49 protein-coding genes and 1 pseudogene (1 of these 50 only partly in view) are annotated in these 57671 nt (G+C 62.8%); 29 read left to right on the forward strand and 21 right to left on the reverse strand.

Annotated elements, in window-relative coordinates:
* The 4 genes in view from K5R89_RS11995 to K5R89_RS12010 are tightly spaced (at most 11 nt apart) and all read left to right on the forward strand, a layout consistent with a single transcriptional unit that may run on beyond the window.
* Window positions 1-179 carry the final stretch of a sugar ABC transporter ATP-binding protein gene (locus K5R89_RS11995; RefSeq protein WP_074186689.1) on the forward strand. Its footprint begins 1324 nt before the window's first position, so 179 of the gene's 1503 nt are visible here — the last part of the coding sequence; the start codon falls outside the window, past its left edge; the stop codon is at window positions 177-179.
* Window positions 176-1165 (forward strand): ABC transporter permease, encoded by a 990-nt coding sequence (locus K5R89_RS12000; RefSeq protein WP_032455106.1) that lies wholly within the window; start codon window positions 176-178, stop codon window positions 1163-1165. The genes K5R89_RS11995 and K5R89_RS12000 overlap by 4 nt, the downstream gene beginning before the upstream one ends.
* Window positions 1162-2166, forward strand: a complete 1005-nt coding sequence (locus K5R89_RS12005) for an ABC transporter permease (RefSeq protein WP_171878983.1) — start codon at window positions 1162-1164, stop codon at window positions 2164-2166. The genes K5R89_RS12000 and K5R89_RS12005 overlap by 4 nt, the downstream gene beginning before the upstream one ends.
* A gap of 11 nt (window positions 2167-2177) precedes the next feature.
* Window positions 2178-3119 carry a carbohydrate kinase family protein gene (locus K5R89_RS12010; protein WP_221853864.1) on the forward strand — a complete coding sequence of 314 codons (942 nt, stop codon included), beginning with the start codon at window positions 2178-2180 and terminating at the stop codon, window positions 3117-3119.
* A gap of 41 nt (window positions 3120-3160) precedes the next feature.
* Here K5R89_RS12010 and K5R89_RS12015 read toward each other — a convergent pair whose 3' ends face one another.
* The 3 genes from K5R89_RS12015 to K5R89_RS12025 are packed head-to-tail and all read right to left on the reverse strand — an operon-like array spanning window position 3161 to window position 6303.
* Window positions 3161-4189, reverse strand: a complete 1029-nt coding sequence (locus K5R89_RS12015; RefSeq protein WP_101866122.1) for a 2-hydroxyacid dehydrogenase — start codon at window positions 4187-4189, stop codon at window positions 3161-3163.
* Window positions 4186-5682 (reverse strand): FGGY-family carbohydrate kinase, encoded by a 1497-nt coding sequence (locus tag K5R89_RS12020; protein WP_044521590.1) that lies wholly within the window; start codon window positions 5680-5682, stop codon window positions 4186-4188. Before K5R89_RS12020 ends, K5R89_RS12015 begins: the two co-directional genes overlap by 4 nt.
* Window positions 5683-5694: 12 nt before the next feature.
* Window positions 5695-6303, reverse strand: coding sequence for a methylthioribulose 1-phosphate dehydratase (locus K5R89_RS12025; RefSeq protein ID WP_008805607.1), 609 nt, complete (start codon window positions 6301-6303; stop codon window positions 5695-5697).
* Between the two features lie 452 nt (window positions 6304-6755).
* On the opposite strand from K5R89_RS12025, the gene codB reads away from it, so the two are divergent.
* The 7 genes from codB to K5R89_RS12060 all read left to right on the forward strand — a co-directional run bounded on the left by codB (window position 6756) and on the right by K5R89_RS12060 (window position 15282).
* Window positions 6756-8018 (forward strand): cytosine permease, encoded by a 1263-nt coding sequence (gene codB / locus K5R89_RS12030; RefSeq protein WP_032455098.1) that lies wholly within the window; start codon window positions 6756-6758, stop codon window positions 8016-8018.
* Window positions 8015-9250 (forward strand): PucR family transcriptional regulator ligand-binding domain-containing protein, encoded by a 1236-nt coding sequence (locus tag K5R89_RS12035; RefSeq protein WP_217259381.1) that lies wholly within the window; start codon window positions 8015-8017, stop codon window positions 9248-9250. Before codB ends, K5R89_RS12035 begins: the two co-directional genes overlap by 4 nt.
* Window positions 9247-10485 carry a cytosine deaminase gene (gene codA / locus K5R89_RS12040; protein WP_048297026.1) on the forward strand — a complete coding sequence of 413 codons (1239 nt, stop codon included), beginning with the start codon at window positions 9247-9249 and terminating at the stop codon, window positions 10483-10485. Before K5R89_RS12035 ends, codA begins: the two co-directional genes overlap by 4 nt.
* A 145-nt stretch (window positions 10486-10630) precedes the next feature.
* Window positions 10631-11587: a LacI family DNA-binding transcriptional regulator gene (locus tag K5R89_RS12045; RefSeq protein ID WP_072096504.1), complete on the forward strand. Its 957-nt coding sequence runs from the start codon at window positions 10631-10633 to the stop codon at window positions 11585-11587.
* Between the two features lie 121 nt (window positions 11588-11708).
* A complete protein-coding gene (locus K5R89_RS12050) occupies window positions 11709-12518 on the forward strand; it encodes an inositol monophosphatase (protein WP_044521584.1) in 810 nt (269 codons plus the stop codon).
* A gap of 110 nt (window positions 12519-12628) precedes the next feature.
* Window positions 12629-13987 carry an MFS transporter gene (locus K5R89_RS12055; protein WP_044521583.1) on the forward strand — a complete coding sequence of 453 codons (1359 nt, stop codon included), beginning with the start codon at window positions 12629-12631 and terminating at the stop codon, window positions 13985-13987.
* Window positions 13988-14013: 26 nt separating this feature from the next.
* Complete coding sequence (locus K5R89_RS12060) at window positions 14014-15282, forward strand: histidine phosphatase family protein (RefSeq protein WP_044521580.1); 1269 nt, start codon at window positions 14014-14016, stop codon at window positions 15280-15282.
* Window positions 15283-15341: 59 nt separating this feature from the next.
* On the opposite strand, the gene mtnA is transcribed toward K5R89_RS12060, so the two are convergent.
* On the reverse strand, window positions 15342-16370 hold the full coding sequence (gene mtnA / locus K5R89_RS12065; RefSeq protein WP_217259380.1) for an S-methyl-5-thioribose-1-phosphate isomerase: 1029 nt from the start codon (window positions 16368-16370) through the stop codon (window positions 15342-15344).
* Between the two features lie 101 nt (window positions 16371-16471).
* Between mtnA and mtnK the strand changes: the two genes are divergently transcribed.
* Complete coding sequence (gene mtnK, locus K5R89_RS12070; RefSeq protein WP_023288798.1) at window positions 16472-17671, forward strand: S-methyl-5-thioribose kinase; 1200 nt, start codon at window positions 16472-16474, stop codon at window positions 17669-17671.
* Between the two features lie 263 nt (window positions 17672-17934).
* Here the strand turns inward: mtnK and K5R89_RS12075 are convergent, their stop codons facing one another.
* The 4 genes from K5R89_RS12075 to K5R89_RS12090 form a co-directional block, all read right to left on the reverse strand.
* Window positions 17935-19176 carry an LVIVD repeat-containing protein gene (locus K5R89_RS12075; RefSeq protein WP_044521566.1) on the reverse strand — a complete coding sequence of 414 codons (1242 nt, stop codon included), beginning with the start codon at window positions 19174-19176 and terminating at the stop codon, window positions 17935-17937.
* Window positions 19177-19293: 117 nt separating this feature from the next.
* A complete protein-coding gene (locus tag K5R89_RS12080; RefSeq protein ID WP_101976518.1) occupies window positions 19294-20358 on the reverse strand; it encodes a sugar ABC transporter substrate-binding protein in 1065 nt (354 codons plus the stop codon).
* 20 nt (window positions 20359-20378) lie between these two features.
* Window positions 20379-21377 (reverse strand): ABC transporter permease, encoded by a 999-nt coding sequence (locus K5R89_RS12085; RefSeq protein ID WP_044521561.1) that lies wholly within the window; start codon window positions 21375-21377, stop codon window positions 20379-20381.
* Window positions 21374-22876, reverse strand: a complete 1503-nt coding sequence (locus K5R89_RS12090) for a sugar ABC transporter ATP-binding protein (protein WP_044521558.1) — start codon at window positions 22874-22876, stop codon at window positions 21374-21376. The genes K5R89_RS12085 and K5R89_RS12090 overlap by 4 nt, the downstream gene beginning before the upstream one ends.
* Before the next feature lie 163 nt (window positions 22877-23039).
* Between K5R89_RS12090 and K5R89_RS12095 the strand changes: the two genes are divergently transcribed.
* From K5R89_RS12095 to K5R89_RS12105, 4 genes and pseudogenes are all read left to right on the forward strand, one after another.
* Window positions 23040-24128 (forward strand): oxidoreductase, encoded by a 1089-nt coding sequence (locus K5R89_RS12095; RefSeq protein ID WP_217259379.1) that lies wholly within the window; start codon window positions 23040-23042, stop codon window positions 24126-24128.
* Window positions 24129-24185: 57 nt separating this feature from the next.
* On the forward strand, window positions 24186-24929 hold the full coding sequence (locus tag K5R89_RS12100) for an SDR family NAD(P)-dependent oxidoreductase (protein WP_023288792.1): 744 nt from the start codon (window positions 24186-24188) through the stop codon (window positions 24927-24929).
* Window positions 24930-25112: 183 nt separating this feature from the next.
* Window positions 25113-25245 (forward strand): annotated as a pseudogene (locus K5R89_RS27425) (hypothetical protein).
* Window positions 25220-25624, forward strand: a complete 405-nt coding sequence (locus tag K5R89_RS12105) for a helix-turn-helix transcriptional regulator (protein ID WP_072421327.1) — start codon at window positions 25220-25222, stop codon at window positions 25622-25624. Before K5R89_RS27425 ends, K5R89_RS12105 begins: the two are co-directional and overlap by 26 nt.
* On the opposite strand, the gene K5R89_RS12110 is transcribed toward K5R89_RS12105, so the two are convergent.
* The 7 genes from K5R89_RS12110 to entC form a co-directional block, all read right to left on the reverse strand.
* The gene (locus K5R89_RS12110; RefSeq protein ID WP_023288790.1) at window positions 25621-25818 is read right to left on the reverse strand and encodes a YbdD/YjiX family protein; all 198 of its coding nucleotides are present in this window, start codon (window positions 25816-25818) and stop codon (window positions 25621-25623) included. The two genes, K5R89_RS12105 and K5R89_RS12110, sit on opposite strands and share 4 nt — an antisense overlap.
* A 60-nt stretch (window positions 25819-25878) precedes the next feature.
* Entirely contained in the window at window positions 25879-27984 is a 2106-nt protein-coding gene (gene cstA, locus K5R89_RS12115; RefSeq protein WP_217259378.1) for a pyruvate/proton symporter CstA, read from the reverse strand.
* Between the two features lie 412 nt (window positions 27985-28396).
* Window positions 28397-28810, reverse strand: coding sequence for a proofreading thioesterase EntH (entH, locus tag K5R89_RS12120; protein ID WP_023288788.1), 414 nt, complete (start codon window positions 28808-28810; stop codon window positions 28397-28399).
* Window positions 28811-29557: a 2,3-dihydro-2,3-dihydroxybenzoate dehydrogenase gene (entA, locus tag K5R89_RS12125; RefSeq protein ID WP_217259393.1), complete on the reverse strand. Its 747-nt coding sequence runs from the start codon at window positions 29555-29557 to the stop codon at window positions 28811-28813. It abuts the gene before it with no gap.
* Window positions 29558-29565: 8 nt separating this feature from the next.
* On the reverse strand, window positions 29566-30417 hold the full coding sequence (gene entB / locus K5R89_RS12130) for an enterobactin biosynthesis bifunctional isochorismatase/aryl carrier protein EntB (protein ID WP_048334361.1): 852 nt from the start codon (window positions 30415-30417) through the stop codon (window positions 29566-29568).
* A 13-nt stretch (window positions 30418-30430) separates the two neighbouring features.
* On the reverse strand, window positions 30431-32038 hold the full coding sequence (gene entE / locus K5R89_RS12135; RefSeq protein WP_064155093.1) for a (2,3-dihydroxybenzoyl)adenylate synthase EntE: 1608 nt from the start codon (window positions 32036-32038) through the stop codon (window positions 30431-30433).
* Window positions 32039-32047: 9 nt separating this feature from the next.
* Window positions 32048-33223: an isochorismate synthase EntC gene (gene entC / locus K5R89_RS12140; RefSeq protein WP_032455077.1), complete on the reverse strand. Its 1176-nt coding sequence runs from the start codon at window positions 33221-33223 to the stop codon at window positions 32048-32050.
* Between the two features lie 188 nt (window positions 33224-33411).
* Between entC and fepB the strand changes: the two genes are divergently transcribed.
* Window positions 33412-34371, forward strand: coding sequence for a Fe2+-enterobactin ABC transporter substrate-binding protein (gene fepB, locus K5R89_RS12145; RefSeq protein WP_065812441.1), 960 nt, complete (start codon window positions 33412-33414; stop codon window positions 34369-34371).
* Window positions 34372-34655: 284 nt separating this feature from the next.
* On the opposite strand, the gene entS is transcribed toward fepB, so the two are convergent.
* Window positions 34656-35897, reverse strand: a complete 1242-nt coding sequence (gene entS / locus K5R89_RS12150; protein WP_217259377.1) for an enterobactin transporter EntS — start codon at window positions 35895-35897, stop codon at window positions 34656-34658.
* Between the two features lie 112 nt (window positions 35898-36009).
* On the opposite strand from entS, the gene fepD reads away from it, so the two are divergent.
* The 3 genes from fepD to fepC are packed head-to-tail and all read left to right on the forward strand — an operon-like array spanning window position 36010 to window position 38797.
* Window positions 36010-37017: a Fe(3+)-siderophore ABC transporter permease gene (gene fepD / locus K5R89_RS12155; protein WP_023297205.1), complete on the forward strand. Its 1008-nt coding sequence runs from the start codon at window positions 36010-36012 to the stop codon at window positions 37015-37017.
* Window positions 37014-38006 carry an iron-enterobactin ABC transporter permease gene (gene fepG / locus K5R89_RS12160; RefSeq protein WP_044521544.1) on the forward strand — a complete coding sequence of 331 codons (993 nt, stop codon included), beginning with the start codon at window positions 37014-37016 and terminating at the stop codon, window positions 38004-38006. Before fepD ends, fepG begins: the two co-directional genes overlap by 4 nt.
* A complete protein-coding gene (gene fepC, locus K5R89_RS12165; protein WP_012542491.1) occupies window positions 38003-38797 on the forward strand; it encodes an iron-enterobactin ABC transporter ATP-binding protein in 795 nt (264 codons plus the stop codon). The genes fepG and fepC overlap by 4 nt, the downstream gene beginning before the upstream one ends.
* Before the next feature lie 64 nt (window positions 38798-38861).
* On the opposite strand, the gene entF is transcribed toward fepC, so the two are convergent.
* The 3 genes from entF to fes are packed head-to-tail and all read right to left on the reverse strand — an operon-like array spanning window position 38862 to window position 44193.
* Window positions 38862-42743, reverse strand: coding sequence for an enterobactin non-ribosomal peptide synthetase EntF (gene entF / locus K5R89_RS12170; RefSeq protein WP_217259376.1), 3882 nt, complete (start codon window positions 42741-42743; stop codon window positions 38862-38864).
* Window positions 42744-42753: 10 nt separating this feature from the next.
* Window positions 42754-42957 carry an MbtH family NRPS accessory protein gene (locus K5R89_RS12175; protein WP_032455062.1) on the reverse strand — a complete coding sequence of 68 codons (204 nt, stop codon included), beginning with the start codon at window positions 42955-42957 and terminating at the stop codon, window positions 42754-42756.
* Between the two features lie 27 nt (window positions 42958-42984).
* On the reverse strand, window positions 42985-44193 hold the full coding sequence (fes, locus tag K5R89_RS12180) for an enterochelin esterase (RefSeq protein ID WP_217259375.1): 1209 nt from the start codon (window positions 44191-44193) through the stop codon (window positions 42985-42987).
* A gap of 259 nt (window positions 44194-44452) precedes the next feature.
* On the opposite strand from fes, the gene fepA reads away from it, so the two are divergent.
* Window positions 44453-46681 (forward strand): siderophore enterobactin receptor FepA, encoded by a 2229-nt coding sequence (fepA, locus tag K5R89_RS12185; protein ID WP_048296999.1) that lies wholly within the window; start codon window positions 44453-44455, stop codon window positions 46679-46681.
* A gap of 66 nt (window positions 46682-46747) precedes the next feature.
* Window positions 46748-47377 (forward strand): enterobactin synthase subunit EntD, encoded by a 630-nt coding sequence (gene entD, locus K5R89_RS12190; protein WP_110243921.1) that lies wholly within the window; start codon window positions 46748-46750, stop codon window positions 47375-47377.
* A gap of 34 nt (window positions 47378-47411) precedes the next feature.
* On the opposite strand, the gene K5R89_RS12195 is transcribed toward entD, so the two are convergent.
* Together K5R89_RS12195 and K5R89_RS12200 are read right to left on the reverse strand one after the other, a co-directional pair.
* On the reverse strand, window positions 47412-48347 hold the full coding sequence (locus K5R89_RS12195; RefSeq protein ID WP_032455057.1) for a transketolase family protein: 936 nt from the start codon (window positions 48345-48347) through the stop codon (window positions 47412-47414).
* Window positions 48340-49170 (reverse strand): transketolase, encoded by an 831-nt coding sequence (locus K5R89_RS12200; protein WP_032455056.1) that lies wholly within the window; start codon window positions 49168-49170, stop codon window positions 48340-48342. Before K5R89_RS12200 ends, K5R89_RS12195 begins: the two co-directional genes overlap by 8 nt.
* Window positions 49171-49552: 382 nt before the next feature.
* Between K5R89_RS12200 and K5R89_RS12205 the strand changes: the two genes are divergently transcribed.
* From K5R89_RS12205 to K5R89_RS12235, 7 genes are all read left to right on the forward strand, one after another.
* On the forward strand, window positions 49553-50503 hold the full coding sequence (locus tag K5R89_RS12205) for a sugar-binding transcriptional regulator (protein ID WP_002893602.1): 951 nt from the start codon (window positions 49553-49555) through the stop codon (window positions 50501-50503).
* A 347-nt stretch (window positions 50504-50850) separates the two neighbouring features.
* Window positions 50851-52371 (forward strand): FGGY family carbohydrate kinase, encoded by a 1521-nt coding sequence (locus K5R89_RS12210; RefSeq protein WP_110243922.1) that lies wholly within the window; start codon window positions 50851-50853, stop codon window positions 52369-52371.
* 160 nt (window positions 52372-52531) lie between these two features.
* Complete coding sequence (locus tag K5R89_RS12215; protein ID WP_023288769.1) at window positions 52532-53467, forward strand: D-ribose ABC transporter substrate-binding protein; 936 nt, start codon at window positions 52532-52534, stop codon at window positions 53465-53467.
* A 43-nt stretch (window positions 53468-53510) separates the two neighbouring features.
* Window positions 53511-54131 carry a DUF2291 family protein gene (locus K5R89_RS12220; protein ID WP_032455053.1) on the forward strand — a complete coding sequence of 207 codons (621 nt, stop codon included), beginning with the start codon at window positions 53511-53513 and terminating at the stop codon, window positions 54129-54131.
* Window position 54132: 1 nt separating this feature from the next.
* Window positions 54133-55677 (forward strand): sugar ABC transporter ATP-binding protein, encoded by a 1545-nt coding sequence (locus K5R89_RS12225; RefSeq protein WP_023288767.1) that lies wholly within the window; start codon window positions 54133-54135, stop codon window positions 55675-55677.
* A 17-nt stretch (window positions 55678-55694) separates the two neighbouring features.
* Window positions 55695-56762: an ABC transporter permease gene (locus K5R89_RS12230; protein ID WP_023288766.1), complete on the forward strand. Its 1068-nt coding sequence runs from the start codon at window positions 55695-55697 to the stop codon at window positions 56760-56762.
* Window positions 56763-56822: 60 nt separating this feature from the next.
* Entirely contained in the window at window positions 56823-57620 is a 798-nt protein-coding gene (locus K5R89_RS12235) for an SDR family oxidoreductase (RefSeq protein WP_002893589.1), read from the forward strand.
* Window positions 57621-57671: the final 51 nt, after the last annotated feature.

The following is a 57671-nucleotide window of genomic DNA, read 5'->3' on the forward strand; positions in this document are numbered from 1 at the left end:
TGGCCGATCAAGGACGGGCGGTGCTGGTCTCCTCCAGCGACGCCACCGAATTACTCGGACTATGCGACCGGATCCTCGTCCTCTGGCGCGGCGCGCTGGCGGCCAATCTGCCCACCCGCGGGCTGACCCTCGACGCCCTGCTGGTGGCGATCAACGGCGGACAGGAGCCTTCACCATGAGTACCGCTATCCAGCGTCGCAGCCGTCCGGGCCTGGCGACGCTTATTGAAAAATTCCCCCTGATCCTGTTTCTGGCGCTGCTGGTGTGGCTGAGCGTGCAGTCGCCCTACTTCCTCAGCTGGCAAAATATCAGCCTGATGCTGGTCCAGAGCGTTCCGCTGGCGATCCTCTGTTTCGGCCTGGTCTGCGTCATCGCCGTTGGCGGAGATGACGTGGTCTCCGGCGGCATCGACCTCTCCCTGCCGGCGACCGCGGTGCTCGGCGTCGCGCTGCTCAGCCTTGGGCTGGCCGAATGGCACACGCCGTATCTCCTGCTGCTGGCGCTGCTGACGGCGGTTTGCCTGCTCTGCGGGGCGATCAACGGCTTCCTGGTGCTGGCGGCCGGCCTGCCGCCGCTGCTGGCCACCCTCTCGACCTCGGTGGCGTTTACCGGCCTGACGGACCTGTTGACCGGCCAGCGGCGCATCGCGGTCAGCGATCCGCTGATGGTCGCCTTTCGCGATAACAGCGTGCTGGGCCTGCCCTGGCCGCTGGTCTATCTGCTGGGGGTGTTTATCCTGTTCCAGTTCCTGCTCCATCACTCCCGCTTCGGCCAGCATGTGCAGGCGGTGGGCGGCAATCGCGATATGGCGCAGATGAGCGGCCTGAACGTGCGCCGCTTAACCCTACTGGTCTGGCTGTTAGCGGGCATCGCCGCCGGGCTGGCTATTCTGCCGCTGCTCAGCCAGGGCTCCGGCAGCTCCAGCGGAACGGCCACGCCGTTGCTGCTGGAAACCGTGCTGGCGACCTTTATCGGCGCCGCCTTCTCGCGTCGTCGGGTGGTCACCATCTGGGGCGCGCTGCTGGGGGCGATTCTGGTTAACGCCCTCTCTAACGGGCTCGGCCTGCTGGGGGTCAATATCTTCTGGATGGGCGCCATTAAAGGCGGCCTGATCCTGGTGGTGCTGGCGGCATCGGCGGTCAGACACAAAGGAGGCGAGGCATGAGCCAAATCACCCTGAAAACCCCAGCGCCTGCGGAACAGACGGTCAGCAGCCCGCTGGCCTGGCTGTCGCGGGCCGGATTCGGCGTCATCACCCTGCTGTCCATTGCCCTGTTCGGCTGGGCGAATCCGGTATTTTTAACCGTGGATAACTGGGCCAACCTGCTGCAGGGCAGCGCGATCCTGCTGATTGTGGCGATGGCGATGACCTTGATCGTCAGCGCGGGCGCGATTGACCTGTCGGTAGGCGTCGCGCTCGATTTTGGCGCCGCCTTCGCCCTCGTCGCCCTGAAAACCTGGCATCTGCCGTGGCAGGCGGCGGTGGGCTGCGCCCTGCTCGGCGGGGTGCTGATTGGCCTGCTCAATGCTTTTCTGATCCTCATCTGCCGGATCCGCCCCTTCCTCGCCACCCTCGGCACCTGGTTTATCGCCAGCAGCGCCGAACGCATCTATACCGATGGCGGCGGCGCGATAGCCTATCGGCGGATGGCCCCCGAGTATCACGACCTGGCGGTGGGTAACCTTGGCGGCATCCCCACGCCGGTCGCGATCGTGCTGGCGCTGTGGCTGGCGGCCTGGCTGGTCACCGAGCGTACCCTGTGGGGCAAATATATCCGCGCCATCGGTCAGAACAGCGAAGCGGCGCGCATCGCCGGGATCCGCGATCGCCTGACCATGCTCGGCGTGCTGGTGGCCGCCTCGGCCCTCTGCGCCATCGGCGGGGTGATCCTCTCCGCCAACCTGCGGCAATTTACCCCGCTGGCCGGGCAGTCTTATCTGATGGACGCCATTGCGGCGGTGTTTATCGGCACCGCCTTTAACCGTCTGGGACGGGTCAGCATCGCCGGCACGCTGGGCGGCGTGCTGTTCCTCGCCATTATTGATAATGGTCTGAATCTGATGGGGCTCAATTATCTGGTGAAGGACGCGCTGGTCGGGGTGATTCTGGTGGTGGCCCTCGCCCTATCCTTCTGGCAGGCGCGCCTGCGCCAAACGCATCGCTAAACGGGAGACCGATGGCAACCTTTGACGCCGTGTTTGTCGGCCTGACTATTCTGGATACCGCCGGGCGCCCGGTGGTGGCGATCCCGCCGCGCGGCGGCGTCGCCTTTATTGAGCAAATTCGCCTCAACCCCGCCGGCACCGCCGCGGGGGCCAATATTAACGCCGCGAAGCTCGGGATCCGCACCGCAGCGGTGGCCTGCCTGGGCGAAGATGAAAAAGCCGACTTTATCCTCGCCAGCTATGCCCGGCTGGGCATCGACTGCTCGCTTATCCAGCGCACCGCGCTGAAGGAGACCTCGGCGACGATCCTGCCGATTCGCCCCAACGGCGAACGTCCGGCCCTGCACTGCCGGGGTGCGTCTGACGCCCTGTTCGTCAGTGAGGCGGAATTTGACGCCGTCCTTGACTGTCGCTTCCTGCATCACGGCGGGACCGGACTGCTGGCGGCAATGGACCAGGGACAGAGCGCGCGGCTGTTGCAGGCGGCCAAAGCGCGCGGGGTCACCACCAGCTTTGATCTTATCGCCCCGAATGAACACACCCTGGAACTGCTGCGGCCCCTGCTGCCGTCGGTGGATTATTTCATGCCTTCCCTGGAGGAAGCCGCCTTTCTCTCCGGGGAGACGCAGCCGGAGGCCATCGCCCGCTTTTTCTTTGCGCTGGGCGTGGGCACCTGCATTCTGAAAGACGGCGAGAACGGCTCCTGGCTTATCGGCCGCGATGGCGTGCTGGAGCATATTGCGCCGTGGCCGGTCGAGGCGGTGGATACCACCGGCTGCGGCGACAGCTACTGCGGCGGGTTTATAGCCGCGCTGGCGCGCGGACTCAGCGTGAAAGCAGCGTGCGACGTCGCCTCGGCGGTGGCCGCGCTGGTGGCGACCGGGATGGGATCGGATGCCGGGGTGGTGGACTGGGAACAGACCCAGGCTTTTATGGCGGCCCATCGCCCCTGACGCTGGACCCGCGCCGCCGCAGGCGCGGCGGCGCTAGCGGCTTAACGCCACTGGTACAGCAGCGGCTCTCCGGCGACATAGCGCTGAAGATCGGCGGCAATCATCGCCGTGTGTTTGGCGATACTCTCCCGGGTAGCCCCGGCGATATGCGGCGTAATAATCACGTTATCAAACTCGGTGACAAATGGGTGATCGCGCCACAGCGGTTCTCGGTGATACACGTCCAGCGCCGCGCCGCCCAGCGGGCCGTGACGCAGGGCATCAATCAGCGCCGCTTCGTCGACCACCGCCGCGCGGGAGGTATTGATCAGCAGCGCGCCGGGCTTCATGCTGTTTAACAGCGCCGCATTCACCAGCCCGTCGCTGTGCGGTCCGCTGCTCAGATGCAGGCTGACGATATCCGCGTCGCGGAACAGCGCCTCCAGGGTCGTTTTCTGTAGCCCTGGCTCATTGATATCCTCTGCGGCGACGAACGGATCCACCACCCGCACCGCCATGCCGAACGCCCGGGCGATACGCGCCACCCGGCGGCCAATGTTGCCATAGCCCACCAGCCCCAACGTTTTATTGCGCAGTTCACTGCCCTTAAACACTTCATAGGGGCTTTCCGGGCTTACGTCCCAGACCACATCCCGCCGCAGGCCCTGCTGGGTGGCGGCGGCGGCATTATCAGCCTGCGTGAACTCCCCCCGCTTCAGCGCCGCATGGGATTGCGGAATGTGGCGCGCCAGGCTGAGCATCAGGCCAAGCGTCAGCTCCGCGGCGGCATCGGCATTGCGCCCCGGGGTGTAGAGCACCCGGATGCCGCGCGCCTGCGCGGCCTGGGTATCAATATTCACCGGATTGGCGCGGGTACAGGCGATCACCTGCAGGCGCGGACAGGCGGCCATCACCGCGTCCGTCACTTCATCATAGCTGGTCACCAGCACCTCGGCGTCGTGGGCCAGCTCAATCAGCTGGCCGGCGCTGAGTTTCGGTTTGCCCAGCGCCCATCCCTCTACCAGCAGCTCGCCCAGCAGGTGGAAGGCGCTAAGGTCGCCAGCATGCTCGGCGGTAAAAACGATTTTCATGGTTGTACTTCCTGAGAAAGATGTTGAAGAGCGGCCTGCCTGGCCTGCCATACCGGCAGCATCTGCTCGCGCAGCAGGCGATAAACGGGATACAGCGCCGCATAGCGGGCATGCGCCTGAGGGCGCGGCTGATAGCGGGTCTGCGCCAGCGGAGGCGTCTCGGCCAGCGCAGCGACGCTGCGGGCCGCCAGAATCGCCGCCCCGCGCGCGCTCAGTTCGTTAAAGGCGCTGGAGACCACCGTGCGCCCGGTACAGTCGGCGATAATCTGCAGCCAGGTGGCCGAGGCGGCGCCGCCGCCGGTCAGATACAGCTCGCCGCCCTGCGGATAACCCTGCAGCGCATCGACAATGGCGAAGGCCAGGCCTTCAAACACCGCGCGCTGCAGTTCGGCGCGGGTGGTGTGCGGGCTAATGCCGATAAAGCCGGCCCGCGCGTCGGGACTGTAAAACGGCGCGCGTTCGCCATTGAGGTACGGCTGCCAGAAGACGCCGCCGCTGCCCGGCTCCACGTCCGCGATCGCCTGCTCCAGCCGACCCAGATCGGCGTCCAGCGAAATATGCTGCTGCAGCCAGTCAATGTTTGGCGTACCGGCCTGCATCGGAAACAGCGAGATCACCTGTCCGGCTTCGGTATGGGTGACAAAGCGCGTCGCCTCGTTCACCGTCTGCGGGCCGCGGCAGACGATCCCGGTGCAGCAGGTGGTGCCGAGGATCGTGTAGATGTCCCCTTCGTTGACCGCGCCGCAGCCCAGCGCGGCGCTGCAGACATCCAGCGCCCCGGCGGCCACCGGCGTCGCGGCGGGCAGCCCGGTCAGCGCCGCCACCGCGTCGCTCAGCGTGCCGGCCGGAGCATCCGGGGCCAGCAGCGGGGGAAACAGCGGCAGCAGTTCGTCCAGCCCCATCTCGTTCATCACCACCGAGGACCAGCTGCCGCTCTGCTGATTGAGTAACGAGCTGCTGGCGTCCGTCAGCTCCAGCGCCGCCACGCCGGTCAGGCGAAAGCGGATCCAGTCCTTGGCGAAAAACAGATAGCGCGCGGCCGCCAGCCGCTCCGGCTGATACTGTTTCAGCCAGTACAGCTGCAGGCTGGTATTGCAGGGCTGCAGGTGGGTGCCGGTATCGGCGAAATAGCGGCGGTCAAAGCCGGGCCGGCGCAGCAGGTCGCTCATCAGCGCGTGGCTGCGGGTATCGCTCCACAGGATCCCCGGGCCCACCGGTTCGCCCTGCTCATCGCTGAGCCAGACTCCCTCCCCTTGCCCGGCGAGGCCGATGGCCCGCAGCCGCCCCGCCTGCAGCGCCGGGTGGCGGGCAATCTGGCGCAGAATAGCCAGCACCGAATGCCACAGCTGGGTCATATCCTGTTCCGCGTAGCCATTGGCCGACAGGCGGGGGGAGGTGTTTTCCGCGGCGCTGGCGCGCGCGGTGAAATGCTGATCAAACAGCACCGCTTTCACCCGGGAGGTGCCGATATCGATACCAAGATAAAAATCCATACCTGCTCCGGCTCAAGGCTCGTAGCGGCGGCGCATCAGCTCGCACTCGAACAGGAACTCCAGCCCTTCCAGTTGTCGGCGGGCCTCCTGAATATCTTTCCCCCAGCAGGTCAGGCCATGTCCGCGCAGCAGAAAGCCGTAGCGCAGCGGGCGGGTTTGCGCATAATCGGCAATCCGCGCCGCCAGGGCGTCAATATCCTGATCGTTATCGAAGATGGCGACCGGAACGGTGTCGAGATGGCTGTGCTGCCCGCTGAGGGTTTTCTGCATTTCATACCCCTGCAGCGCCAGCGTGTCGCTTTTTTCGATGCGCGACAGCACGGTGGCGTTGACGGTATGCACATGCAGCACCACGTTGGCCTCCGGGAACAGGCGATAGACCAGCGTGTGCAGGCCGGTCTCGGCCGACGGTTTCCGTCCGGAAGGGGCCTGGTTGGTGGCGATCTCCACCTGCAGGAAATCCTCGGTCGTCAGGCTGCCTTTGTCGCGGCCCGACTCGCTTAGCCAGCACCAGGTGTCATCCTGACGCACCGACATATTGCCGCCGGTCGCCGGCGCCCAGCCTTTCGCGCCGATCCAATGACAGGTGGTAACCAGTTGCGCGAGTCTTTCTTGCCACATAGCAGTTCCTTAGGTTAGCGATGATTTATTTAGCCGTCTAAATGGCTATTTACCCGATACTAACACCGCTAACCGGAGGGAACAATATTTCAGGAAACACACATAAGACAAATGGTTATATCATAAATGCATATTAAATAACCTTTATTCACAGCAATTTAACCAACCGCGGTGAGTCCGCTACGATTCCCTCCTGTCTGGCGCCAAAACGCTGGCGGATTCTGCTGGTTGAAATTCTCCGCCTGCGCCGGGAATACCGTCGCCGCTCTCCTCTGCCCCCGACTGGTGCAAAACATGGCAGGATGCACACTAAAATGGCATTACTCCCCCTACATCCCGCAATAACTGTGCATATTGCACACCGCGCGCTATTCCCCGTGCCCGGTTTTTCCTGGCACATCTCTTGCTACTTCCGGCTATCACCGCCCATCTAACCAGCCAGAGGTTCCAGGATGTCAAACAGCAATGATTTTCCCCTCGTCGAAGCGCCCGCCGCCGGACGTAAAGGCGTATTTTCCATCGCCATGGTGTTATTCAGCTTTACCTTTTTCACCGGCACGATGTTCGCCGGCGGTAAACTCGGCGTCTCCTTTTCCATCGTCAATCTGCTGTGGATAGCCGTCATCGGCAACGCCTTGCTGGCCCTGTATGCCGCATCGCTGGGTTGGATCGCCGCGCGCAGCGGCCTGAATACGGTGCTGATGGGCCGCTTCTGCTTCGGCGAAATCGGCAGCAAGCTGGCCGATTTTATCCTTGGCTTTGCCGAGCTGGGCTGGTACGCGTGGGGGACGGCCACGGTCGCTATCTCGCTGGTGAAGATCCTCGCCCTGCCCGAGGCGCTGACCCTGCCGCTGATGGTGCTGTTTGGCATTCTGTTCTGCGTCACCGCGCTGGTGGGCTACAAGGGGCTGGACGCGCTGTCGCGCCTGTCGGTGCCGCTGATGTTCGTGCTGCTGGTGGTCTCCATGTATCTGGCGCTGCGCCACGCCGGCGGCTGGCAGGCGATGACCCGCATTGCGCCAGGCGACGCCATGACCTGGTCGGCGGCCATCACCATGGTCTTTGGCACCTTCGCCAGCGGCGCCACCCAGGCGACAAACTGGACCCGGCTGGCCAACTCCAGCCGTACCGCCATTCTCGCCAGCATGGGCAGCTTCCTCGTCGGCAACGGGCTGATGATCGTTGCCGGCGCCTGGTGCGCTATCGTCTATCAACAGGCCGATATCGTCGAAGTGCTGATCCTGCAGGGGCTGTCGGTGGCCGCGGTGATCATGCTGTGTCTCAATCTGCTGACCATCCAGGGCCCCACCATCTATAACGTCTCCGCCGCCGCCTGCCATCTGCTGCGCAGCGAACGTCGCCGCACGCTGACCCTCGCCGCCGCCGGGGTGGGCATTGTGCTGGCCATTGGCGGTATGTACGAAATGCTGATCCCGTTCCTCGTGCTGCTGGGCAGCATTATCCCGCCCATCGGCGGGGTGATCCTCGCCGACTACTGGTTCGCCCGCGGCGGGCGCTATCCCCTGCTGCAGAACGCCCGCTTGCCGCGTTTTAACTGGCTGGGACTCGGCGCCTACGCCGCCGGCGCGGTGGTGGCTTATCTGTCGCCGTGGATCGCGCCGCTGGTGGGGATCACCGTCTCCGCGCTGGTCTATATCGCCCTGACCCTGCTAAGCAAGCGTCAGCCTGCCGCCGTCGCGGAGCAGGAGCCATGAGCCTGACGGTCAGCGAACTGCTGGCCCTTGAGGGACTCTCCGCCCTGCGTCTGCGGGCGGGAAAGCAAGGGCTGCAGCGGGCGGTACGCTGGTACTACGTGGCGGAAAATGAGCATATCGCCGAGTGGATCATGGGCGGCGAGCTGGTCTTTATCACTGGCATCAACCATCCCCGGGATGAAGCCAACCTGATCCAGCTGCTGATGGAGGGCAAACAGCACGGCATCGCCGGGATGGTGATCCTCACCGGCGAGGCCTATATCCACGCCATTCCCGCCACGCTGATCGCGCTTGCCGACGAGCTGGGCATTCCACTGATCGAGCAGCCCTACCTGCTGAAGATGGTGATTGTCACCGAGCGGGTCGGCACCGCGCTGGTTCGCAGCGAAAGCGCCCTGCAGTCGCAGCGCGACATCCTGATGCAGCTGGTCACCGGCGACTATCCGGACCTGCAGATGCTCCACCAGCGCGCCCTCCACCAGCAGCTCGATTTTACCCGCCCGCTGCGGCTGGCGGCGCTGCGCCTGGAGGGACTGTCCCGCCTGTTTCGCCAGTTTCCGCCCGAACAGGCCGAAGCCTGGCTGCAGCAGGCCCACCGCAGCGTGCGCCAGCAGCTGCAGCTGCAGCTCAACCAGCAGGGCAACCCCTTCCCGCTGCTGGAGCGCAGCAATATGTTCCTTTTCCTGCTGCCGGATGAGGAGGGGGAAGGCTTTCAGCAGAAAAAGTGGCTGCAGCAGTGGCTGCAGACGCTGGCGGAGGGAGAAGAGAGTTTGTCGCTGCTCTGCGGCCTTTCCGCGCCGGTCAGGCAGCTGCAGGGCTACCCGCGGGCGCTGTCGCAGGCGCGACAGGCACTGGATCTTTGCGATACCCTGCGGCCGACCCAGCGGATCAGCGACTATCAGCAGCTGGGGTTTATCAAACTGCTGTCCGCGGTCAGCGACCCGGCGCTGCTCAACGATTTTATGCACGACACCCTGGGCTGCCTGATCGAGCCGGGCCGTAAAGCGCCGTGGCTGCTGCTGGAGACCCTCGAGACGCTGCAGCAGGAGAACGGCAACGTGGTGCGGGCCGCCGACCGGCTGGGTCTCCATCGCAACACCCTGCATCAGCGCATCCAGCGTATTGAAAAACTGACCGGCTACCCGGTCAGCCACCCTCAGTTTCATCTCAACGCCTCGGTCGCGCTGGTGATCTGGCGTTTATCGCAAAACCATTTACAGGACCAACCATGAAAATTGTTAACGCCCGCCTGCGCCGCCAGGAGGCGCTGTTTACCCTTGAGCTGCAGGACGGCCTGATTCAGCGCATGACCGCCCAAACCGCGATGCAGACCGCCGACGCCGGCGATATCGACGCCCAGGGCCGGCTGGCGATCCCCCCCTTCGTCGAGCCGCATATTCATCTTGACGCCACCCTCACCGCGGGCGAGCCGGAGTGGAACCGCAGCGGCACCCTGTTTGAAGGCATCACCCGCTGGAGCCAGCGCAAAGCGAGCATCACCCCGGAGGACACCCGCCAGCGGGCGCTGAAAACCATCGGCATGCTGCGCGATTTCGGCGTCCAGCACGTCCGGACCCATGTGGATGTCACCGACCCGTCGCTGTCGGCCCTGCAGGCGCTGCTGGCGGTGAAAAAAGAGGCCGCCGATCTCATCGATCTGCAGATTGTCGCCTTTCCGCAGGAGGGGATTGAATCCTACCCCGACGGTCGGGGGCTGATGACGCGCGCCATCGAGATGGGCGCCGACGTGGTGGGCGGTATTCCGCACTATGAAAACACCCGCGACAAAGGGGTCAGTTCGGTGATGTTTTTGATGGACCTCGCCCAGCGCTATGGCCGCCTGGTGGATGTCCACTGCGATGAAATCGACGATCCGCAGTCGCGTTTCCTCGAAGTGCTGGCGGAAGAGGCCCGGGTGCGCGGTATGGGGGCGCAGGTCACCGCCAGCCACACCTGCGCGATGGGCTCTTATGACAACGCCTACTGTTCGAAGCTGTTTCGCCTGCTGAAAGCCTCGGGGATCAACTTTATCTCCTGCCCGACCGAAAGCATTCATCTGCAGGGCCGGTTTGACAGCTGGCCGAAACGGCGCGGCGTCACCCGGGTGGCGGAGCTGGATCGCGCCGGCATCAACGTCTGCTTTGCTCAGGACTCGATTCAGGATCCGTGGTATCCGCTGGGGAACGGCAATATCCTGCGCATTCTGGATGCCGGACTGCACATCTGTCATATGCTCGGCTATGACGATCTGCAGCGCTGCCTTGACTTCGTCACCGACAACAGCGCCCGGGCGCTCTGTCTGGGCGATAACTACGGCCTCGCCGAAGGCCGCCCGGCTAACCTGCTGATCCTCGATGCGGAAAACGACTACGAGGCCGTCCGCCGCCAGGCGCGGGTGCTAACCTCCATTCGCCACGGTAAGGTGATTTTGCAGCGTGAGGTGGAGCACATCCGCTACCCGGCATAAGGCGCAAGGCGCTGCGCGTCGGCGCCTTTCTGTGATACCTTTTCAGGCAGTGTGCGTGACCGACGCCCGCCCGGGCGTCGGCTTCCTGGAAAACAGACGGCGCGAAACGACGATGAGCGATAAAAAATGGATTAAGGCCGAGGATGTGGCCAGACTGGCCGGCGTCTCGCGCTCGGCGGTCTCCCGTACCTTCACCCCCGGCGCCTCGGTGTCGGAGAAGACCCGGCAGAAGGTGCTGAGCGCCGCGGAAGCTCTGGGCTATCAGGTGAATATCATCGCCCGGACGATGATCACCGGCAGCAGTAATTTTATCGGCATCGTCACCGCCGGTTTCGACAACCCGTTTCGCAGCAAACTGCTGGCGCCGCTGGTCCATCAGCTGGCGCTCAACGGCTTTATGCCGCTGCTGATGAACGCTGACGATCCGCAGCAGCTCGCCCCTTCGCTTAAACAGCTGCTGAGCTACCACGTCGCCGGCGTGATCATCACCTCCGGCGCGCCGCCGCTGTCGCTGGCGGAAGAGTACCTGGCGCGCAAGATCCCCGTCACCCTGATCAACCGTCATGCGGACCTCGCCGGCTGCGACCGGGTGTGCAGCGATAACGCCCAGGGGGCGAAGCTGGTGGCGGGCTTGTTCAGTCGTCGAGGCTGGCGGCAGGTTGGCTTTATTGGCGAAAATCGCGAGAACTTCAGCACCCGCCAGCGTTATGACGCTTTTATCGCTCAGACGTCGGGCATGACGGTGACCAGCCGCTTTTGCGACGGCGGCGGTTATCAGGCCGGCCACCAGGCCGCCAGAGAATTAGTTGCTGAAAACCCCGGGGTGCAGGCCCTGTTCTGCGCCACCGATATGCTGGCGCTGGGCGCCCTGGACGGCCTGCGGGACGCCCCCGCCGCCGCCCCGCTACCGGCCATCGTCGGCTTTGACGATATCCCGCAGGCGGACTGGCGCCCCTATCAGCTCACCACCGTTCAACAGAATACCGCCCTGCTGGCCCACCACGCGGTGGATCTGTTGATGACGCGGATCGCCCGCTTCAGCCTGCCCTCGCGCCATCGCGAAGTGCCGGTGAAACTAATTATTCGTCAAAGTGCGAAATGAAAAAATCATTTTATGCTGGATCGATCACAGAATCTTCTGTGAAACCCGGCCACACTCATTCGGCCCTTCGGGGCTGTTTTTTTCACGCAAAATGCACACGTGTGCAAAATAGGGAGTCACTATGCAATCTCAGGAATCAGAAGCGCTACAGACCCGCTACCGCCTGGCCTGCGAGCTGGCGAAAGCGGGGGCTGAGCTGGCGTTTGAATACTATCAACAACGCGAAGCGCTGACCGTCGACCATAAGGGCGACGATCTGCAGGATGTGGTCAGCGTGGCCGATAAGCGGGTGGAGGCCTTTGTGAAACAGCGCATTCAGAGCGCGTTTCCGGAGGATGGTTTTCTCGGCGAAGAGAGCGGCGCCCGCCTGTCCGACGCGCGGGTGCTGTGGGTGGTCGACCCCATCGATGGCACCAGCTGTTTCCTCAACGGCTTGCACACCTGGTGCCTGTCGCTGGCGATCGTCGCCGACGGCGAACCGGTCATCGGCGTGGTCTATGACCCCAACCATCGCGAGCTGTTTCACGCCCTGCGGGGCCATGGCGCCTGGCTCAACGACGCCCCGATCCGTCCGCACCCCGCGACGACGGTCAGGGAGGGGGTGATGGGCGTCGGCACCTCGCATCGCGTCACCCCGGCGGACTTTCTGCCGTTTCTGCAGGCGCTGCTCAGCGACGGCGGCATGTTTATCCGCAACGGCTCCGGCGCGCTGATGAGCGCCTGGGCGGCGGCAGGCCGCTTGATTGGCTACTACGAGCCGCACATGAACCCATGGGACGCCCTGCCGGGGCTGGTGCTGATGCGCGAAGCGGGCGGCGCCAGCAACGATTTTCTGGCGCAGGAGGGGATCCAGCGCGGCAACCCGCTGCTGCTGGCCAGCCAGACGCTCTACCCGCAGCTGAAAAAGATGATCCTACAACCATTACATTAACCCTTACGGGTCAGGCTATTTCTGATTATGTACTCTACACAGTAACGATAACTTCATTCACGGACGAACCACATCAATCAGTCAGGCCTCCGACCTGCGGAGAACCACCTATGTCTGGAATTATCGCTTTTTTCCGGGCGTCGCCGCCGAAAGCGGGCGCCGCGTTTGATGAACACCGTTTTCGCCGGGTGCGCTGGCAAACCTTTATCGCCATGACCCTGGCCTACGTCACCTTTTACGTCTGCCGGTTATCGTTCACCGTCGCCAAAAGCGCGCTGGTGGAGTTGGGGATCACCCCGACGGAGCTCGGCATGATCGGCTCCACCCTGTTCTTCAGCTACGCCATCGGCAAACTGGTCAACGGCTTTATCGCCGACCACGCCAACGTGGTGCGCTATATGAGCCTCGGTTTATTGCTCAGCGCCGGGATGAACCTGATGATGGGGATGACCACCAACGCCCTGCTGCTGGCCATCTTCTGGGGGATCAACGGCTGGGCGCAGTCGATGGGCGTCGGCCCCTGCGCGGTCTCGCTGGCGCGCTGGTACGGCGTTAAGGAGCGCGGCACCTTCTATGGCATCTGGTCGACGGCGCATAATATCGGCGAGGCCGTCACCTATATGGTGATCGCCGCGGTGATCGCCGGGTTTGGCTGGCAGATGGGCTACCTGTCCACCGCCGCGCTCGGCGCCGCCGGCGTGGTGCTGCTGGTGCTGTTCATGCACGATTCGCCGCAGAGCAGCGGCTTCCCGTCCATCAACGTCATCCGCGATGAACCGCAGGAGGAGGCCGAAGCCCGCGGCTCGGTGTTTAAAAACCAGCTGCTGGCGCTGCGCAACCCGGCGCTGTGGACCCTCGCCCTCGCCTCCGCCTTTATGTACATCGACCGCTACGCCGTCAACTCCTGGGGGATCTTCTTTCTGGAGCAGGATAAAGCCTACTCCACGCTGGAGGCCTCTGGGATTATCGGCGTCAACGCCATCGCCGGCATCGCCGGGACCATCATCGCCGGCATGCTCTCCGACCGCTTTTTCCCGCGCAACCGCAGCGTGATGGCCGGGTTTATCAGCCTGCTGAACACCGCCGGCTTCGCCCTGATGCTCTGGTCGCCGCACAGTTATTACACTGATATTCTGGCGATGATTATCTTCGGAGCAACCATTGGCGCTCTGACCTGCTTCCTCGGCGGGCTGATCGCCGTCGATATCTCCTCGCGCAAAGCGGCGGGGGCCGCGCTCGGCACCATCGGCATCGCCAGCTACGCCGGCGCCGGCCTGGGCGAGTTTCTCACCGGGATCATTATTGATAAAACGGCTATCCTTGAGAACGGCAAAACGCTGTATGATTTCAGCACGTTGGCGCTGTTCTGGGTGGGTACCGGTCTGGGTTCCGCGCTACTCTGTTTTACCACTGCCGCCATCGTCGCCCGGCGCCATGCCGTCGAACGGCAGACCTCGTTCTCCTCATAACCGATTAACGAATTAAGGAAGAAGATATGATGCCTGCAAGACATCAGGGGCTGTTACGCCTGTTTATCGCCTGCGCGCTGCCGCTGCTGGCGCTGCAATCTGCCGCCGCCGCGGACTGGCAGCTGGAGAAAGTGGTGGAGCTTAGCCGCCACGGGATTCGTCCGCCGACGGCCGGCAACCGGGAAGCCATCGAGGCCGCCACCGGACGACCGTGGACCGAGTGGACCACCCATGACGGCGAGCTCACCGGTCATGGCTATGCCGCCGTGGTCAATAAAGGGCGTGAGGAAGGCCAGCACTATCGCCAGCTTGGCCTGCTGCAGGCGGGATGCCCGACGGCGGAGTCGATTTACGTGCGCGCCAGCCCGCTGCAGCGGACGCGGGCGACCGCCCAGGCGCTGGTGGATGGCGCCTTCCCCGGCTGCGGCGTCGCTATCCATTACGTCAGCGGGGACGCCGATCCGCTGTTTCAGACCGACAAATTCGCCGCCACGCAAACCGACCCCGCCCGCCAGCTGGCGGCGGTAAAAGAGAAGGCCGGGGATCTGGCGCAGCGTCGGCAGGCGCTGGAGCCGGCCATCCAGCTTTTGAAACAGGCGGTTTGTCAGGCCGATAAGCCCTGTCCGGTCTTCGACACCCCGTGGCAGGTCGAGCAGAGTAAAAGCGGGAAAACCACCATTAGCGGACTGAGCGTGATGGCCAATATGGTGGAGACGCTGCGTCTCGGCTGGAGTGAAAACCTGCCTCTCAGCCAGCTGGCGTGGGGCAAGATCGCCCAGGCCAGTCAGATCACCGCCCTGCTGCCGCTGTTAACGGAAAACTACGATCTGAGCAACGACGTGCTGTATACCGCGCAAAAACGCGGGTCGGTGCTGCTCAACGCCATGCTCGACGGCGTCAAACCAGAGGCGAATCCGAACGTACGCTGGCTGCTGCTGGTGGCCCATGACACCAATATCGCCATGGTGCGCACGCTGATGAACTTTAGCTGGCAGCTGCCGGGCTACAGCCGGGGAAATATCCCGCCGGGCAGTAGCCTGGTGCTGGAGCGCTGGCGCGACGCGAAGAGCGGGGAACGCTATCTGCGGGTCTATTTCCAGGCGCAAGGTCTCGACGACCTGCGTCGTCTGCAGACGCCGGACGCGCAGCACCCAATGCTGCGTCAGGAGTGGCGTCAGCCGGGCTGCCGTCAGACCGACGTCGGTACGCTGTGTCCCTTCCAGGCGGCTATCACCGCGCTGGGTCAGCGTATCGACCGGCCCTCCGCCCCGGCGGTAGCGATGGTCCTGCCGTAGCGGCCAGGCGATTGCCCGGGCCCGGGAAACCGTTTTTTCCAGGCCCGGCACAAGGTCCGCTATCCGTGGTCCGCCGCAAACGCCCCGGCGGTAACTTGCGCCGGGGTGACCACCCCGCTGTCCAGCACCCAGCCGCTAATCAGCCTGGCAGGCGTGACGTCGAACGCCGGATTGTAAACGGCGGCCCCGGTCGGCGCCCATTGTACCGCGCCAAAGCTGCCCGCCACCCCGGTCACTTCCGCCGCGGCGCGCTGCTCAATGGGGATGGCCGCCCCGTTCGGGCAATGGCGATCGAGGGTCGTCTGCGGCGCAGCGACGTAGAACGGGATCTGGTGGTAATGGGCCAAAACCGCCAGCGAATAGGTGCCGATTTTATTCGCCACATCGCCGTTGGCGGCGATACGGTCAGCACCGACCCACACCGCATCCACCTGCCCCTGCGCCATCAGGCTGGCGGCCATTGAATCGGTGATCAGCTGATAGGGCACGCACAGCTCGCCCAGCTCCCACGCGGTTAAACGTCCGCCCTGCAGCAGCGGCCGGGTTTCATCGACCCACACGCTGGCCACCTTTCCCTGCCGGTGCGCCAGCGCGATAACGCCCAGGGCGGTCCCCACCCCGGCGGTCGCCAGGCCACCGGTGTTGCAGTGGGTCAGCAGACGGCTACCGGGCTTCACCAGCGCACTGCCCGCCTCAGCGATGCGATCGCACAGCTGTTTATCTTCTTCGACCAGACGCAGGGCTTCCGCTTCCAGCGCCTGCGGGTAATCCTCCCGGGCCAGCGCCTGCTTCATGCGATCCAGATTATTCATCAGGTTGACCGCCGTCGGCCGCGCCGCGCGCAGCGTCTCCAGCGCCTGCTGGAGTTCATCCCGGCTCAGGCCGCGCTGGGCCAGCAGGGCCAGCAGCAGGCTGGCGGACAGGCCAATCAACGGCGCGCCGCGCACCCGCAGGGCGTGAATATGGTCCACCAGCAGCGCAACGTTATCCGCCGCCAGCCAGCGTTTTTCCTGCGGCAAGGCCTGCTGGTCGAGAATAAAAAGCTGATTTTCACTCACCCGCAGGCTGGTGGTCTGTAATGTCTGCATGTCGTTAAATCCCTGTTGCGTTGTTGTATCACATTGTGTCAGGATGAAATCCAGAAGTATAGACGTCTGAACGGCTTAATCAGAATTCGAGGATCGAGGCAATGTCGCAATACCATACCTTCACCGCCCACGACGCCGTGGCTTACGCGCAGCAGTTCGCCGGCATCGACAACCCATCTGAGCTGGTCAGCGCGCAGGAAGTGGGCGATGGCAACCTCAATCTGGTGTTTAAAGTGTTCGATCGCCAGGGCGTCAGCCGGGCGATCGTCAAACAGGCCCTGCCCTACGTGCGCTGCGTCGGCGAATCCTGGCCGCTGACCCTTGACCGCGCCCGTCTGGAAGCGCAGACCCTGGTCGCCCACTATCAGCACAGCCCGCAGCACACGGTAAAAATCCATCACTTTGATCCCGAACTGGCGGTGATGGTGATGGAAGATCTTTCTGACCACCGCATCTGGCGCGGGGAGCTTATCGCTAACGTCTACTACCCTCAGGCGGCCCGCCAGCTTGGCGACTATCTGGCGCAGGTGCTGTTTCACACCAGCGATTTCTATCTCCATCCCCACGAGAAAAAGGCGCAGGTGGCGCAGTTTATTAACCCGGCGATGTGCGAGATCACCGAGGATCTGTTCTTTAACGACCCGTATCAGATCCACGCGCGCAATAACTACCCGGCGGAGCTGGAGGCCGATGTCGCCGCCCTGCGCGACGACGCCCAGCTTAAGCTGGCGGTGGCGGCGCTGAAGCACCGTTTCTTTGCCCATGCGGAAGCGCTGCTGCACGGCGATATCCACAGCGGGTCGATTTTCGTTGCCGAAGGCAGCCTGAAGGCCATCGACGCCGAGTTCGGCTACTTCGGCCCCATCGGCTTCGATATCGGCACCGCCATCGGCAACCTGCTGCTGAACTACTGCGGCCTGCCGGGCCAGCTCGGCATTCGCGACGCCGCCGCCGCGCGCGAGCAGCGGCTGAACGACATCCACCAGCTGTGGACCACCTTTGCCGAGCGCTTCCAGGCGCTGGCGGCGGAGAAAACCCGCGACGCGGCGCTGGCTTACCCCGGCTACGCCTCCGCCTTTCTGAAAAAGGTCTGGGCGGACGCGGTCGGCTTCTGCGGCAGCGAACTGATCCGCCGCAGCGTCGGGCTGTCGCACGTCGCGGATATCGACACTATCCAGGATGACGCTATGCGGCATGAGTGCCTGCGCCACGCCATTACCCTGGGCAAAGCGCTGATCGTATTGGCCGAGCGTATCGACAGCGTCGACGAGCTGCTGGCGCGGGTGCGCCAGTACAGCTGAGCGCGGCCTGTTGCCCTCTCCCCAGCCCTCTGCCACAGGGAGAGGGAGCAAAGCCTAAAAAGTGCAATCTTCTGAGATTGCCCGGCGGCGCTGCGCTTGCGCGGGCCTACAGATAACCGCATGACGGTTTGATATTGCAGTCTTTTGTAGGCCGGGTAAGGCGAAAGCCGCCACCCGGCAGACATGCGAACACAATAACGAAACAGGTTTGTCATCAGCCAGAAAAAGGCAATTGTCATTGCCTTTTTGCGTTGACCTTGTCCTCACCCCAGATACTCAATCACCGACAGCCCGCCGTTGTAATCGGTGCTGTAGATAATGCCCTGCGCATCGACAAACACATCGCAGGACTGGATCACCCGCGGGCGGCCGGGACGGGTATCCATCATCCTCTCAGGAGCAGCCGGCACCAGCGCCCCGGTCTCCAGCGGACGATACGGGTTGGAAATATCGTACGCCCGCACGCCGGCATTCTGATAGGTGGCGAAGATAAGCGTTGAGCTGACAAAGCTCCCCGGCCGGTTCTCATGCAGGTTATGCGGCCCGAAGTGCGCCCCTTTCGCCGCATAGTCGATTTCGTCAGGCTGTGGGAAAGTTGAGATACTCACCGGGTTCGCCGGCTCGCGAATATCAAACAGCCAGATCAGCTTCTCGCCGTCCTCCTGATTGTCGAGCACCGCTTCATCCAGCACCACCAGCAGATCGCGATCCGGCAGCGGCAGCGCGGTATGCGTTCCGCCGCCGAACGGCGGGCTCCAGTTGCGATGGCTGATCAGCGTCGGCTGGGTACGATCTTTGACATCCAGCAGCGTCAGGCCGCCGTCGCGCCAGCTGCCGTAGGCGGTATCCCCGGCAATAATGGCGTGGTGCAGGGCATAGCGTTTGCCCTGCGGCCAGTCCGGTGTTTCACCGCCCGCCTGGTGCATCCCCGGCAGCCACCAGCGCCCGGCAACCTGCGGTTTACGCGGATCGGCCAGATCGATGGTCAGGAAGATGTAGTCGGTAAAACCGTCGATCAGCGCGGACACATACGCCCAGCGGCCGCCGACGTACCAGATGCGGTGAATGCCGATACCGCTCAGCGACAGAAAGCCAATTTCACGCGGCTTATCCGGCGTGGAGATATCAAACACGCGCAGCCCGGCGCTCCAGCCTTTGTCCTGCACATCGCTGACCGTGTCACCCACCGAGCGGGTGTAGTACACCTTCTCATCGGCAAAACGGGCGTCGGCAAACAGATCCCGGGCGTTGATCACCAGCAGCAGATCGTCATGCGCCTGGAGGTGCACGTTCCAGGTGCCCGGCGGCGCGGCAATATAGTTGACCGTGGTGGGCCGGGTCGGATCGCGAACATCGACCACGGAAAAACCCTGCGACACCATATGGCCGATATAGGCGAATCCGCGGTGCACCATCAGCTGGACGCCGTCCGGACGACCGCCCTGGTCGCTATGGCCGATCAGCCGCATATTGCGGCTGTATTCTGGGGAAGGTAATGCTGACATAGGGAATTCCTTTCGCCCGGTGGCGCTGCGCTTACCGGGCCTACGGGCGCTGTTGGTTTTCCCCCTCTCCCTGTGGGAAATGGCAACAGGCCGCCCCCGCCGCCACCCGGCTTCGTTTTATTTGTTTTTCGCTTCCAGCGTCGCAAACCACGGCGCGATAAAGTCTTCCGTCTGGCCCCAGCCCGGAATGATTTTCCCCAGCGTGGCCACGTTCACCGCCCCCGGCTGGGCCGCCAGCAGCGCCTGCGGGATCGCCGCCGCCTTGAAGTCGTAGGTGGCCGGCGTCGGCTCGCCGGCGATCTTATTGGCGATCAGCCGCACGTTGGTCGCGCCGATAAGCTTCGGATCCACCGCCACGCTCACCTTCCACGGGCTGCCGGCTTCGCGCATCAGCTGCAGATCCTGGTTGGAAATATCAATACTGTAGAGTTTGATCTCGGTGCGGCCGTTCTCTTTCAGCGCCTTATAGGCCCCCTGGCTAAAGGCATCCCAGGTGCCCCAGATAGCGTCGATTTTCCCTTTCGGATATTTGGCGAGGATCGCCCCCACCTTGTTGGCAGTGTCGCCCTGCACATCGGACGAAACGGCGCCGATCGACTCCAGCTCTTTAATCCCCGGATTTTGCTTCAGCAGCGTCTGGTAAGCCGCCTGACGGCGCTCCATTGGCGGGAAACCCGCCACCCACAGCTTGACGATGTTGGCTTTGCCGTTGAAGTCTTTCACCAGCTGGCCAAAGGAGAGATCGGTCAGTGAGGCGTCATCCTGCTGGCTGACCGTCACGCCGGGGATCTCGCCGCTCACCGCGGTATCGAACACCGCCACTTTGATCCCGGCGTCCACCGCCTTCTTCACCAGGGCCGTCGAATAGGGGTCACGCCCCTGGGAGAGAATAATGCCGTCGTATTTCTGGCTGATCGCCTGGTTGACGAAGTCCTGGAATTTGGCGTCATCGCCGTTGCTCAGGAAGGTGCTGATTTTGAAACCGAGCTTTTTGCCTTCCTGCAGCGCCCCGGCGACAAACTGGGTGGTGTTATCGTCAGACCCCAGGTTGCGGATCACTGCAATGCGGATCGGGCCATTGTGTTCGGCAATGGCCGCCGGCACCGGCGTCGGGGCGGTGGCCAGCACCGCCGTCGACTGCAGCAGACCCAGCGTAATGAGAGAGAGTGCGATCTTTTTCATGCGGTTTACCCTGTAAAATGTTAAGTACGGCGCTGAAAATAGGTCAGTGCCAGCGCGCCAGCCAGTACCAGCCCTTTAATAATGTCCATCGCGTAATACGGCACCGAGAGCATCACCAGCCCGTTGGAGAGCACGCCGAGGATCACCGCCCCCACCAGCGTCCCCAGGGCGTTCGGTTTGCCGGAACCGGCCAGCGAAAAGCCGATCCAGGCCGCCGCCACCGCGTCCATCAGATAGCCGCCGCCGGCGTTAACCTGCGACGATCCGATACGCGAGGCCAGCAGAATGCCGCCGAGCCCGGCCAGCAGCGAGGCAATCACGTACGCCGCCACTTTATAACGCGTGATCCGCAGGCCGGAGAGCCGCGCCGCCTCCGGGTTGCCGCCGATGGCGTACATCCGCCGGCCGTGGGTGGTAAACGACAGCGCCAGCTGGGCGACCAGCGTTACCACCAGCATGATGATGACGATGGTCGGCACCTGGCCCAGCGCGCCAAATGCCGCCGGGAGGGTGCCTTCTGCCATCTCGCCGCTCGGCAGCACCATGTTTTCGGTAATCGACCCGCCGTAGCTGTATGTCATTGCCACCCCCTGAATCACAAACAGGCTGGCCAGGGTGGCGAGCATGTCGGGGATGCGCAGCACCACGATCAGAAAGGCGTTAAACAACCCCACCAGGGTGCAGAGCGCGAGGGTGATCAGAATGGCTTCGGTGGTCCCCAGGCCGTGCCAGACAAACAGAGAGATCACCAGGGCGTTGGCCAGCGACGCCGTCGATCCGACGGACAGATCGAAGCCGCCGATGGTGAGGGAAATCGACACCCCAATGGCAATCACCGTCACGATGGCTATCGAGCGCAGAATGTTGATGATGTTGAACGGGTCAAGGAAGTTGTCCGAGGCGAAGCCAAAGACCGCCACCAGCAGCACCACGGTCAGCAACATGCCCCACTTATAGAGAAAATCAAAAAATCGCTGACGGCCCGATACCGTCGCGTTCACTGCCAGGGCCTTGCTCACGCTGCCGCTCCTCCGGTTGAATAATAAAGCAGTGTCTCTTCCCGGGCTTCCGCGCCGGGGATCTCCGCCACGATCCGTCCGTCCCATAGTACGCAGATGCGGTCGCATAAACCGACCAGCTCGGCGAATTCACCCGAGGCATAAATCACCCCTTTGCCTTCCCGCGCCAGACCATCGATCAGCATGAACAGATCGGTTTTCGCTTTCACATCGACCCCTTTGGTCGGTTCGTCAAAAATCAAAACGTTGGCATCGCCGCGCAACCATTTGCCAATGGCCACCTTCTGCTGATTGCCGCCGGACAGACGGCGCAGCGTCTGACCGGGACCGGTGGCGCGCACGCCGAGGCGGGCAATCACCTCCTCCGCCCAGCGCCAGGCCTGGCGATGGCCGAACAGGCTCCAGCGCGAAAAGTGGTTATCGGCGCTGACCGCCAGGTTCATCGCGATCGGCTCTTCGATGAAAATGCCCTCTTTGCGCCGCTCCTCCGGGACCAGCGCCAGGCCGCGCCCCACCGAGTCGGCGGGATCCCGCGGCCGCCACGGCTGGCCGTTCAGCTCGCCGCGCTGCACCCGGCTTTTGCTGGCGCCGAACAGCGCTTTGCACAGCTCGGTTTTGCCCGCCCCGGCCAGCCCGGCGATACCCAGAATTTCCCCCTTACGCAGGCGCAGCGAGATATCCTGCAGCAGCGCCTCATCGTGCAGCCCTTCCACCTGCAGCAGCACGTCTTCACCGTGCGGCGGACGCGGCGGCGGGAAGATATCGCTCAGCTCGTGGCCCAGCATCTTTTCGACAATCTGTTCCCCGCTCAGCGGCGCCATCGGGCCGCTCTCAATCAGACGCCCGTCGCGCAGCACCGTCAGGGTGTCGCAGATCGCCTTCAGCTCGTGGATGCGGTGCGAAATAAACACCACCCCGATCCCCTGCTGCTGCAGACGGCGTACCACCGCAAACAGGCGTTCGCTTTCATGCTGATCCAGCGGCGCGGTGGGTTCATCGAGGATCAGAAAGCGGCAATGGTGCGACAGGGCGCGGGCCAGCAGGATCTGCTGTTTTTCGGCGAGCGTGCAGCTGTCAATAGAGCGCCTGACGTCCAGCGCCACGTCCAGCTGCGCCAGCGCCTCGCGCGCCAGCTGCCGAACCCGCGACCAGCGGAAGGTCGTCCCCGGCTCCGCCAGCCTGTCCAGCATGATGTTTTCGGCAATGCTCAGGCCCGGCACCAGCGCCACGTCCACCTCCTGCTGCACCAGGTGGATCCCCAGCTGTTTGGCATCCCGAGGCGAACGAATAGTGACCGACTGGTTATTGATCGTCACTTCGCCCTGATAATGGGCGTGGGTGCCGCACAGCACCGCCATCAGCGTCGACTTACCCGCGCCGTTGGCGCCGGTCAGGGCATGCACCGACCCGCCATGAAGGGTGAAGGCCACCTTGTTCAGCGCCTGAAAGCCGGAGAAGGCCAGGCTAATGTTATGCATCTCAAGGCGATTCGCGCTCATCACTGCTCCCGTGCGGCAATTAATCTTCTGATTTAACGAATTTTTCATAGCCGCCGCTGGCTGACAACTGCGTAAAAAGCATAAGATACAACGAAATAATATTAGCCATCTGGATGTCCAGACATAACATCAGGTTAGCCCAACACCTATAAGGACAGCTTTCATGAGCAACAGCGAAATCCGCGTCGTGCCCGGCCCGGCCAACTATTTCTCCCACCCTGGCAGCCTTCAGCGGTTAAGCGATTTTTTTAACGCCGACCAGCTATCGCGGGCGGTGTGGGTCTATGGCGAGCGCGCCCTGGCCGGCGCCGAACCTTTTCTGCCGGCGGCCTTCCACCTGCCGGAGGCAAAAAAGATCCGCTTTACCGGCCACTGCAGCGAACGCGACGTGGCGGGGCTGGCGCAGGCCTCAGGTGACGATCGGGCGGTAGTGATTGGCGTAGGCGGCGGCGCGCTGCTCGACAGCGCGAAAGTGCTGGCCCGCCGCCTGGGGGTTCCGCTGGTGGCCATCCCGACCATCGCCGCCACCTGCGCGGCATGGACGCCGCTGTCGGTGTGGTACAGCGACGCCGGACAGGCCCTGAATTTTGAGATCTTCGATGACGCGAATTTCCTGGTGCTGGTCGAGCCGCGCATCATTCTCAACGCCCCGGCGGAGTACCTGCTGGCGGGCATTGGCGACACCTTAGCCAAATGGTATGAGGCAGTGGTGCTGGCGCCGCAGCCGGAGGCCCTGCCGCTCACCGTGCGGCTGGGGATTAACGGCGCGCTGGCGATCCGCGACGTGCTGCTGGCCAGCAGCGAAACGGCGCTGGCGGACCAGCGCCGCGGCGAGCTGAGCCAGGCGTTTCGCGATGTGGTGGATGCGGTTATCGCCGGCGGCGGGATGGTTGGCGGGCTGGGGGAACGTTACACCCGGGTCGCCGCCGCCCACGCGGTGCATAACGGGCTGACGGTGCTGCCGCAGACGGATAAATTCCTCCACGGCACCAAGGTGGCCTACGGCATTCTGGTACAAAGCGCCCTGCTCGGTCAGGATGAGGTCCTGGCGCAGCTGGTGCAGGCCTGGCAGCGCTTTAACCTGCCGGCGACGCTGGCGGCGCTGGAGGTCGATATCACTAACCGCGAAGAGCTTGACCGGGTCATTGCCCATACCCTGCGCCCGGGCGAGTCGATTCACTATTTACCGGTGACGTTAACCCCTGAGGTTCTGCGCGCGGCGTTTGAGAAGGTGGAATACTTCAGCCGTTAATCACCCCGACCGTCTATACCTAATGATGATTCTCACCACTCTCGCAACGAGGTCATCATGCAGATCGATTTAACAGGTAAGAAGGCGCTGGTTACCGGCGCCAGCCGTGGGTTGGGTCGGGCTATCGCCCTGTCGCTGGCGCGCGCCGGCGCCGATGTGGTTATTACGTATGAAAAATCGGCCGATAAAGCCCAGGCGGTCGCCGACGAAATAAAAGCGCTGGGCCGGCACGGTGAAGCGGTGCAGGCCGACAGCGCCAGCGCGCAGGCGATTCAGGATGCCGTCACCCATGCGGCGCGTTCCCTCGGCGGGCTGGACATTCTGGTCAACAACGCCGGGATCGCGCGCGGCGGCCCGCTGGAGTCCATGACGCTGGCGGACATCGACGCGCTTATCAACGTCAATATTCGTGGGGTGGTTATCGCCATCCAGGAGGCGCTGGTGCATATGTCAGACGGCGGGCGCATCATCAACATCGGCAGCTGTCTGGCTAACCGCGTGGCGCAGCCGGGCATCGCGGTTTACTCGATGACCAAGTCCGCCCTCAACTCCCTTACCCGCGGCCTGGCGCGCGATTTAGGCCCCCGCGGGATCACCGTTAACCTCGTCCATCCCGGCCCGACCAACAGCGATATGAACCCGGAAGACGGCGAGCAGGCCGATGCCCAGCGTCAACTTATTGCGTTAGGTCACTACGGCCAGCCGGAAGACATCGCCGCGGCGGTCACCTTCCTCGCCAGCCCGGCCGCCGGGCAGATCTCCGGCACCGGGCTGGACGTGGATGGCGGTTTGAACGCCTGATCGCACATTTTCTGCAAGCCTCTGTCGCCCGGCAGAGGCCTTTTCGAGCCGCCTCGACGAGTTGCGTTTTGCCGCTTACCTGCGTTTTTTCTCCGCTCTACCCTACCCCATAAGAAATTCGGAATTTATATAATAGTCTTATTATTTCCTTATATTTTGTGTGGTCGTACAGTGGAGGTACGGATGAAGATTGTCTGGTCAAAAACGGCAGATAAGCCATTTTCTAAAATCGATAGTGGCGGTTAAACGCCGAACCACCACCACCTACCTGCATGAGGAGCATGCCGAATATGACTATTCAGTACATCAAGGATGAAGAAGGAAAAGACCAGTATGTCGTCATTCCTTACAGTGATTACTTTCGTATGCGCCTGGCTCTGCTGGAGTACGACGACGAGGATGAAAGCGACTGGGAAGATATTCCTTATGAATCAGACATCTATGATAACGTCATGCTGCCAGGCCAAGTATGCGACGTGATGCATAAAGAAAACGTCAGCCTGCAGGCTGCGTGGCGCATCCTACGCGGGATGTCCCAGCAGGAGGTCGCCGAAAAGCTCGGCATCAGCCAGTCCGCCGTGTCACAGCTGGAAGCGCTGGACTCCCGTCCGCAGAAGCGCACCCGCGAGAAGCTGGCGGCGCTCTACGGCTGTAAGCAGGAGCAGATCAGCCTCTATCTGCCGAAAGAGGGTTAACAGCACTTCGCCCCGCCCTTGCCGCCGTAGCGGGCGTCCTGGCGTTCGCGGAAAAATGCTTCGTAGGTCATTGGCGTCTGATCCGGATGGTTGACGCGCATGTGCTCGACGTAGTTGTCGTAATCCGGCACGCCGATCATCATTTTGGCGGCCTGGCCCAGGTACTTACCTGCTTTGGAAAGGGTGTCGAACATAATTCTGATCTCACAGAAAAAGTACGCCGGGTAAGGCGAAGCCGCCACCCGGCACACAGGTTAATGCGCCCCTTTCGCCTGGGTCACTATCGCGTCCAGGTTTTCAGGCATTGGCTCATACGGTGTCTCTTTCGCCGTCGGTTTATTCTCTTTCAGCGCCGCCAGCGCGGTTTTAATCGAGAACAGCGCCAGCACCACCACCACGATCATAAAGAAGATGGTCAGCCCGGCATCGAGACGGTTGTTAAACACCAGCTGCGCCAGCTGCGACTCGGTGTACTGCGCCGGGATTTTGCCGCTGTCGATCATCGCCTGGAACTTGTTGGCAATCGCCAGGAAGCCCACTTTATTGTCCGGGCTGAAGGCCTTCTGCCAGCCGGCGGTGAGGGTACAGATCAGCAGCCAGGCCGTCGGCACCAGCGCCACCCACGCATAGCGCTGACGTTTCATCTTGAACAGCACCACTGCGCAGAGCATCAGCGCCATCCCCGCCAGCATCTGGTTGGCGATACCGAACAGCGGCCACAGGGTGTTAATGCCGCCCAGCGGATCGACCACTCCCTGATGGAGGAAGTAGCCCCACGCCAGCACGCACAGCGCCGTCGCCAGCAGGTTAGCCGGTAACGAGTCAGTACGCTTCAGGTTCGGGGAGATCACCCCCAGCAGATCCTGCAGCATAAAGCGCGCCGCACGGGTGCCGGCATCCACCGCCGTCAGGATAAACAGCGCTTCAAACAGAATGGCGAAGTGGTACCAGAACGAGACGTCCATCAACCCGCCCAGCGCGCCGTGGAGAATGTAGGCCATGCCCACCGCCAGCGTAGGCGCCCCGCCGGCGCGAGAGATGATGGACTGCTCGCCCACCTCATTCGCGATATGCGTCAACGTTTCCGGGGTAATCGCAAAGCCCCAACCGCTCACCACCTGCGCCGCCGACGCCACCACATCGGTGGTTCCCGCCGGCGCCAGCACCGCCATCGGGCTGTTCATCGCGAAGTAGACGCCCGGGTCAATGATACAGGCGGCCACCAGCGCCATAATCGCCACGAAGGATTCCATCAGCATGCCGCCGTAGCCGATAAAGCAGGCCTGATTTTCATTCGCCAGCATCTTCGGCGTGGTACCAGAGGCAATCAGGGCGTGGAAGCCCGACACCGCGCCGCAAGCGATGGTGATAAACAGGAACGGGAACAGGTTGCCAGTCCATACCGGGCCAGTGCCGTCGATAAATTTGGTCAGCGCCGGCATGGTCAGGGTCGGACGCATAATCAGAATGCCGATCGCCAGACCGACGATAGTGCCGATTTTCAGGAAGGTGGAGAGGTAGTCGCGCGGGGCGAGCAGCAGCCAGACCGGCAGCACCGCGGCGACAAAGCCGTAGCCCACCAGCATCCAGGTGAGCTGGACGCCGGTAAAGTCAAAGAACGGCGCCCAGGTCGGGCTTTCCGCTACCCAGCCGCCGGAGATAATGGCGAACACCAGCAATACCAGCCCAATCACCGACACTTCGCCAATGCGCCCCGGGCGCAGATAGCGAATATAGATCCCCATAAACAGCGCCAGCGGAATGGTAAAGGCCACGGTATAGGTTCCCCACGGGCTGTGGGTCAGCGCTTTCACCACGATCATCGCCAGCACCGCGAGGATGATCACCATGATCATAAAGGTCGCCACCAGGGCAATCACCCCGGCGGTCGCCCCCATCTCCTCTTTCACCAGTTCGCCCAGCGAACGGCCCTCGCGACGGGTGGAAACGAACAGCACCATAAAGTCCTGCACCGCCCCGGCCAGCACTACGCCGGCGAGGATCCAGATCATCCCCGGCAGATAGCCCATCTGCGCGGCGAGCACCGGGCCCACCAGCGGCCCCGCGCCGGCGATGGCGGCAAAATGGTGACCGAACAGCACTTTTTTGTCAGTCGGGACATAGTCGAGGCCATCGTTATGCCGCACCGCGGGCGTCATGCGCGTCGGGTCGACGCCGAGCACGGTTTTGGCGATATACAGGCCGTAAAAACGATACGCGATCAGATAAACGCAGACTGCCGCGACGACAATCCACAGCGCGTTGATCTGCTCACCCCGGTTTAAAGCAATGTAGCCGAGGGCAAAGGCTCCGATCACGGAGAGCAGTGCCCAGATAAGGTATTTCCCTGAATTATTCATTGTTGTGGTCCACCGGTAGGGTAATCAGGATGTTACAGTTTGTTTCTAGAACACAACGCAGAATTTAACAACATCGAAACAGCGCAGATGCCGTCCACCCACAGAGATTTGTCTCACATTGCTAGCGAGATCACTTAAGGCAGGAAAATGAATGAAAGGATTATCGTGAACGGTGCCGTTTGTTTGTCGGGTGGCGGCTAACGCCTTACCCGACCTACAGATCCGTAGTCCGGCTAAGCGCAGCGCAAGCCGGGGAAACAGCGGCTTCCTGACCCAGAAACCGTAGCCCTGCTAAGCGCAGCGCGAGCAGGGAGATTCCCGGATGGCGGCGCGCTGCGCCTTATCCGGGCTACCCATTGCGCCGATACGTAGCCCGGCTCAGCGCAGCGCAAGCCGGGGAAAGCGTGGCTACTTAGCCCAGCACCGCGGTGCCCAGACGACAGGTGCAGCAGCGCCGCCCCTTCTCGTCATACACCACAATCTCCCAGCTCTGGCTCTGCCGGCCAAGATGCAGCGGGCGGCACTCGCCGCGCACTTTCCCGCTGGAGACCGCCCGGTGATGGGTGGCGTTCAGCTCGGTGCCGACCACGCACTGCCCCTCGTCGGTCATCAGCCAGCCGGCCATCGACCCCAGCGTCTCCGCCAGCGCCGCTGAAGCGCCGCCGTGCAGCAGGCCAAACGGCTGATGGGTGCGGGCATCCACCGGCATCTCCGCCTCCAGCAGCCCCGCCTCCAGCCGGGTGTAGACGATCCCCAGATGCGCCACCAGGGTGTTTTCGCTGCTGGCGTTCAGCGCCGCCAGCGTGAGCGCTCGTTTCCAGGCCATTTACGCCCCCAGCGTCGAGCCGCCGTCCACCACGATATCCTGCAGGGTGATATGGCTGGCATGAGCAGAGGCGAGGAACAGAATGGTATTGGCAATCTCCTGCGGGCGGGCAATCTTACCCAGCGGGATGCCGAGCTTAAACTGCTCGCCGAAACCGCGGATCCGTTGCTGCTCCGCATCGTCGCTGACCCACAGCGTGCGCTGCATATCGGTATCGGTAGAGCCCGGCGAGACCAGATTACAGCGCACCCCGCTGCCCGCCAGCTCAAGGCCGACGGTCAGCGCCAGGCTTTTCAGCGCCGCCTTCGAGGCGCCATAGGCGCTCATGCCGATGCGCGGCGTGTGCGCGGCATCGGAGGCGACGGTGACGATGGCCCCGCCCCGCTGGCGACGGAACTGGGCCATCGTCTGCTGAAACAGGTTGAACGCCCCGCCGACGTTGACCGCGAAGGTCTGCTGCCAGTCTTCCGCGCTTAGCTGGTCGGTGGCGCCCATGCGCAGGATCCCGGCGGCGTTCACCAGCACGTCTAACCGCTCGGTGTTCGCCAACAGGCGGCTGCACACCTCGCGCACCCGGTCGGCATCGGCGACGTCCAGCGTTTCGGTCGCAAACGGGTAGCATTCGCCGTCAAAGGCGAGGTCGAAACCGGTGACGTTGGCGCCGGCCTCCACAAAAGCCAGCGCGGTGGCATAACCGATCCCTTTACCTGCGCCGGTCACCCACACGGTCTGACCGCGAAAATCCAGCGCCGCCATTATCGCACCTCGCGGGAAAGCAGCGCCCACCAGGCGTCGATGGTCGGGTTTTTCGCCAGCATCACGAAGTCGATATCGCCGTGCACTTTGCGCCAGCGGGCGGCCAAGGCCATCATCCGCACCGAATCCAGACCGTAGTCGATCAGGTTTTCATCATCCAGCGGTTCGTCGGATTCGTCGAGCAGCGGCAGGATCAGCGCGCGCAGCGCCGCTTTGGAGGCCGGCAGCGGCAACAGCGCTTCGGTCATCACCACGCGGCCGGAGCGGCCGGCGACGTATTTCAGCGCCATCAGGTGCTCTTCGCGGCTGAAGTCCGCCAGCGCGTCGGCGACAAAGAACGGTTTGATATCGCGCATAAAGGCGTCGGTGGCGGTGGTCATGCAGCCGATATGGGCATACACGCCGGTGATGATCAGCTGGTCGCGGCCGCTCTCCTTCAGCATCGCCTCCAGCGGCGAGCGATGAAACGCGCTGTAGCGCCATTTCACCAGCACGGTGTCGTCTTCATCCGGCGCCAGGGCGGCAATCACCTGCTGCTGCTCCGGCGAACGGGTCAGCCCCGGCCCCCACATATCATTCAGCAGCGCGCGATCTTCATCGCTCTGCTCTTTCGGCTGGGCGGTGTAGTACACCGGAATGCCGTTCTGTTTGCAGAAGTCGCGCAGGGCGGCGATATTGGCCACCACTTTCTCCATCATCGCGCTGTTTTCGCCCCAGAAATTGAGGAAATACTCCTGCATATCGTGGATCAGCAGCGCGGCGCGGGAGGGCTCAAAGGCCCAGCTGACTTTGTTCGCCGGGATATCGCTGGCTTCCGGCAGCGCGTAAGCCTGTAATTTAGGGATTGCCATTTTCTGTTCTCCTTCAGCCCAGCTTGCCTTCGGCCAGCCACTGACGTAATTGTTTCTTATCGACTTTGCCCACCGGCGTCAGCGGCAGCGCGGCAACGCACTCCACGCGGTCCGGCAGTTTAAATTCAGCCACCCCCTGCTCGCGCAGGAAGCGGCGCACCGCGACGGCGCGCAGCGGCGAGGTCGCCACCAGGTAAGCGCAGCTCTTCTCGCCCAGCAGGTTGTCTTCAATGCTGACCAGCGCGGCGTGGATCACCGCCTCATGGCGCAGCAGCAGGTTTTCGATCTCTTCGGCGGCGATCTTCTCGCCGCCGCGGTTGATCTGGTCTTTTTCCCGGCCCTGGACGGTGATATACCCGTCTTCATCGATCGATATCAGATCGCCGGAACAGTAAAACCCGTCGGCGTCAAAGGCTTCCGCGTTATGCTGCGGGCTGTTGTAGTAGCCGCGGAAGGTGTACGGCCCGCGGGTCATCAGGCGGCCCACTTCGCCGCGCGGCAGCGGGTTGCCGTCGGCATCCGCCACCCACACTTCATCGTCCGGGCACATCGGGCAGCCCTGGGTATGAATAATCCGCTCAGGGCTGTCGTTAAGACGGGTGTAATTCACCAGCCCCTCCGCCATGCCGAACACCTGCTGCAGCTGGCAGCCAATTTCCGCCGGGATGCGCGCGGCAAGGGTCGCCGACAGGCGCGCGCCGCCGACCTGCAATAGCTGCAGCGATTGCAGTTGCGCGTTGCTACCCCATTCGTGAATGGCCTGCAGCCACAGGCTGACCGCCGGCGGCACCAGCGAGGCGACGTTGATCTGATGTTTTTCAATCAGCGGGAAACAGAGGGTGGCGCTGGGGTCGGCGGCGAGGATCACCCGCCCGCCGGCGAGGAAAACGCCCAGCGACCCCGGGGAGCTCATCGCATAGTTATGCGCCGCCGGCAGCGCGTTGAGGTAGCGCGTCTCAGCGTTAATCCCGCAGATCTCGTTGCTGCGGCGAATGCTGTAGTCGTAGTCGTTATGGGTACGCGGGATCAGCTTCGGCGTCCCGGTGCTGCCGCCGGAGAGCTGGAAAAAGGCCACTTCGTCGGCAGGCGTTGGGTTAGCGATAAAGTTATCCGCCGGGCGGTTAATCTCCGTCGCCAGATCGCGCTCGCCGCCGTCGTTACGCAGCAGCGCCACGCGCAGGGAAGGATGTTCAGCGATAAACGCGTGAAGAAAGCTATCGTCGGCAAAGAGCGCGTGCTCGCGGTCGGCGATCAGCAGCGCCGGTTTAATCTGCGCGGCGTAGGCGTTAAGCTCGCTGCGCTGGTGGCTGAACAACGCGTTCACCGGCGCGACGCCGATACGCAGCAGCGCGAAGAAGGTGATGTAAAACTCGGCGACGTTGCCCAGCTGCACCAGCGCGGTTTCCCCGCGCTTCAGTCCCTGACGCTGCAGAGAGCAGGCAAGGTTGTCCACCCGCTGGTTAAACTGGCGGTAGCTAATGTGTCGATCGCCATCGATAATCGCCACGGCGTCGTTTTCCGCGTGACGGGTGATCAGATTGGTTAATGGCAGATCCTGCCAGTAGCCTTTTTGGCGATAGCGGGCCGCGAACTCATCCGGCCAACGGGTAAATGCAATCATCCTTGCCTCTTAATTCAAGCCAAATACGTTAAGCATGGTGGTCAGTTTGACGCCGGTTTCGCGCCATTCGCCCAGCGGCGAGGAGGCCGGAACGATGCCCGCGCCGGCAAACAGGCGCAGCGTACGCTGCTGCAGACGCGCGCAGCGGATGGTCACCACCCATTCGCCGTTGCCTTCATCGTCACACCAGCCGACGATGCCGCCGAACAGCTGGCGGTCGAAGGGTTCCAGGTCGGCAATCAGGCGCTTCGCCGCCTGGTGCGGGAAGCCGCTCAGCGCCGGAGTCGGGTGCAGCAGGCAGGCCAGCGACATGGCGTTTTCTTCCGCCAGCGCCGTGCCCTCGATCGGCGTCGCCAGATGCCAGAGCGTCGGGGTGGTGATCAGCTGCGGCGATGCCGGCAGCGACAGCTGGCTGCTGCGCGGGCCCAGCACGCTCTTCATCGCCTGGGTCACCAGTTCGTGCTCGTGGCGATCTTTGCCGGATGCCAGCAGCCTGTTGCCCGCTTCGCGGTCCAGCACATCGTCCGGCTGGCGGCGGGCGGAGCCGGCCAGCGGCAGCGAGCTGAAGTGTGGTCCTTCTTTACGCAGCAGCAGCTCCGGGCTGGCGCCCAGCAGCACGCCGCCGTCGGAGAGCGGCACATGGAAGTTGAAGCTGGCGGGGTTCTGGGCGATCAGTCGCTCCATCAGGGCGCCGCTATCGACAGGATCGCGGGTGGTGATATCGATAAGTCGTGATAGCACCACTTTGTCCACTTCCGGCGTGGCGGTCAGCGCGGCGGCGCGTTCCACCATGGCTAAAAACGCATCCTGTTCCGGGATCTCCCGGCGCTCCACCACCTCCATCGTCTCCAGCGGCGCGGCATAGCGGGCGGAACGCTGTTTTTCCGGGCGCGAGAACGCTTCCCAGCGCTCCGGGATATAGAGCTCGGAAGGCTGACAGGTGTCGAACGGGATGGCCCCAACCATCACCGGCTTGCGGATCCCCGCCGCCCGGGCCTCGGCAAAGGCGGCGGCCATCTGCTGTTGGAACTCGCCATTCAGCGCATCGCCGCCGTCGGCGGGCGCTGAGAAGCGGCGGAAGCAGCCTGAGGTGCTAAAACTGCGGTACGGCGACATAAAGAAGAAGCTGTCCGGCGATAAGGTCCGGGTAGATTTCTGTACATCCTCAGCCAGTGACGTTTCCATATCATCCTCCAAAAACGATAAATATATTACGAATAATTATCATTTGTATTTTGGTTGGCTAACCTAAAAGGTATTGCCCGTCATGTCAACCGCGTTACGTCATCGCGCCGCCACTTTGGCTTGCATCCTGTCGGCGCAAAGTTGAAAATGAGACGCATTTATTACCCTTCGAATCAGGATGCGATGACGTGAACTTCTCTTCTTTTTACCGCCGCGGCGCGCTTGCCGGCATGCTGTTGTTTTTAGGAATTACCTCAGCCCAGGCGGCGGACTGGCCGCGCCAGGTCACCGACAGCTACGGGACGCACACCCTGCCGAGCCAGCCGCTGCGCATTGTCTCCACCAGCGTGACCCTCACCGGCTCGCTGCTGGCGATCGACGCCCCGGTGGTCGCCAGCGGCGCCACCACCCCGAACAACCGCGTGGCCGATAGCCAGGGCTTTCTGCGCCAGTGGAGTGAGGTCGCCAAAGCCCGCAAGCTGGCGCGGCTGTACATCGGCGAACCGAGCGCGGAAGCGGTGGCCGCCCAGATGCCGGATCTGATCCTGGTGAGCGCCACCGGCGGCGACTCCGCCCTGCCGCTGTACGATCAGCTCAAAACGATCGCCCCGACGCTGGTCATCAACTATGACGATAAAAGCTGGCAAACGCTGCTTACCCAGTTGGGGCAGATCACCGGCCATGAGCAGCAGGCCAGCGCGCGCATCGCCGACTTCAATAAACAGCTCGTTTCGTTAAAAGAAAAAATGAAGCTGCCGCCGCAGCCGGTCACCGCCCTCGTCTATACCGCCGCCGCGCACAGCGCCAATATCTGGACGCCGGAATCGGCCCAGGGGCAGATGCTCGAACAGCTGGGCTTTAGCCTGGCGACGCTGCCGGGCGGCCTGCCCGCCAGCCATAGTCAGGGCAAACGCCACGATATCGTGCAGCTGGGCGGGGAGAATCTGGCCGCCGGTCTGAACGGCCAGAGCCTGTTCCTGTTCGCCGGCGACCAGAAAGATGTCGATGCCATTTACGCCAACCCGCTGCTGGCGCATCTCCCGGCGGTCGAAGGCAAACGCGTTTACCCGCTGGGCACCGAGACCTTCCGTCTTGACTACTACAGCGCCCTGCTGGTGCTCCAGCGTCTCTCCAGCCTGTTCGGCTAACGCGGGCTGTGCCATCGGGACGGGTACGCGGCCTGAACGCTTTGCCGGGCGGCGCGGCCTGAACACCTTGCCGGGCGGCGCTACGCTTGCACCGGCCTACAATGCTTGCGCCCTCCAGGCCAGACCTTCGGCCCGGTAAGGCGTAGCCGCCACCGGGCATCAGGACGGGTACGCGGTCGGAACACCTTGCCGGGCGGCGCGGCGCTTGCCCGGCCTACAACGCCCGAGGCCCCAGTACCGTAGGCCCGGTAAGGCGTAGCCGCCACCGGGCAATCGCACCGTACTCAGCTTTCGTTGACTATTTCCGGGCGCTGGAAACGGCGCAGCTCGCGTAGCAGCCCCACCAGCAGCACGCCGACGAGGGCCAGCGCCCAGCCGCTGGCGCTGGCGGAAGCGACCGGCGTCATCACCGCCCCTAACCCGCCGAGCAGCGCCGCGCCGATGGCGTCGCCGGTAACGTTCTGCGCGGTCCACAGACCGTTAATTCGCCCGAGCATATGTTCCGGCGTCTGGGTCTGGATCAGGGTGTACTGCAGCAGCGAGCTAATAGCGCTCAGCCAGCCAAACAGCGCCAGGCACAGCGCGCCCAACGCCCAGTGCGGCATCAGGCTAAACAGCGCAATGGCGACAAAGGAGCACACCGTCGTCGCCAGCATCAGCGCACCCGGCCGCACGGTCTGGGCCAGCTGGCCGCTGGTCAACGCCCCCAGCGCCGCGCCGAGCGGAATCGCGGCGTACAGCAGGCCAATCTGCCCTGCCGACATCTGCCAGCTCCCGGCCAGCGCCGGATAGAGCACCCGCACCGCGCTGGCCATGGTCAGCAGGCCGCCGAGCAGCGCAATCCCGCCGATAAGCGGACTCTGGCAGAGGAAGGTCAGCCCCGCCAGCAGAGCACGCAGCGGATGCTCGCGCGGCTGCGGAGGCGGCGGCAGCTGTGGCAGACGCAGCAGGGTTAAGGTGGTGATAAAGGTCCCCGCCGCCGCCAGGCCGAAATTCCAGGCCACGCCGCCGGAGGCCAGCAGCAGGCCGCCGATCATCGGCGAAATCACCGAGCCCAGACGCACCGTGAGCATAGTGATGGCCCCGGCCTGCATCAGATTTTCCCGCCCCACCAGCGCCGGCGTCGCCGCCAGCAGCGCGGTCACCCCCAACGAGGCGAAGAACCCATCCCAGATCCCCAGCAGGTAGATCGCCGCCAGCGACGGCTCCGGCAGCAGGGCGTTCAGACACAGGCCGACAAAGCCCACGCCGCAGGTGCCGCGCGCCAGCAGGATCAGGCGTTTGCGCTCATAGCGGTCGGCCAGTACCCCCCCCACCATCAGGCCAATAAACATCGACGCGCCGGTCATCGTCACCGACAACCCGACCTGCCAGGTCGAATGGGTCATCATCTGGATCTGCACCGGGATGGCCACGCCCAGCAGGCCAAGCGACAGAATAGAGATAAAGCGAGCGATAAAAACGGCGCGAAACGCCGGGTGAGTTTTCAGCAGGCTGAGGTTGAGCAGCCAGGATTGTCGGTTCATTACAGCGCCTTGTCGTTATTTTTAATACCCTTTTTACTGTGGGTCATGCTACCATAGCTGAATAAAATCGATAACGATAATTACTATCATTATCATATCAGGGATGTCAGTTATGTCGTTTTCTACGACCGCGGTACGCTCTGTCGCCGTGCCCGGATTGTTGCTGTTACTCGCCTTAGCCGCCGCGCTTAGCCTGACCATCGGCGCCAAATCGTTGCCGATCGGCACGGTATTCACCGCCTTCAGCGGAACCTGTCAAAGCGCCGACTGCACCATCGTGCTGGACGCGCGCCTGCCGCGTACCCTGGCCGGTCTGCTGGCCGGCGTCGCCCTCGGTCTCGCCGGCGCGCTGATGCAGACGCTCACCCGCAACCCGCTGGCCGACCCCGGCCTGCTGGGGGTCAACTCCGGCGCCAGCTTCGCCATCGTCCTCGGCGCGGCGCTGTTCGGGATCACCTCCCCTCAGGAGCAACTGCTGCTGGCGTTTTGCGGCGCGCTCTGCGCCTCGCTGCTGGTGGCCTTTACCGGCAGTCAGGGCGGCGGCCAGCTGAGCCCGGTGCGCCTCACCCTCGCCGGGGTCGCCCTTGCGGCGGTGCTGGAGGGGCTGTCCAACGGCATCGCCCTGCTCAACCCGGACGTCTACGATCAGCTGCGCTTCTGGCAGGCCGGTTCGCTGGATATCCGCACCCTGCAGACGCTGAAAATTGTCCTGCTGCCGGTGGTGATAGCGGGGATCGCCGCCCTGCTGCTGAGCCGGGCGCTTAACAGCCTGAGCCTCGGCAACGATACCGCCACCGCCCTCGGCAGCCGCGTCGCCCGCACCCAGCTGATCGGCCTGATCGTCATCACCGTCCTGTGCGGCAGCGCCACCGCCGTCGTCGGCCCCATCGCCTTTATCGGCCTGATGATGCCGCATATGGCGCGCTGGCTGGTGGGGGCCGATCATCGCTGGTCGCTGCCGGTCACCCTGCTGGCCACCCCGGCCCTGCTGCTGTTTGCCGACGTGATTGGCCGCCTGCTGGTGCCCGGCGAACTGCGGGTATCGGTGGTGAGCGCCTTTCTCGGCGCGCCGGTGCTGATCTGGCTGGTGCGGCGCCAGCCGCGCGGAGGTGGCCTGTGATTGCCCCGTCCCGCCGCCTGATAGCCAGCTGTCTGCTGCTGTTGGCCGCCAGCCTGTTGATTTCCCTGCTCGGGCTGGCGCAAGGCCCGGTGCCGCTAACGATTGACCAGGTCTTCTCCGCCCTGTTCGGCGACGCGCCGCGCAACGTCGCGATGGTGGTGAACGAATGGCGGCTGCCGCGGGTGTTAATGGCGCTGCTCATCGGCGCCGCGCTCGGCGTCAGCGGCGCCATTTTCCAGTCGCTGACCCGTAACCCGCTCGGCAGCCCGGACGTGATGGGCTTTAATACCGGCGCCTGGAGCGGCGTGCTGGTGGCGATGGTTCTCTTCGGCCAGAACCTGACGGCGATTGCCCTGGCGGCGATGGCCGGCGGGGTACTCACCTCGCTGGTGGTCTGGCTGCTGGCCTGGCGCAACGGGATCGAGACCTTTCGCCTGATTATTATCGGCATCGGCGTGCGCGCCATGCTGGTGGCCTTCAACACCTGGCTGCTGCTGCGCGCCTCGCTGGAGACCGCCCTTTCTGCGGGCCTGTGGAACGCCGGATCGCTTAACGGCCTGACCTGGGGTAAAACCTGGCCGTCGGCGCCGCTGATCCTGCTGATGCTGGTGGGCAGCGCCCTGCTGGTTCGTCGGATGCGGCTGCTGGAGATGGGCGACGATACCGCCTGCGCGCTGGGCGTGCAGGTCGAGCGTTCGCGCCTGCTGCTGATGCTGGTGGCGGTGGTGCTCACCGCCGCCTCGACGGCGCTGGCCGGGCCCATCTCATTTATCGCGCTGGTGGCGCCGCACATCGCCCGCCGCCTGAGCGGCACGGCCCGCTGGGGATTGACCCAGTCGGCCCTGTGCGGCGCGCTACTGCTGGCGCTGGCCGATTACGGCGCCCAGCGGCTGTTTATGCCCTGGCAGCTGCCGGTGGGCGTACTAACCGTCAGCCTCGGCGGTATTTACCTTATTGCATTGTTGATTCAGGAGTCCCGCAAAAAATGAGTGCTGTCCCCTCCCGTTTGCGCGGCGAGCAGTTAACCCTGGCCTACGGGAACAAGACCATCGCCGAGTCGCTGAACGTGACCATCCCTGACGGCCACTTCACCGCCATTATCGGCCCCAACGGCTGCGGCAAGTCGACGCTGCTGCGCACCCTCAGCCGTCTGATGACGCCGGCCAGCGGCCATGTCTGGCTCGACGGCGCGCAGATCCAGCAGTACGCCAGTAAAGAGGTTGCCCGCCGCATCGGGCTGCTGGCGCAGAATGCCACCACCCCTGGCGATATCACGGTGCAGGAGCTGGTGGCCCGCGGGCGCTATCCGCACCAGCCGCTGTTTACCCGCTGGCGCAAAGAAGATGAAGAGGCGGTGAACAAGGCGATGCGGGCGACCGGGATCAGCGATCTGGCGCTGCAGAGCGTCGACACGCTTTCCGGCGGCCAGCGGCAGCGGGCGTGGATTGCGATGGTGCTGGCCCAGGAGACGGCGATTATGCTGCTGGATGAGCCAACCACCTGGCTGGACATCAGCCATCAGATCGACCTGCTGGAGCTGTTGAGCGAGCTGAATCGCGAGAAGGGCTATACCCTGGCGGCGGTGCTGCACGATCTGAACCAGGCCTGCCGCTACGCCACCCACCTGATCGCCCTGCGCGACGGTAAGATCGTCGCCGAGGGGGCGCCGAAGGAGATCGTCACGGCGGATCTGATTGAACGGATTTACGGTCTGCGCTGCACGATCATTGAGGATCCGGTGGCGCATACGCCGCTGGTGGTGCCGCTGGGCCGCCGGTAATTTCCCCTTTCCCCGGCTTGCGCGACGCTGAGCCGGGCTACCTGCTGTAGCCCGAACTCAACCGTTATCCCAGAATCTCCCTGACCACCGGGCCGATGGCTTCAAAGGCCTGCGGGGAGATAATGTCGACGTGGGCGCAGTTCTGGCTGAACACCTCCAGCTCGCCCACCCACGGGCCCCATACGACCTGCGGATCCATCCCCGCCTGCCGCGTCTTCTCCGCCACGAACAGCGTCGCCTTGCCGTCAAACTTCGCGCTGTGTGCGGTGGTTAACAGCCGCACCGCGTCGGCATAGTTGCCTTCGATGGCGCTGAACAGCTCGCCGGAGGCTTGCCCCTGCTGGGCGGCGAGGAACGCTTCGCGCTCGCGGGCAATTTCCGCCAGCACCGCCGGATCCAGCCCGTTCGCCTCTTTCTCCGCCCAGTTTTGCGTCTCCGGCGGCCAGGTATCCAGCAGGCCGAGGAAGGCCACCGCTTCGCCGCGCTGGCGCAAGCGGGCGGCAATGCCCTGGGCTAAGGTGCCGCCGAGCGAATAACCGAACAGATAATAAGGACCGTGCGGCTGCTGCGCCAACAGCGTTTGCAGATGATGCTCGCACACCTCGTCGAGGCTGGCGGCGCCGGCCATCGGCCCCTGCGGGCGCGGCGACTGAATACCGGTAATCGACCAGCGCGGGCTGAGATAGCGCGCGAGCACGCTGAACTGCCAGGCGAAGCCGGAGGCCGGATGGAAACAGAACAGCGTTGGGCCGTCGCTCTCGCGCAGCGGCAGAAGCGCATCCAGCCCCAGGCGCTGAGCCTGCTCATCGCTGAGATCGGCGGCCAGCAGCGCGCTCAGTTTGCCCACCGTCGAGGCCACCATCACCTGCCCCGGAGTCACCTGCCGCGCCAGCTGGCGGCTGAGCTGCGCCGCCAGGCGCATCGCCAGCAGCGAATGGCCGCCGAGGGCGAAGAAATCGGCGTCGATATCATTCACCTCGCAGCCCAGAAGCTGACTGAAGGCGGCGGCGACAACGGTTTCCATCCCGGGCTCCGGCGGCCGGCCGCTGCGCTCGCCGCCGAGGGTCGGCAGCGGCAGCGCTTTGCGGTCCAGTTTGCCATTGGCGCTGAGCGGCAGGTCGGGGAGCTGCATCAGCACCACCGGGACCATATGCGGCGGCAGCTGTTCCGCCAGCCGCGCTTTCAGCGCCGCGGTATCCAGCGGCAGGCCGGAGTCAGAGACCAGATAGCCCACCAGCTGCCGGGCATCGCCGCCGGTCGCCGCCGCCTGGTTGAAGACGCAGGCGTGACTCACCGCCTGCGCCACGTCCGGCAGGGCCGACATCACCCGGTCAATCTCGCCAAGCTCGATGCGCTGCCCGCGGATCTTCAGCTGATCGTCGCTGCGGCCAAGATACTCCACCGCGCCGTTCGCCAGCCAGCGCGCCACGTCGCCGGTGCGATACATCCGCTCGCCGGGGGCAAACGGGTCGGCGATAAAGCGGCTGGCGGTGAGGTCCGGACGCCCCAGATAGCCCTGCGCCAGCTGAATGCCGGTGAGATAGAGATCCCCGGCCACCCCCGGCGGCACCGGGCGCATCGCGGCATCAAGAATGCGCAGCCCGGTGTTCCATACCGGCCAGCCAATCGGCACGCTGCTGCCGGTCACTGCGGCCAGCTCAGGCCCGCAGGCCGGATACCAGCTGACGTCCACCGCCGCTTCCGTCGGGCCGTACAGGTTATGCAGCGGCGCGCCGGTCAAGCGCTCCCATTCGCGGCACAATTCCGTCGGCAGCGCTTCGCCGCTGCAGAATACCCGCCGCAGCGTGTGGCAGGCGGCCACGCTGTCGGCATCCAGCGAGGCGACAAACGCCGCCAGCATCGACGGCACAAAGTGGGTGGTGGTCACGCCGTAGTGGGCGAAGAACTGCTGCATCGCCTGCGGGTCGCGGTGCGCCTCCGGCTCGGCCATCACCAGCTGCGCGCCGGCGATAAACGGCCACCAGAACTCCCACACCGAAACGTCGAAACTGCACGGTGTTTTCTGCGCCACCACGTCGTCGGCAGATAACGGATAACGATCCTGCATCCACAGCAGGCGGTTGACGATGGCGGTCTGGCCGACCATCACCCCTTTTGGCCGCCCGGTGGAGCCAGAGGTAAAGATGATATAGGCGGTATGCTCCGGTTTTGACAGCGCCAGCGGCGCGTCATCCGCAACGGCCAGCGGCTGCTGGTAGCAGAGGCTCTCCAGCCCGGGGATATCGCTGAAGCGGGCCAGCTGATCCTCCGTAGCGATCAGCAGCGACGGCCGGGCGTCTTCCAGCATCATCCGCAGGCGGTCGTCCGGGTAGCCAGTGTCCAGCGGCAGCCAGGCGGCTCCCGCTTCGACAATGCCGTGCAGCGCCAGGGTCAGGAACACCGAGCGCGGCAGGGCCACCGCCACGCTGTCGCCCGGCTTCACGCCGCGCTGACGCAGCAGCTGCGCGAGCGCCACCACCTGCTGACGCATCTCACGATAGCTGAACTGCCAGTTAGCATCCGCCAGCGCCGGAGCATCCGGGGTCTTCCGCGCCTGGTCGACCACCAGCGCGCTGAGGGTGGTGGCGGGCAGCGGCATAGCGGTATCGTTGACCGCCGCCAGCCGGGCCTGCTCGTCGGCGGAGAGCATCTCCGCTTCGCCGCAGCGTAGCGTCGGATCGGCGGCAAACTGCGCCAGCAGCGCGGTCAGTCGCGCCATGTGGCGACGCAGCTCGGCTTCATCGTACCGGGCCTTGTTAGCGAGGAGCTCCAGCGACAGCCCGCCGGTCTCATCCGGGAACAGCGCCAGCTCGAGATCGTTGACCGGGCCGGTGGCGAGGGTGTGAGTTACTGCCTCGACGCCGTCGATATCCACCTGGTAATCAAAAACTTTGACGTTCAGCACCGGGCCGAACAGCGGTTCGTCCCCGGCCGCTTTGCCGCTGTCGCGGACGATCTGCTCGGCGTCATAGCGCTGATGGCGGCGCATCTTTTTCAGCTGCGCGGCGAGGCGCATCGCCAGGTCCGCCAGCGTCTCCTGGGCGTCAATATGCACCGCCAGAGGCAGGACGTTGAGCACCGGCCCCGTCGAGGTCAGCGCCGCTGAGCCCATCCGGCGCATAAAGATAAAGCCCGCCGCGTAGTCCATCCGGTTGCACAGGCGGCCCAGCCACAGCGTGGTGAGCGCCAGCGCCAGGTCAGCGGGCTGACACTGCGGCGCATGGCCGGCCAGGCGGCGGAAGGCGTCGGCGTTCATCGCCAGCTTCATCCGCCAGATATCGCTCCCGGCGGCGCGCCCGCCCAGCGGAGCGGCAGAGAGCGAGGCGGGAGCCGGTAACGCCTGGCGCTGGGCCTGCCAGAAGGCTTTATCCCGCTGCCAGGCCTCGCTGCCGGCGTAGCGCTGGTACTCGTCCACCACTTCGGCAAAGGGGGTGAAAGGCGATTCCGGGGTGGCTTCTCCACGCTGCCAGGCGCGGTAAATGGCGGCGATCTGTCGGGTAATTGCCGGGAAACTGAAGCCATCCACCAGCAAGTGGTGATAGCGCTGATACCAGTACCAGTGGTCGTCGCCGACGCGCAGCAGCTGATGGCACACCAGCGGGTTGCCGCCATCGACGCGCAGATCCTGCGCCAGATCCGCCTGCATCCGCTCCGTGGCGGCGCGGTGCGGATACGGCGCCGTACGCAGGTCAACGATCGGCGGTTCGCCAAGGGTGCGTTCCGCCGCCAGCCACTGCCAGACTTCCCCTTCCTCTTCCTCAAAGCGCAGGCTGAGGGTATCCGCCTGCTGCAGCCCGGCGACAATCGCCTTACCCAGCAGCGCCGGGTCGAGCGCGCCGCGCAGTTCAACATAGTGGGCCACGCTCCAGGCGCCAGGCAGAGTGGAGAGGCGCTCTGCCATCCAGATCCCCGGCTGCGCGGCAACCAGCGGTAAACGAGTGGTCATGGTCAGCTCCTTATGCCGCATGATGGGCGGGGGTCAGTGTCGGCCAGTTGGCCGCCAGCCAGGCGTTGCACGCCTCGACCGACTGCGGAGGGCACACCACCGTCCAGCCGGCAGGCAGCGCGCAATGCCCCGGCCACAGGCTGAACTGCCGCTGGTCATTGCGCAGAATGTAAAACTGCCCTTGCGGATTGTCGAAGGGGTTACTGAATTGCATATCAAACTCCTGTCGTAAAGCGCTGTGCTAAGGGGGCGACAGCAGAGGCTGCCAGAGCTGGATCAGCCCCGCCGTCAGCCCGCCGCGCCAGCAAAGCGCATCATGCCCGCCGTCAACCTGACGCCAGAAAATCGTCTGCTGCGTTGTGGTGAGTTGCGCCAGCAGCGCCTGGTTGGCGCGAAAAATAATCGGTTCACGCTGGCCCGCTTCCAGCCAGATGCGCAGCCCGGCCGCGGACGCCTCGCCCTGGCGGAGACGTTCGCCGATAAAGCCCGTCCCGCTGCCATCGCGATGCGGCCACCAGTAGGAGCCTGACTGGCTGAGCACGCAGCCAAAGCGCTGCGGCCAGTTGAGGGCGGCGAACATTGCCGCCAGGCCGCCGAAGCTTTGCCCGGCCACCACCGTCCGATCCGGGCGGTCGCTGAACGGGACGTGACCGCGGACCAGCGGCAGGAGCTCCTCCTGCACCGCCAGCCAGAAATCGCGATGACAGGGCAGCTCAACCCCGCGGCGCTGGTTGTCGATCGCGTCGATCAGCAGGTAGACCGCCGGCGGCAGCCTCCCCTCGCGGGTCAGCGCGGCCAGCGGCGACCACACCGGCATGCTTTCGGCCCAGAACTGGCCGTCAAGCAGGATCGCCAGCGGCCGCGTTTGCGGGTCGACGGCCTCGCCGGGGGTGTAGATCCAGACCCGGCGATGGTTGCCCAGACGCGCGCTGCGCCACTCAAGGCAACGGGCGGGAGGATGCGCCTCATTAAGCAGATCCCAGCCGGGTTGCGCCGGCGCCTGCGGCATCTCCAGGGCGGAGACGCCATGGCCGCGTCCGCCACGCCAGCTGTGCGGGTTCAGCGGATCGGCTATTGCCCGCGGCAGCAGTTTGCGCCAGCCTTCGCGCAGCAGCGCGCGGTCCGGCATATCGGCGCTGAACACCTCAGGGGAAAAATCATCGTCACGGTCGGAGGGAATAAAGCAGTAGCTGCCGCGCCAGGTCGGCGACAGCGTGGTTCGCCAGCACCAGGCGTCGGTCCCGGGCAGACGTTGCAGCGATTGCGGTCGCGCATTTTGATGGTGGTCGGTCACGCCGGTGATATAGAGCCATACCCGACGCCGTGGAGAACGCGTTTCATCCCCCGCCGGATCCCGCCACCAGAACGTCACCTCGATGGCGTCATCCACCGCCCGGGACTGCGGTCCCTGCAGAGTTCGCCACCACTCCTCGCTTCCTGTCGTTAACATTCAGTCATTAACCCTATGTATCGCGTGACTTTTTTAATTAATTGTCATTCTTTATTGATAATATTATTGATAACTATTTGCATTTGCAATAGCGTATTAGCGCGCCGTGGGAAGCGCGTCTTTCACAACACATGTCGAAGAGAGCTTATTCAGCTAGCGACGGAGTGCCTTTGCCCTCTTCCGGCAACATTTATGCCGCCTCCCCTCCCGGTGGGAAGGGGCGTTTGGGGAACGTGGCGACAAAAAAGCAGGAATAACAATGAATAACAGGATCAAATCCCTGGCCTTGCTGGTCAATCTGGGAATTTACGGGGTTGCTTTTCCGTTAAGCGCAGCGGAAACCGCCACCGACGATAAAAACAGCGCCGCGGAAGAGACCATGGTGGTCACCGCCGCCGAGCAGAACCTGCAGGCGCCGGGCGTCTCCACCATCACCGCCGATGAGATCCGCAAACGTCCGCCGGCGCGCGACGTCTCGGAGATCATTCGCACCATGCCGGGGGTCAACCTGACCGGCAACTCCACCAGCGGCCAGCGCGGGAATAACCGCCAGATTGATATCCGCGGCATGGGCCCGGAAAACACCCTGATCCTGATCGACGGTAAGCCGGTCACCAGCCGCAACTCTGTGCGTCTCGGCTGGCGCGGCGAGCGCGACACCCGCGGCGACACCAGCTGGGTGCCGCCGGAGATGATCGAACGCATCGAAGTGATTCGCGGCCCGGCCGCCGCCCGCTACGGCAACGGCGCCGCCGGCGGCGTGGTGAATATCATCACTAAAAAAACCGGCGATGAGTGGCACGGCTCCTGGAACACCTATATGAACGCCCCGGAGCACAAAGACGAAGGCTCCACCAAGCGCACCAACTTCAGCCTCAGCGGCCCGCTGGGCGGCGATTTCAGCTTCCGCCTGTTCGGTAACCTCGACAAAACCCAGGCCGACGCCTGGGACATCAACCAGGGCCATCAGTCCGAACGTACCGGGATCTATGCCGACACCCTGCCGGCCGGGCGCGAAGGGGTAAAAAATAAAAACATCGATGGTCTGGTGCGCTGGGAATTCGCGCCGATGCAGTCGCTGGAGTTTGAGGCCGGCTACAGCCGCCAGGGCAACCTCTACGCAGGCGACACCCAGAACACCAACTCCAACGACCTGGTAAAAGAGAACTACGGCAAAGAGACCAACCGTCTGTACCGCAACACCTACTCGGTCACCTGGAACGGCGCCTGGGACAACGGGGTGACCACCAGCAACTGGGCGCAGTACGAACGTACCCGCAACTCACGCAAAGGCGAAGGCCTGGCCGGGGGGACCGAGGGGATCTTCAACAGCAACCAGTTCACGGATATCGATCTGGCGGATGTGATGCTGCACAGCGAAGTCAGCATCCCGTTCGACTATCTGGTTAATCAGAACCTGACGCTGGGCAGCGAGTGGAACCAGCAGCGCATGAAGGATAAGGCCTCCAACACCCAGGCGCTGTCGGGGGGAGAAATTCCGGGCTACGACAGCACCGGCCGCAGCCCCTACTCGAAGGCGGAGATCTTCTCCCTGTTCGCTGAGAACAACATGGAGCTGACCGACACCACCATGCTGACCCCGGCGCTGCGTTTCGATCATCACAGCATCGTCGGCAACAACTGGAGCCCGTCCCTCAATCTGTCTCAGGGCCTGTGGGACGACTTCACGCTGAAGATGGGTATCGCCCGTGCCTATAAAGCGCCGAGCCTGTATCAGACCAACCCGAACTACATTCTCTACAGCAAAGGCCAGGGCTGCTACGCCAGTAAAGACGGCTGCTATCTGCAGGGGAATGAAGATTTAAAAGCCGAGACCAGCATCAACAAAGAGATTGGCCTCGAGTTTAAACGCGACGGCTGGCTGGCGGGCGTGACCTGGTTCCGCAACGATTACCGCAACAAGATTGAAGCTGGCTATGCTCCGGTCTATCAAAACGGTAAAGGTACCGATCTCTACCAGTGGGAAAACGTGCCGAAAGCGGTGGTGGAAGGCCTGGAAGGTACGCTGAACGTCCCGGTGAGCGAGACCGTGAACTGGACCAACAACATCACCTACATGCTGCAGAGTAAGAATAAAGAGACCGGCGATCGGCTGTCGATTATCCCGGAATACACGCTGAACTCCACGCTGAGCTGGCAGGTACGCGATGACGTTTCGCTGCAGTCGACCTTTACCTGGTACGGCAAACAGGAGCCGAAGAAGTACAACTACAAGGGTCAACCGGTCACCGGCAGCGAGAAGAACGAGGTCAGCCCCTACAGCATCCTCGGCCTGAGCGCGACCTGGGACGTGACCAAATACGTTAGTCTGACCGGCGGCGTGGATAACGTCTTTGACAAGCGCCACTGGCGCGCGGGCAACGCCCAGACCACCGGGGGCGCCACCGGCACGATGTACGGCGCCGGCGCCGAGACCTACAACGAATCGGGCCGCACCTGGTATATGAGCGTCAACACCCACTTCTGATAGCGGGTTCTCCCTCCCCCGCCCTTGCAGGATAAAGGGCGGGGACAACCGCGGTATACTTGCCTTATGCGCATTCTTCACTCCACCCTGCCGCTGGCCGGCTATCGCTTGCAGCACATCGACTTCGACCCGGCGACTTTCCAGGCTGCCGATCTGTTGTGGTTGCCCTATCACGCCAGCCTGAGCGGCTGGAGCCGCAAGCGGCAGGCGGAGCACCTGGCCGGGCGCATCGCCGCGGTGTACGCCCTGCGCGAGGTGGGAGAAAAACAGCCTCCCGCGATTGGCGATCGGCGCCAGCCGCTGTGGCCCGCGCCCTGGTTCGGTAGTATCAGCCACTGCGGCCAGCGCGCGCTGGCGGTGGTCGCCGACCGGCCGGTAGGCGTCGACATCGAGCGCCGGTTTACTCCACAGCTGGCGGCGGAGCTGGAGAGCAGCATTATCAACGAGGCGGAAAAAAAGGTGCTATTGCACAGCGGCCTGCCCTTCCCGCTGGCGCTGACGCTGGCCTTTTCGGCGAAAGAGAGTGGGTTTAAGGCGACGCCGACGGCAGGCCAGCGCGCGCTGGGATTCACCGATTTTCAGATCGTGGAAATAACGGTAAGCACCTTAGCGCTTCGGTTTGCGGGGCAACGCTATCCGCTGTACTGGACAGCGTCGGAGGAGCAGATCGTCACGTTTTGCGCATTGCAGCAGTAAACGCCCGCGCTTCACGCGACGGGCGTTCAGACCATCAGCCCCTGTTTTGCACCCGGGCGACGATGGCGGCGGCATCAAACCCGTGGTGTTGGCGCATCCAGCCGCGATCGGCGGCGGCGGCGTACTCCCCGTCCGGGATCCCCAACCGCTGCAGGGCAATGCCCACGCCCGCTTCCGCCAGCACCTCGGCCACCAGGCTGCCCAGCCCGCCGTTGACGTTATGCTCTTCGACGGTGATCACCGCTTTGCACGGCTTCAGCGCCGCCAGCAGCGCGGCGGTATCGCAGGGGCGGATCGACGGCACGCTGACCACTTTCGCCTGAACGCCGAGGTCGGCAAGCTGCTGCGCCGCCTCCACTACCTCATGCACTGTCGAACCGGTCGCCACCAGTGCGACGTCCTCGCCTTCGCGCAGAGTCAGCACGGCGCCGGGAACAAAGCGATACGACTCGTCAAGCAGCTCCGGCAGCGCCTTGCCATCGAGGCGAATATAGACCGGCCCCTGATAAGCAAGGGCATAGTCGATAATCTGCCGACATTCGCGCGGCGTGGAGGGGGCGAAGATCTGGATATTGCCGAAGCCGCGCATCACCGCCAGATCGTCAATCGCATGGTGGGTGCTGGCCAGCGGACCGTAGCTGGCCCCGGCGTTAAGGCCAAACAGCTTCACGTTGGTGTTGTTGTAACAGACATCCACTTTGATTTGCTCATTGGCCCGCGAAATAAGAAACGGCGCGGCGTTACAGGTCACCGCCACTTTGCCGCCCAGCGCCAGACCGGCGGCGGTGCCGACCATACTCTGCTCAGCGATGCCGACGTTCACCAGCCGGCCGGGAAATTGCTTAATAAAGGGGGCGATTTTGGCCGTCGACGTGGAGTCGGCCACCACCGGCACCAGATCGACACCGCTTTCCACGGCGGCGATAAAGGCCTCGACCATGACGTTAGCCAGGTGTTCTGCATTACTCATCTTTCAGTTCCTCCAGCGCCAGAGCGATCTCTTCACCTTTCGGCACCCGGTGGTGCCACTCCGGGCGCCCCTGGATAAAGGAGATCCCCGCGCCTTTCGTGGTGTTGGCAATAATGACGTTTGGTTTACCCTTCTGCTGCAGCCCCTCGATGGCCGCGACCACCGAGGCCATATCGTTACCCTGGCATTCGCTGACCTCCATGCCGAAGGCGCGCCATTTGTCGGCCAGCGGATCGGTATTCATGATTTCGCGCGTCGGCCCGGCCAGCTGGAGGTTGTTCTTATCATTAATAATGACCAGGTTATCCAGCCCGTAGTGCGCCGCCGCCAGGGCGGCTTCCCAGTTACTGCCTTCCGCCAGTTCGCCATCGCCGGTGATCAAAAAAATGCGGCGGGTGCTGTTGCTTTTCTTCGCGGCCAGCGCCAGCCCCACCGCAACAGGCAAACCGTGGCCCAGCGCGCCGGTGTTCAGCTCAATACCCGGCGTTTTCTGCCGCACCGGGTGGCCAGGGAGATGGGAATTGGCATGCTGGTAAGTCTCCAGCCACTCCACAGGGAAGAAGCCGGCTTCCGCCAGGACGCAGTAGTAGCAGCCCACTGCGTGGCCTTTCGACTGGATGTAGATATCGCGCTGCGGGTCGTCGAGCCGATCCGCCGCCACGTTGAGGACCCGGAAATAGAGCGCGGTTAACAGTTCGACCTGCGAAAGGTCGGCCCCGGTGTGGCCGCCGGCCGGACTATTGGCGTTTAAGCGCACAATGTGGCGCCGCACCGCGCGGGCTTTACGCTCCAGCGTCTGAATATCAAATCTGTAGGGATTCATTTCACACCTCTGAATTTATTTTCAGCATGGAATATTTATTCCAGAAAGAACTAAAAAAACCAGATATCCCTATGCCGGGTGGTAAGCCTTCTGCCACAGCGCCCTACTCAGGAACATTCTGCCTCCCGCTCCGGACTTAGCCCGGAGAAACACATTGACTTGAAATCGCCTTGAATATATATTCAATGATGATTCTTTATTCGATTATGACCTGGCTGTTTTGTTTTTGTCCATAGTCGATTTTGAGGATTGGCAAAAGTTAGACGCCTGTCACACTTAAGTGTGATTTTTTTTCGCGTATGATAGAAGCCTCTATACCCTAAATAAAATGGCTGCCGCTAAGCGCCTGAACACAGGCGATAAATGATTTTCGAGGATTAATATGGCTAAGCAGGATGAACAACGGCTATTGGTTAAGATTGCCACGCTTTACTACCTGGAAGGACGAAAGCAGTCTGATATCGCCCAACTTCTCTCGCTCTCACAGTCATTTGTCTCCCGCGCCATCACCCGCTGCCAGAAAGAGGGCGTCGTCAAAATCAGCGTCGTACAGCCGTCAAACATTTTTCTGAAGCTCGAAAAAGGGCTTGAGGATCGCTACGGTCTTAAGCAGGCGGTGGTGGTGGATACCGAAGAAGAGGCCAGCGATCACACCATTAAGCGGGCGATTGGCTCCGCCGCCGCCCACTATCTGGAAACCCGTCTGCGGCCAAAAGATCTGATTGGCGTCTCCTCCTGGAGCTCAACCATTCGCGCGATGGTCGATGAAGTTCATGCGCAGAACCTGAAGGCCAGCGGCGTGATCCAGCTGCTCGGCGGCGTCGGGCCCAACGGTAACGTGCAGGCGACGATTCTTACCCAGACCCTCGCCCAGCGCCTGAACTGCGACGCCTGGCTGCTGCCGTCGCAGAGCATTGAGGGATCCATGGAGGAGCGCAACCGGCTGCTGGCCAGCAAGGACGTCGCGGACGTGGTGTCGCGCTTTGACGAGGTGGATATCGCCATCGTCGGCATCGGCATTCTCGAACCCTCCCAGCTGCTGAAAACCTCCGGGAACTACTATCACGAAGATATGCTGCAGGTGCTGGCGGCGCGCGGCGCGGTGGGCGATATCTGCCTGCACTACTACGACAAAAACGGCCATCCGGTGTTACGCGATGATGAAGATCCGGTGATCGGCATGGCGCTGGAAAAGGTCAAAAAATGCCCTAACGTCGTCGCGCTGGCCGGTGGCACTGACAAAGTCGCGGCCATCAAAGGCGCCCTTACCGGCGGCTACATTGACGTTTTAATCACCGATTATCCTACCGCCCGCATGCTGGTCAGCGACTAACCTGCCGCGCTATTTTTCCTCTCTGCCGCCCTGACGTGCTTTTTTAACCTCAGGGCTGGCTCTGCTAATACATTTAAATTCAATAATTTAGTCAACCAACCCAGCCGCCTGCCGCCGCTTTTGCCGATCGGCGAAATGTGATTGCCAGCACAATTGATGATTTTTCCGGTAGCCCGTCACCGGGTTTGTGGCTTAAGGTATCAAATAAATAATCACTATCGAATATATATTCAGTGATTAAAAAGATGATAACGAAATGTCACATCATGGCCTGCGTAGACGCATGAGACGGTGGAAAAGATCCCGTCTCCGCTGTTCCAGGACACCGGGTGACCGAGGAGAGCACGATGCAGGCGACAGCAAAAGAGTTCATCATTGCCCTGGATGAAGGCACCACCAACGCCAAAGCGGTGGTGCTGGATAGCCGGGGTAAGGTTATCGTCAAATTCTCGCAGCCGCTGGCGATCCAAACGCCGCGCGACGGCTGGGTGGAGCAGTCGGGCGAGGCGCTGGTGGCCGCCTCGCTGGCGGTGATCGCCAGCGCGATAGCCCACGTCGGCGCGGAAAACGTCGCCGCGCTGGCCATCAGCAACCAGCGGGAAACCGCCATCGGCTGGTATCGCGACAGCGGCAAACCGATTAACGCGGCCATCACCTGGCAATGCACCCGCAGCGCCGCGTTCTGCGACACGCTGCGTCACGATCGTCAGGAACAGCGGATTAAACAGGCCACTGGCCTGCCAATCGCCCCGCTGTTCTCGGCCTCCAAAATGCGCTGGCTGCTGGATGCGACTGCCGATGGCCACCTGCGCGCCGAACGCGGCGAGATTTGCCTCGGCACCATCGACAGCTGGCTGCTGTGGAATCTGACCGCCGGAGACGCCTTCTGCTGCGACTACTCCAATGCCGCCCGCACCCAGTTGTTGAATCTGCACCGCGGCGAGTGGGACAACGAGATGCTGGCGCTGTTCGGCATTCCGCGCGCGGCGTTACCAGAAATTAAACCGTCGAGCGGCCTCTTCGGCCATACCAAAGGGCTGGCCGCCATTCCGGACGGTATTCCCATTATGGCGATGATCGGCGACTCCCACGCGGCGCTGTTCGGCCACGCGCTCGGCGAAGCGGGCTGCGTGAAAGCCACTTACGGCACCGGTTCATCGGTGATGGCGCCAGTCAAATCGGCGCAGTGCGATATCGAGGCGCTGGCGACCACTGTCGCCTGGCACGATGGCGACCAGCTGGTGTGGGGTCTGGAAGGTAATATTCCCCACACCGGCGATGCCGTCGCCTGGATGGCGGACAGCACTGGCCTGAGCGAGCTCTCTGCCGCCGAGCTGGCCCATGAGCTGAACACCCTTCCCGCCTCCGTTGATTCGACCCTCGGGGTGTACTTCGTGCCGGCGCTGACCGGCCTCGGCGCCCCCTGGTGGGACGACAGCGCCCGCGGCGTGATCTGCGGCCTGAGTCGCGGGGTGAAACGCGCGCATCTGATCCGCGCGGCGCTGGAATCCATCACCTATCAGATTGCCGACGTGGTGGTGGCGATGCGGCAACATGAAGAGTTCACTCTGACGGCGCTGATGGTGGACGGCGGGCCGACCAACAATGACTGGCTGATGCAATACCAGGCCGATCTGCTCGGCTGCCCGGTGATGCGCAGCGACGTACCGGAGCTGTCCGCCATCGGCGCGGCGTTGCTGGCGCGCAAAGCGCTCCATCCGGGGTCGACCGCCGACCTGCAGGCCTTCTTAACCGAACACAGCACCTTTCAGCCCGATATGGCCCGCCACCAGCGCTTGCAAACGCGCTGGCAGGAGTGGCGCCATGCGGTCGACCGAACATTATGGAAACCGGACTCGCCAGCCTGACCGCCAGACTGCGCGACGACATGCATTCACTTATCACAGGAGAAACCCGGCCCATAACGATATCGCTATCCCTGAATGTATTCAGGGGAAATTTCAGACCGTAAAAGCCTGCCCGCTCAGGGGCTCATTTGTTCGAATATAAAAATACAGGAACAGAGTCATGAAATTACGTAAAACCCTTTTAACCGCTGCTACCCTGACCGCCTTATCCTTTGCCGCGCACGCCGCGGAGAAAGGCACCATAATGATCATGGTCAACTCGCTGGATAACCCGTATTACGCCTCGGAAGCCAAAGGCGCCAGTGAAAAAGCGCAAGCTCTCGGCTATAAAACCACCGTGCTGTCCCATGGCGAAGATGTCAAAAAGCAGAATGAGCTTATCGACACCGCCATTGGTAAAAAGGTGCAGGGTATTATTCTTGATAACGCCGACTCCACCGCCAGCGTCGCCGCCATTGAAAAGGCCAAAAAAGCCGGCATTCCGGTGGTCTTAATTAACCGTGAAATTCCGGTTGATGATGTGGCGCTGGAACAAATTACCCACAATAACTTCCAGGCCGGCTCCGAGGTCGCCAACGTCTTCGTCGAGAAGATGGCGGAGAAAGGCAAATACGCCGAGCTGACCTGCAACCTCGCCGATAATAACTGCGTCACCCGTTCTAAATCTTTCCATCAGGTCATTGACCAGTATCCGGATATGGTCAGCGTAGCCAAACAGGATGCCAAAGGGACCCTGATCGACGGCAAGCGCATCATGGACAGCATTCTGCAGGCTCACCCGGACGTGAAAGGCGTGATCTGCGGCAACGGGCCGGTGGCCCTCGGCGCGATTGCGGCGCTGAAGGCGGCCAACCGCAGCGATGTGATCGTCGTCGGCATCGACGGCAGCAACGATGAGCGCGACGCCGTGAAGGCCGGCACCCTGCAGGCGACCGTGATGCTGCAGGCGCAGGCCATCGCCGCTCAGGGCGTCACCGATCTGGATAATTACCTGCAAAAAGGCGAAAAGCCGGCTAAACAGCGCGTGATGTTCCGCGGCATCCTGATTACTCAGGATAACGCCGATAAAGTCCAGGATTTCAACATTAAGTCCTGAGTTCGGGTGGTTGCGCCCCTGCGGGGGCGCAGAGGAGAGCATTATGTTTAAGAAAACCTGTCTGACGCTGGCCGTGCTGGCGCTTGGGGGCTGTCGCATCGTCTCGCAGCAGGAGCTGGCAGACCTGAAATCGCCGCCCAACCCGCATATGGCAAATATGGATAAAACCTGGCAGCAGAGCATCGTACCGCAGGTGGTGACGAAAGCGCGCCCGGCGGCGGAATTGATGAGCGCGCTCAAGGCGGCAAAAGACATTGATAGCGCCTGCAAAACCCTCGGCTACCGCGCGCAGGACGAAAACCCCTGCATCTTCTACGTCAAGGTTTCAGGAACCGTCAGCAAACTCGATACCGCCTCGCGCAGCGGCAAGATGACCCTGTCCGACCCCAGTGTCGGCAAGGTGACGGTACAGATTGGCCCCACCCTGCGCGGCACCCAGCTGCGCGACGGCTACAGCGGCGCCAGCTATCAGGACTTTAATGACCAGGTGCTGTTCGGCGAGTACAGCAAGAATATCAACAGCCAGGCGGTCAAAATGATTCAGACCGCCAACCTCAAAACCGGCGACAGCGTGGAGGTCTACGGCGTCTTCTCGGCCTGGGATATTCCGCCAACTCTCCCGGAAATTACCCCGGCGAAAATCGTTCACGCGGGGGGGCAATAATATGGCGCCGCAAGAACTCGTCGCTCCCCAGCCCGCTGAGTCCGAAGTGATTATCGAAACCCGCGGCCTGTCACGCGTCTATCCCGGCGTGACCGCCCTGGATAATGTCAATTACCGGGTCTATCGAAATAAGGTCAACGTGCTGATCGGAGAAAATGGTGCGGGTAAATCCACCATGATGAAAATGCTTGCCGGTGTGGAAACGCCCTCCTCCGGGCAAATTATTCTCGATGGCGAAGCGGTTTCATTACATTCGACTCATCAGGCAGAAAAACTCGGCATCAGCATTATTTTCCAGGAGCTGAATTTATTTCCCAATATGAATGTGATGGACAACATCTTCATGGCAAATGAATTCTTTCAGAAAGGACGCATCAACGAAAAATACCAGTACGCGCTGGCCAAATCGCTGCTGGAGCGACTGGAGCTGGATGTCGATCCCTACACCCCGCTGGGCGAACTCGGTATCGGCCACCAGCAGTTAGTCGAGATTGCCCGCGCGCTGTCGAAAGACACCCGGGTGCTGATCATGGACGAACCCACCTCGGCGCTCAGCCAGTCTGAGGTGAAAGTGCTGTTCAAGGTGATCGCGCAGCTTAAGCGCCGCGGGGTGACCATTATCTATATCTCGCATCGCCTCGAAGAGCTGATGGAGATCGGCGACAACATCACCATTTTCCGCGACGGTCGCTTTATCAGCGAGCGTCACGTCAGCGACGCCAGCGTGCCGTGGATCATTGAGCAGATGGTCGGCGATAAGAAAAAACACTTTGATTATCAACCGGCGCCAAAAGGCAACGCGGTGCTTGACGTCAAGGGGCTGACCGCGCTGCATCCCAGCGGCGGCTACAAGCTCAATGACGTTACCTTCACTCTTAGCAAAGGCGAAGTGATCGGCATTTACGGCCTGCTGGGGGCCGGACGCACCGAGCTGTTTAAAGGTCTGGTGGGGCTGATGCCCTGCCAGCGCGGCGAGGTGCATCTCAACGGCGAAAGCATCGGCAAATCACGCTTTCAGCAGCGTCTGAAAAAGGGGCTGGCGCTGGTGCCGGAGGACCGCCAGGGCGAAGGCGTGGTGCAGATGATGTCGATTCAGGCCAACATGACGCTCTCTGATTTCAGCCTGCAGGGGTTTCGCCGCGCCTGGCGCTGGTTGAATCCGCAAAAAGAAGAGACCTGCGTGAAAACGATGATCCAGCAGCTGGCGATCAAGGTCAGCGACGCCAATTTGCCCATCACCTCGCTGAGCGGCGGTAATCAACAAAAAGTGGTGCTGGGTAAAGCGCTGATGACCCAACCGCAGGTGGTGTTCCTCGACGAACCGACGCGCGGCATCGACGTCGGCGCGAAAACCGACGTCTATCACCTGATCGGCAAAATGGCCCAGCAGGGGCTGGCGGTGATGTTTTCATCTTCAGAGCTGGATGAGGTGATGGCCCTGGCCGACCGCATCCTGGTGATGGCCGATGGCCGCATTACCGCCGATCTACCGCGTCATGCGGTGACCCGCGAACAGTTAATCGCGGCTTCAACACCTCAAGATTAATCAGGCTGGAATCCATCATGAACCAGAAATATATGATTTATATGTACCTGCTGAAGGCCCGCACCTTTATCGCCCTGCTGCTGGTGATCGCATTCTTCAGCGTGATGGTACCCAACTTCCTGACCGCCTCTAACCTGCTGATCATGACCCAGCACGTGGCAATCACCGGCCTGCTGGCCATCGGCATGACGCTGGTCATTCTCACCGGCGGCATTGATTTGTCCGTCGGCGCGGTGGCGGGGATCTGCGGCATGGTGGCGGGCGCGCTGCTGACCAACGGCCTGCCGCTGTGGAACGGCGACATCCTCTTCTTTAACGTCCCGGAAGTGATCCTCTGCGTGGCGATCTTCGGCGTACTGGTCGGCCTGGTGAACGGCGCGGTGATCACCCGCTTCGGCGTGGCGCCGTTTATCTGCACCTTAGGCATGATGTACGTCGCCCGCGGCTCCGCGCTGCTGTTTAACGACGGGAGCACCTACCCGAATCTCAACGGTATGGAAGCGCTGGGCAACACCGGTTTCGCCACCCTCGGCTCCGGCACTCTGCTCGGCGTCTATCTTCCCATCTGGCTGATGATCGGCTTCCTGGTGCTGGGCTACTGGCTGACCACCAAAACGCCGCTTGGCCGCTACATCTACGCCATCGGCGGCAATGAGTCCGCCGCCCGCCTCGCCGGCGTGCCGATTGTGAAAGCGAAAATATTCGTCTATGCCTTCTCCGGCCTGTGCGCGGCCTTTGTCGGCCTGATCGTCGCATCACAGCTGCAAACCGCGCACCCGATGACCGGCAACATGTTTGAGATGGACGCCATCGGCGCCACCGTGCTCGGCGGCACCGCGCTGGCCGGCGGCCGTGGTCGGGTGACCGGCTCGATTATCGGCGCCTTCGTGATCGTCTTCCTTGCCGACGGCATGGTGATGATGGGCGTCAGCGACTTCTGGCAGATGGTGATCAAAGGCGTGGTGATCGTTACCGCCGTGGTCGTCGACCAGTTCCAGCAGAAGCTGCAGAGCAAGGTCATCCTGATGCGCCGCCATGAGGAGAAACTGGCCGCCCTCCCCCCCAACGGCGCCACCTCCAGCTAACCGGCAACGATTCACATCTTCCGCCGGGCCTGGTGCCCGGCTCAGCGAAAGGGAAAAAATATGCAACGAGATTTCCAGAACAAAACGGTGGTGATCACCGGCGCCTGCCGCGGCATTGGCGCGGGTATTGCCGAGCGCTTCGCCCGCGACGGCGCAAACCTGGTGATGGTCTCCAACGCCGAGCGCGTTCATGAGACCGCCGAAACCCTGCGTCAGCGCTATCAGGCGGATATTTTATCGCTGCAGGTCGATGTCACCGACGAAGCCCAGGTGCAGGGGCTGTATGAGCAGGCCGCCGCCCGCTTCGGCACCATTGACGTCTCGATTCAGAACGCCGGGGTCATCACCATTGATTACTACGATCGGATGCCAAAAGCCGATTTCGAGAAAGTGCTGGCGGTCAATACCACCGGCGTCTGGCTATGCTGCCGCGAGGCGGCCAAATATATGGTGAAACAGAACCACGGCAGCCTGATCAACACCTCATCCGGCCAGGGGCGTCAGGGCTTCATCTACACCCCGCACTATGCCGCCAGCAAGATGGGCGTGATCGGCATTACCCAAAGCCTGGCCCACGAGCTGGCGCCGTGGAATATCACCGTCAACGCCTTCTGCCCGGGCATTATTGAAAGCGAAATGTGGGATTACAACGACCGCGTGTGGGGCGAAATTCTCAGCACCGAGCAGAAGCGCTACGGCAAAGGCGAGCTGATGGCGGAGTGGGTCGAGGGCATTCCAATGAAGCGCGCCGGCAAGCCGGAAGATGTCGCCGGCCTGGTGGCGTTTCTCGCCTCCGACGACGCCCGCTATCTCACCGGACAGACCATTAATATCGATGGCGGTTTGATTATGTCCTGAGCACGGTAGCCCGGATTAGGCGCGACGCGCCGCTATCCGGGACGTCAGGCT

Origin of the sequence: Klebsiella sp. TF21-TM (assembly GCF_019753495.1) — a bacterium.
Classification (GTDB): Bacteria; Pseudomonadota; Gammaproteobacteria; order Enterobacterales; family Enterobacteriaceae; genus Klebsiella; species Klebsiella quasipneumoniae.

Excerpts from the sequence above, each read along its gene's own strand:
- K5R89_RS12225 (WP_023288767.1), top strand. The coding sequence starts at position 54,133 with ATGGCGCCGCAAGAACTCGTCGCTCCCCAGCCCGCTGAGTCCGAAGTG.
- fepC (WP_012542491.1), top strand. The coding sequence starts at position 38,003 with ATGAGTGCTGTCCCCTCCCGTTTGCGCGGCGAGCAGTTAACCCTGGCC.
- entE (WP_064155093.1), bottom strand. The coding sequence starts at position 32,038 with ATGATTGCATTTACCCGTTGGCCGGATGAGTTCGCGGCCCGCTATCGC.
- K5R89_RS12100 (WP_023288792.1), top strand. The coding sequence starts at position 24,186 with ATGCAGATCGATTTAACAGGTAAGAAGGCGCTGGTTACCGGCGCCAGC.
- K5R89_RS12230 (WP_023288766.1), top strand. The coding sequence starts at position 55,695 with ATGAACCAGAAATATATGATTTATATGTACCTGCTGAAGGCCCGCACC.
- K5R89_RS12235 (WP_002893589.1), top strand. The coding sequence starts at position 56,823 with ATGCAACGAGATTTCCAGAACAAAACGGTGGTGATCACCGGCGCCTGC.
- K5R89_RS12075 (WP_044521566.1), bottom strand. The coding sequence starts at position 19,176 with ATGTCAGCATTACCTTCCCCAGAATACAGCCGCAATATGCGGCTGATC.
- codB (WP_032455098.1), top strand. The coding sequence starts at position 6,756 with ATGTCAAACAGCAATGATTTTCCCCTCGTCGAAGCGCCCGCCGCCGGA.
- mtnA (WP_217259380.1), bottom strand. The coding sequence starts at position 16,370 with ATGCAGACATTACAGACCACCAGCCTGCGGGTGAGTGAAAATCAGCTT.
- K5R89_RS12095 (WP_217259379.1), top strand. The coding sequence starts at position 23,040 with ATGAGCAACAGCGAAATCCGCGTCGTGCCCGGCCCGGCCAACTATTTC.
- K5R89_RS12060 (WP_044521580.1), top strand. The coding sequence starts at position 14,014 with ATGATGCCTGCAAGACATCAGGGGCTGTTACGCCTGTTTATCGCCTGC.
- K5R89_RS12020 (WP_044521590.1), bottom strand. The coding sequence starts at position 5,682 with ATGGATTTTTATCTTGGTATCGATATCGGCACCTCCCGGGTGAAAGCG.
- fepD (WP_023297205.1), top strand. The coding sequence starts at position 36,010 with ATGTCGTTTTCTACGACCGCGGTACGCTCTGTCGCCGTGCCCGGATTG.
- entF (WP_217259376.1), bottom strand. The coding sequence starts at position 42,743 with ATGACCACTCGTTTACCGCTGGTTGCCGCGCAGCCGGGGATCTGGATG.
- mtnK (WP_023288798.1), top strand. The coding sequence starts at position 16,472 with ATGTCGCAATACCATACCTTCACCGCCCACGACGCCGTGGCTTACGCG.
- K5R89_RS12175 (WP_032455062.1), bottom strand. The coding sequence starts at position 42,957 with ATGCAATTCAGTAACCCCTTCGACAATCCGCAAGGGCAGTTTTACATT.
- K5R89_RS12195 (WP_032455057.1), bottom strand. The coding sequence starts at position 48,347 with ATGAGTAATGCAGAACACCTGGCTAACGTCATGGTCGAGGCCTTTATC.
- K5R89_RS12205 (WP_002893602.1), top strand. The coding sequence starts at position 49,553 with ATGGCTAAGCAGGATGAACAACGGCTATTGGTTAAGATTGCCACGCTT.
- K5R89_RS12090 (WP_044521558.1), bottom strand. The coding sequence starts at position 22,876 with ATGAGCGCGAATCGCCTTGAGATGCATAACATTAGCCTGGCCTTCTCC.
- K5R89_RS12080 (WP_101976518.1), bottom strand. The coding sequence starts at position 20,358 with ATGAAAAAGATCGCACTCTCTCTCATTACGCTGGGTCTGCTGCAGTCG.
- K5R89_RS12005 (WP_171878983.1), top strand. The coding sequence starts at position 1,162 with ATGAGCCAAATCACCCTGAAAACCCCAGCGCCTGCGGAACAGACGGTC.
- K5R89_RS12015 (WP_101866122.1), bottom strand. The coding sequence starts at position 4,189 with ATGAAAATCGTTTTTACCGCCGAGCATGCTGGCGACCTTAGCGCCTTC.
- entH (WP_023288788.1), bottom strand. The coding sequence starts at position 28,810 with ATGGCCTGGAAACGAGCGCTCACGCTGGCGGCGCTGAACGCCAGCAGC.
- K5R89_RS12055 (WP_044521583.1), top strand. The coding sequence starts at position 12,629 with ATGTCTGGAATTATCGCTTTTTTCCGGGCGTCGCCGCCGAAAGCGGGC.
- K5R89_RS12050 (WP_044521584.1), top strand. The coding sequence starts at position 11,709 with ATGCAATCTCAGGAATCAGAAGCGCTACAGACCCGCTACCGCCTGGCC.
- K5R89_RS12210 (WP_110243922.1), top strand. The coding sequence starts at position 50,851 with ATGCAGGCGACAGCAAAAGAGTTCATCATTGCCCTGGATGAAGGCACC.
- K5R89_RS12010 (WP_221853864.1), top strand. The coding sequence starts at position 2,178 with ATGGCAACCTTTGACGCCGTGTTTGTCGGCCTGACTATTCTGGATACC.
- codA (WP_048297026.1), top strand. The coding sequence starts at position 9,247 with ATGAAAATTGTTAACGCCCGCCTGCGCCGCCAGGAGGCGCTGTTTACC.
- cstA (WP_217259378.1), bottom strand. The coding sequence starts at position 27,984 with ATGAATAATTCAGGGAAATACCTTATCTGGGCACTGCTCTCCGTGATC.
- K5R89_RS12025 (WP_008805607.1), bottom strand. The coding sequence starts at position 6,303 with ATGTGGCAAGAAAGACTCGCGCAACTGGTTACCACCTGTCATTGGATC.
- fes (WP_217259375.1), bottom strand. The coding sequence starts at position 44,193 with ATGTTAACGACAGGAAGCGAGGAGTGGTGGCGAACTCTGCAGGGACCG.
- entS (WP_217259377.1), bottom strand. The coding sequence starts at position 35,897 with ATGAACCGACAATCCTGGCTGCTCAACCTCAGCCTGCTGAAAACTCAC.
- K5R89_RS12110 (WP_023288790.1), bottom strand. The coding sequence starts at position 25,818 with ATGTTCGACACCCTTTCCAAAGCAGGTAAGTACCTGGGCCAGGCCGCC.
- K5R89_RS12000 (WP_032455106.1), top strand. The coding sequence starts at position 176 with ATGAGTACCGCTATCCAGCGTCGCAGCCGTCCGGGCCTGGCGACGCTT.
- entB (WP_048334361.1), bottom strand. The coding sequence starts at position 30,417 with ATGGCAATCCCTAAATTACAGGCTTACGCGCTGCCGGAAGCCAGCGAT.
- K5R89_RS12105 (WP_072421327.1), top strand. The coding sequence starts at position 25,220 with ATGACTATTCAGTACATCAAGGATGAAGAAGGAAAAGACCAGTATGTC.
- entD (WP_110243921.1), top strand. The coding sequence starts at position 46,748 with ATGCGCATTCTTCACTCCACCCTGCCGCTGGCCGGCTATCGCTTGCAG.
- K5R89_RS12200 (WP_032455056.1), bottom strand. The coding sequence starts at position 49,170 with ATGAATCCCTACAGATTTGATATTCAGACGCTGGAGCGTAAAGCCCGC.
- K5R89_RS12035 (WP_217259381.1), top strand. The coding sequence starts at position 8,015 with ATGAGCCTGACGGTCAGCGAACTGCTGGCCCTTGAGGGACTCTCCGCC.
- K5R89_RS12215 (WP_023288769.1), top strand. The coding sequence starts at position 52,532 with ATGAAATTACGTAAAACCCTTTTAACCGCTGCTACCCTGACCGCCTTA.
- K5R89_RS12220 (WP_032455053.1), top strand. The coding sequence starts at position 53,511 with ATGTTTAAGAAAACCTGTCTGACGCTGGCCGTGCTGGCGCTTGGGGGC.
- entC (WP_032455077.1), bottom strand. The coding sequence starts at position 33,223 with ATGGAAACGTCACTGGCTGAGGATGTACAGAAATCTACCCGGACCTTA.
- fepA (WP_048296999.1), top strand. The coding sequence starts at position 44,453 with ATGAATAACAGGATCAAATCCCTGGCCTTGCTGGTCAATCTGGGAATT.